The organism is Stutzerimonas tianxiuensis (assembly GCF_053470365.1).
In genome coordinates this window covers 1-57,038 of the sequence record NZ_JBPVWS010000007.1, presented here as the reverse complement: position 1 = coordinate 57,038, position 57,038 = coordinate 1, and the positions used below count along the sequence as shown (strand labels likewise).

The 57,038-nt window shown below is 61.7% G+C and carries 50 protein-coding genes and 1 pseudogene (1 of these 51 running past the window's edge); 36 read left to right on the top strand and 15 right to left on the bottom strand.

Going from position 1 to position 57,038, the window contains the following annotated elements:
- From pbpG to ACSSNI_RS10740, 4 genes are all read left to right on the top strand, one after another.
- On the top strand, positions 1-857 hold the 3' portion of the coding sequence (gene pbpG, locus ACSSNI_RS10755; protein ID WP_200640248.1) for a D-alanyl-D-alanine endopeptidase. It extends 85 nt beyond the left edge of the window; only the last 857 of its 942 coding nucleotides appear in the window; its start codon lies off the left edge, out of view; its stop codon occupies positions 855-857.
- Between the two features lie 254 nt (positions 858-1,111).
- Complete coding sequence (treS, locus tag ACSSNI_RS10750; protein ID WP_159969451.1) at positions 1,112-3,181, top strand: maltose alpha-D-glucosyltransferase; 2,070 nt, start codon at positions 1,112-1,114, stop codon at positions 3,179-3,181.
- A 124-nt stretch (positions 3,182-3,305) separates the two neighbouring features.
- Positions 3,306-3,920 carry an eCIS core domain-containing protein gene (locus ACSSNI_RS10745; protein ID WP_234484742.1) on the top strand — a complete coding sequence of 205 codons (615 nt, stop codon included), beginning with the start codon at positions 3,306-3,308 and terminating at the stop codon, positions 3,918-3,920.
- 64 nt (positions 3,921-3,984) lie between these two features.
- The gene (locus ACSSNI_RS10740) at positions 3,985-4,167 is read left to right on the top strand and encodes a hypothetical protein (protein WP_200640252.1); all 183 of its coding nucleotides are present in this window, start codon (positions 3,985-3,987) and stop codon (positions 4,165-4,167) included.
- Positions 4,168-4,250: 83 nt separating this feature from the next.
- Here the strand turns inward: ACSSNI_RS10740 and ACSSNI_RS10735 are convergent, their stop codons facing one another.
- Positions 4,251-6,041: a sensor domain-containing phosphodiesterase gene (locus tag ACSSNI_RS10735; RefSeq protein ID WP_200640254.1), complete on the bottom strand. Its 1,791-nt coding sequence runs from the start codon at positions 6,039-6,041 to the stop codon at positions 4,251-4,253.
- Between the two features lie 374 nt (positions 6,042-6,415).
- Between ACSSNI_RS10735 and ACSSNI_RS10730 the strand changes: the two genes are divergently transcribed.
- The 12 genes and pseudogenes from ACSSNI_RS10730 (at position 6,416) to ACSSNI_RS10675 (ending at position 21,360) form a co-directional block, all read left to right on the top strand.
- Positions 6,416-8,506: a hybrid sensor histidine kinase/response regulator gene (locus ACSSNI_RS10730; RefSeq protein WP_234484688.1), complete on the top strand. Its 2,091-nt coding sequence runs from the start codon at positions 6,416-6,418 to the stop codon at positions 8,504-8,506.
- Between the two features lie 158 nt (positions 8,507-8,664).
- Positions 8,665-8,859, top strand: a pseudogene (locus ACSSNI_RS10725) (DUF2934 domain-containing protein).
- A 184-nt stretch (positions 8,860-9,043) separates the two neighbouring features.
- A complete protein-coding gene (locus ACSSNI_RS10720; RefSeq protein ID WP_200640256.1) occupies positions 9,044-11,089 on the top strand; it encodes a hybrid sensor histidine kinase/response regulator in 2,046 nt (681 codons plus the stop codon).
- A gap of 282 nt (positions 11,090-11,371) precedes the next feature.
- Positions 11,372-12,370: an NAD(P)H-quinone oxidoreductase gene (locus ACSSNI_RS10715; protein WP_200640258.1), complete on the top strand. Its 999-nt coding sequence runs from the start codon at positions 11,372-11,374 to the stop codon at positions 12,368-12,370.
- 271 nt (positions 12,371-12,641) lie between these two features.
- Positions 12,642-13,217, top strand: coding sequence for a hypothetical protein (locus ACSSNI_RS10710; RefSeq protein WP_200640260.1), 576 nt, complete (start codon positions 12,642-12,644; stop codon positions 13,215-13,217).
- 494 nt (positions 13,218-13,711) lie between these two features.
- Positions 13,712-14,344 carry a hypothetical protein gene (locus ACSSNI_RS10705; protein WP_200640262.1) on the top strand — a complete coding sequence of 211 codons (633 nt, stop codon included), beginning with the start codon at positions 13,712-13,714 and terminating at the stop codon, positions 14,342-14,344.
- A gap of 778 nt (positions 14,345-15,122) precedes the next feature.
- The gene (locus ACSSNI_RS10700) at positions 15,123-15,731 is read left to right on the top strand and encodes a hypothetical protein (protein WP_200640264.1); all 609 of its coding nucleotides are present in this window, start codon (positions 15,123-15,125) and stop codon (positions 15,729-15,731) included.
- A 230-nt stretch (positions 15,732-15,961) separates the two neighbouring features.
- The gene (locus ACSSNI_RS10695; protein WP_200640272.1) at positions 15,962-16,345 is read left to right on the top strand and encodes an ACT domain-containing protein; all 384 of its coding nucleotides are present in this window, start codon (positions 15,962-15,964) and stop codon (positions 16,343-16,345) included.
- A gap of 110 nt (positions 16,346-16,455) precedes the next feature.
- Positions 16,456-17,022, top strand: a complete 567-nt coding sequence (locus tag ACSSNI_RS10690; protein ID WP_200640274.1) for a DUF1993 domain-containing protein — start codon at positions 16,456-16,458, stop codon at positions 17,020-17,022.
- Between the two features lie 512 nt (positions 17,023-17,534).
- Positions 17,535-20,057, top strand: a complete 2,523-nt coding sequence (locus ACSSNI_RS10685; protein WP_200640276.1) for a S8 family peptidase — start codon at positions 17,535-17,537, stop codon at positions 20,055-20,057.
- A gap of 219 nt (positions 20,058-20,276) precedes the next feature.
- Entirely contained in the window at positions 20,277-20,873 is a 597-nt protein-coding gene (gene pnuC, locus ACSSNI_RS10680) for a nicotinamide riboside transporter PnuC (protein ID WP_200640278.1), read from the top strand.
- A 115-nt stretch (positions 20,874-20,988) separates the two neighbouring features.
- Complete coding sequence (locus ACSSNI_RS10675) at positions 20,989-21,360, top strand: hypothetical protein (RefSeq protein ID WP_200640280.1); 372 nt, start codon at positions 20,989-20,991, stop codon at positions 21,358-21,360.
- 72 nt (positions 21,361-21,432) lie between these two features.
- Here the strand turns inward: ACSSNI_RS10675 and ACSSNI_RS10670 are convergent, their stop codons facing one another.
- From ACSSNI_RS10670 to ACSSNI_RS10660, 3 genes are all read right to left on the bottom strand, one after another.
- The gene (locus ACSSNI_RS10670) at positions 21,433-22,629 is read right to left on the bottom strand and encodes an MFS transporter (protein ID WP_267908365.1); all 1,197 of its coding nucleotides are present in this window, start codon (positions 22,627-22,629) and stop codon (positions 21,433-21,435) included.
- The gene (locus ACSSNI_RS10665; protein WP_200640284.1) at positions 22,629-23,174 is read right to left on the bottom strand and encodes a TetR/AcrR family transcriptional regulator; all 546 of its coding nucleotides are present in this window, start codon (positions 23,172-23,174) and stop codon (positions 22,629-22,631) included. Before ACSSNI_RS10665 ends, ACSSNI_RS10670 begins: the two co-directional genes overlap by 1 nt.
- A 105-nt stretch (positions 23,175-23,279) precedes the next feature.
- On the bottom strand, positions 23,280-24,167 hold the full coding sequence (locus ACSSNI_RS10660) for an alpha/beta fold hydrolase (RefSeq protein WP_200640736.1): 888 nt from the start codon (positions 24,165-24,167) through the stop codon (positions 23,280-23,282).
- A 79-nt stretch (positions 24,168-24,246) separates the two neighbouring features.
- Between ACSSNI_RS10660 and ACSSNI_RS10655 the strand changes: the two genes are divergently transcribed.
- From ACSSNI_RS10655 to ACSSNI_RS10625, 7 genes are all read left to right on the top strand, one after another.
- On the top strand, positions 24,247-25,155 hold the full coding sequence (locus ACSSNI_RS10655) for a LysR substrate-binding domain-containing protein (RefSeq protein WP_234484689.1): 909 nt from the start codon (positions 24,247-24,249) through the stop codon (positions 25,153-25,155).
- Between the two features lie 657 nt (positions 25,156-25,812).
- The gene (locus tag ACSSNI_RS10650) at positions 25,813-27,648 is read left to right on the top strand and encodes an ABC transporter ATP-binding protein (protein ID WP_448259273.1); all 1,836 of its coding nucleotides are present in this window, start codon (positions 25,813-25,815) and stop codon (positions 27,646-27,648) included.
- A 56-nt stretch (positions 27,649-27,704) separates the two neighbouring features.
- Positions 27,705-28,229 carry an AAA family ATPase gene (locus ACSSNI_RS10645; RefSeq protein WP_319298705.1) on the top strand — a complete coding sequence of 175 codons (525 nt, stop codon included), beginning with the start codon at positions 27,705-27,707 and terminating at the stop codon, positions 28,227-28,229.
- A 317-nt stretch (positions 28,230-28,546) separates the two neighbouring features.
- Positions 28,547-30,025: a YdgA family protein gene (locus tag ACSSNI_RS10640; RefSeq protein WP_319298704.1), complete on the top strand. Its 1,479-nt coding sequence runs from the start codon at positions 28,547-28,549 to the stop codon at positions 30,023-30,025.
- 392 nt (positions 30,026-30,417) lie between these two features.
- The gene (locus tag ACSSNI_RS10635) at positions 30,418-31,749 is read left to right on the top strand and encodes a TrkH family potassium uptake protein (RefSeq protein WP_319298702.1); all 1,332 of its coding nucleotides are present in this window, start codon (positions 30,418-30,420) and stop codon (positions 31,747-31,749) included.
- Positions 31,739-32,422 (top strand): potassium channel family protein, encoded by a 684-nt coding sequence (locus tag ACSSNI_RS10630; protein WP_102837247.1) that lies wholly within the window; start codon positions 31,739-31,741, stop codon positions 32,420-32,422. Before ACSSNI_RS10635 ends, ACSSNI_RS10630 begins: the two co-directional genes overlap by 11 nt.
- 98 nt (positions 32,423-32,520) lie before the next feature.
- Entirely contained in the window at positions 32,521-33,012 is a 492-nt protein-coding gene (locus ACSSNI_RS10625; RefSeq protein ID WP_148925754.1) for a DUF4126 family protein, read from the top strand.
- 83 nt (positions 33,013-33,095) lie between these two features.
- Here the strand turns inward: ACSSNI_RS10625 and ACSSNI_RS10620 are convergent, their stop codons facing one another.
- The 3 genes from ACSSNI_RS10620 to ACSSNI_RS10610 form a co-directional block, all read right to left on the bottom strand.
- A complete protein-coding gene (locus tag ACSSNI_RS10620) occupies positions 33,096-33,884 on the bottom strand; it encodes a hypothetical protein (RefSeq protein ID WP_148925755.1) in 789 nt (262 codons plus the stop codon).
- Between the two features lie 462 nt (positions 33,885-34,346).
- A complete protein-coding gene (gene yghU / locus ACSSNI_RS10615) occupies positions 34,347-35,189 on the bottom strand; it encodes a glutathione-dependent disulfide-bond oxidoreductase (protein ID WP_148925756.1) in 843 nt (280 codons plus the stop codon).
- Positions 35,190-35,335: 146 nt separating this feature from the next.
- The gene (locus ACSSNI_RS10610) at positions 35,336-35,719 is read right to left on the bottom strand and encodes a winged helix-turn-helix transcriptional regulator (RefSeq protein WP_148925757.1); all 384 of its coding nucleotides are present in this window, start codon (positions 35,717-35,719) and stop codon (positions 35,336-35,338) included.
- A gap of 151 nt (positions 35,720-35,870) precedes the next feature.
- Between ACSSNI_RS10610 and ACSSNI_RS10605 the strand changes: the two genes are divergently transcribed.
- Together ACSSNI_RS10605 and ACSSNI_RS10600 are read left to right on the top strand one after the other, a co-directional pair.
- Entirely contained in the window at positions 35,871-36,482 is a 612-nt protein-coding gene (locus ACSSNI_RS10605; RefSeq protein WP_148925758.1) for an NAD(P)-dependent oxidoreductase, read from the top strand.
- 12 nt (positions 36,483-36,494) lie between these two features.
- Positions 36,495-36,959: a nuclear transport factor 2 family protein gene (locus tag ACSSNI_RS10600; RefSeq protein ID WP_319298697.1), complete on the top strand. Its 465-nt coding sequence runs from the start codon at positions 36,495-36,497 to the stop codon at positions 36,957-36,959.
- A gap of 42 nt (positions 36,960-37,001) precedes the next feature.
- Here the strand turns inward: ACSSNI_RS10600 and ACSSNI_RS10595 are convergent, their stop codons facing one another.
- From ACSSNI_RS10595 to trpB, 3 genes are all read right to left on the bottom strand, one after another.
- A complete protein-coding gene (locus tag ACSSNI_RS10595; RefSeq protein ID WP_448259269.1) occupies positions 37,002-37,526 on the bottom strand; it encodes an REP-associated tyrosine transposase in 525 nt (174 codons plus the stop codon).
- Positions 37,527-37,641: 115 nt separating this feature from the next.
- Entirely contained in the window at positions 37,642-38,463 is an 822-nt protein-coding gene (gene trpA, locus ACSSNI_RS10590) for a tryptophan synthase subunit alpha (protein ID WP_200640303.1), read from the bottom strand.
- The gene (gene trpB / locus ACSSNI_RS10585) at positions 38,460-39,671 is read right to left on the bottom strand and encodes a tryptophan synthase subunit beta (protein ID WP_319298692.1); all 1,212 of its coding nucleotides are present in this window, start codon (positions 39,669-39,671) and stop codon (positions 38,460-38,462) included. The genes trpA and trpB overlap by 4 nt, the downstream gene beginning before the upstream one ends.
- Positions 39,672-39,803: 132 nt before the next feature.
- Here trpB and ACSSNI_RS10580 point away from each other — a divergent pair, with 132 nt between their 5' ends.
- The gene (locus tag ACSSNI_RS10580; RefSeq protein ID WP_448259266.1) at positions 39,804-40,688 is read left to right on the top strand and encodes a LysR family transcriptional regulator; all 885 of its coding nucleotides are present in this window, start codon (positions 39,804-39,806) and stop codon (positions 40,686-40,688) included.
- Positions 40,689-40,912: 224 nt separating this feature from the next.
- Positions 40,913-42,304, top strand: a complete 1,392-nt coding sequence (locus ACSSNI_RS10575; RefSeq protein WP_448259264.1) for a S8 family peptidase — start codon at positions 40,913-40,915, stop codon at positions 42,302-42,304.
- A gap of 34 nt (positions 42,305-42,338) precedes the next feature.
- On the opposite strand, the gene galE is transcribed toward ACSSNI_RS10575, so the two are convergent.
- Positions 42,339-43,406 carry a UDP-glucose 4-epimerase GalE gene (gene galE, locus ACSSNI_RS10570; protein WP_448259262.1) on the bottom strand — a complete coding sequence of 356 codons (1,068 nt, stop codon included), beginning with the start codon at positions 43,404-43,406 and terminating at the stop codon, positions 42,339-42,341.
- 399 nt (positions 43,407-43,805) lie between these two features.
- Between galE and ACSSNI_RS10565 the strand changes: the two genes are divergently transcribed.
- From ACSSNI_RS10565 to ACSSNI_RS10540, 6 genes are all read left to right on the top strand, one after another.
- On the top strand, positions 43,806-44,990 hold the full coding sequence (locus tag ACSSNI_RS10565; protein WP_448259261.1) for a glycosyltransferase family 1 protein: 1,185 nt from the start codon (positions 43,806-43,808) through the stop codon (positions 44,988-44,990).
- Positions 44,978-46,219, top strand: a complete 1,242-nt coding sequence (gene glf, locus ACSSNI_RS10560; protein WP_448259259.1) for a UDP-galactopyranose mutase — start codon at positions 44,978-44,980, stop codon at positions 46,217-46,219. Before ACSSNI_RS10565 ends, glf begins: the two co-directional genes overlap by 13 nt.
- A 13-nt stretch (positions 46,220-46,232) precedes the next feature.
- Positions 46,233-47,387, top strand: a complete 1,155-nt coding sequence (locus ACSSNI_RS10555; RefSeq protein ID WP_448259257.1) for a glycoside hydrolase family 1 protein — start codon at positions 46,233-46,235, stop codon at positions 47,385-47,387.
- A complete protein-coding gene (locus ACSSNI_RS10550; protein WP_448259255.1) occupies positions 47,384-49,183 on the top strand; it encodes an ABC transporter ATP-binding protein in 1,800 nt (599 codons plus the stop codon). Before ACSSNI_RS10555 ends, ACSSNI_RS10550 begins: the two co-directional genes overlap by 4 nt.
- Complete coding sequence (locus tag ACSSNI_RS10545; RefSeq protein WP_448259254.1) at positions 49,180-49,395, top strand: KTSC domain-containing protein; 216 nt, start codon at positions 49,180-49,182, stop codon at positions 49,393-49,395. The genes ACSSNI_RS10550 and ACSSNI_RS10545 overlap by 4 nt, the downstream gene beginning before the upstream one ends.
- Positions 49,396-49,679: 284 nt before the next feature.
- The gene (locus tag ACSSNI_RS10540) at positions 49,680-49,895 is read left to right on the top strand and encodes a dodecin (RefSeq protein WP_019341430.1); all 216 of its coding nucleotides are present in this window, start codon (positions 49,680-49,682) and stop codon (positions 49,893-49,895) included.
- Positions 49,896-49,963: 68 nt separating this feature from the next.
- On the opposite strand, the gene ACSSNI_RS10535 is transcribed toward ACSSNI_RS10540, so the two are convergent.
- The 4 genes from ACSSNI_RS10535 to ACSSNI_RS10520 all read right to left on the bottom strand — a co-directional run bounded on the left by ACSSNI_RS10535 (position 49,964) and on the right by ACSSNI_RS10520 (position 53,565).
- Positions 49,964-51,328: a cation:proton antiporter gene (locus ACSSNI_RS10535; protein ID WP_448259251.1), complete on the bottom strand. Its 1,365-nt coding sequence runs from the start codon at positions 51,326-51,328 to the stop codon at positions 49,964-49,966.
- Positions 51,329-51,587: 259 nt separating this feature from the next.
- Positions 51,588-52,583, bottom strand: coding sequence for an LLM class flavin-dependent oxidoreductase (locus ACSSNI_RS10530; protein ID WP_448259249.1), 996 nt, complete (start codon positions 52,581-52,583; stop codon positions 51,588-51,590).
- Positions 52,584-52,608: 25 nt separating this feature from the next.
- Positions 52,609-53,019 (bottom strand): PA0061/PA0062 family lipoprotein, encoded by a 411-nt coding sequence (locus ACSSNI_RS10525; RefSeq protein ID WP_102837228.1) that lies wholly within the window; start codon positions 53,017-53,019, stop codon positions 52,609-52,611.
- 120 nt (positions 53,020-53,139) lie between these two features.
- Positions 53,140-53,565, bottom strand: coding sequence for a PA0061/PA0062 family lipoprotein (locus ACSSNI_RS10520; protein ID WP_102837227.1), 426 nt, complete (start codon positions 53,563-53,565; stop codon positions 53,140-53,142).
- A 131-nt stretch (positions 53,566-53,696) separates the two neighbouring features.
- On the opposite strand from ACSSNI_RS10520, the gene ACSSNI_RS10515 reads away from it, so the two are divergent.
- The 3 genes from ACSSNI_RS10515 to ACSSNI_RS10505 all read left to right on the top strand — a co-directional run bounded on the left by ACSSNI_RS10515 (position 53,697) and on the right by ACSSNI_RS10505 (position 56,918).
- Positions 53,697-54,755 carry an aminopeptidase gene (locus ACSSNI_RS10515; protein ID WP_200640333.1) on the top strand — a complete coding sequence of 353 codons (1,059 nt, stop codon included), beginning with the start codon at positions 53,697-53,699 and terminating at the stop codon, positions 54,753-54,755.
- Positions 54,756-55,007: 252 nt separating this feature from the next.
- Positions 55,008-56,183, top strand: coding sequence for a hypothetical protein (locus ACSSNI_RS10510; RefSeq protein WP_148925774.1), 1,176 nt, complete (start codon positions 55,008-55,010; stop codon positions 56,181-56,183).
- Between the two features lie 12 nt (positions 56,184-56,195).
- Entirely contained in the window at positions 56,196-56,918 is a 723-nt protein-coding gene (locus ACSSNI_RS10505) for a ferritin-like domain-containing protein (protein WP_148925775.1), read from the top strand.
- Positions 56,919-57,038: the final 120 nt, after the last annotated feature.

Below are 57,038 nucleotides of genomic sequence, written 5' to 3'. Positions count from 1 at the left end.
CCCCTGCTCAGCAGGAACTGGCTTCTGGCAGCGCGCTGCTGGTCGATCTGAAAACCAACGAAATCCTCTATTCCAGCAATCCAGACGTGGTTGTGCCGATTGCCTCGGTGACCAAGCTGATGACCGCAATGGTGGCGCTCGACGCCAAGTTGCCACTCGACCAGCGCCTGTCCGTCACCATCCGCGATGCGCGTGAGATGCAGGGCGTCTACTCGCGCGTGCGCATCGGCAGCGAAATCAGCCGCCGGGAAATGCTGCTGCTGACTCTGATGTCATCCGAGAACCGCGCCGCCGCGAGCCTGGCTCATCATTATCCCGGCGGCTACGGTGCCTTCATCCAGGCAATGAACGCCAAGGCCAAGGCGCTGGGCATGACCCACACGCGCTATGTCGAACCGACCGGTCTGTCCGAGCAGAACGTCTCCAGCGCCAATGACCTGGTCAAGCTGCTCAAGGCCAGTCAGGCCTACCCGCTGATCGAACAGTTCAGCACCACCAGCGAGAAAACCGTGGCTTTCCACAAGCCCAACTACACCTTGGGGTTCCGCAATACCAACGCCCTGGTGCGCAAGCCTGACTGGAGCATCCAGCTGACCAAGACCGGTTTCACCAATGCCGCCGGCCATTGCCTGGTGATGCGCACGGTGATGAACAAGCGCCCGGTGGCCTTTGTGGTGCTCGACGCCTTTGGCAAGTACACCCACATGGCTGATGCCAACCGCCTGAAGAAGTGGATGGAAACCGGCAAGGTCACGCCGGTCGCGCCTGCGGCCCTGGCCTACAAGCAGCAGAAGATGGCGCAGCGTCAGCTGGCCGGGCAGCCGGGTGACGCCGCTACGGTGATCGGCACCCGCTGACCGAGGCGGCAAGCAAGCGCTTCACTGCCGGGGTGCGTGCCTGGCGGCTGAGGTGACGCGGCGGGTTGCTGTGCTTCCCGACGTCACGTCGAGCCGGCTCATTGCCCACCCCGGCCTGGCACCTCCAGACCCGCCGCGCTCACAGCGCTGAACTGAGCAACCGGCGACGGCGTGACTTTTCGATGCAACGATGCGGGTGCAGTCGACTCAAACGACTACATTCGCCCTCAGCGCAACGGGAATCGAAGGTCGTTATGAGCACGCCAGACAATACCTACATCGAGTGGCTGGAAAGCCAGTCCATGCTTCACGCCGCCCGCGAGCGGGCCCGACTCTATGCCGGCCAGGCGCGGCTCTGGCAGCGGCCTTACGCCCAGGCACGCCCACGCGACGCCAGTGCGATCTCCTCGGTGTGGTTCACCGCCTACCCGGCGGCCATCATCACCCCTGAAGGCGGCTCGGTGTTGCAGGCGCTGGGGGACGACCGCCTCTGGAGCGCGCTGTCCGAGCTGGGCGTGCAAGGTATTCACAACGGCCCGATGAAGCGCTCCGGCGGTCTGCGCGGCCGCGAGTTCACGCCGACCATCGACGGCAACTTCGACCGCATCAGCTTCGACATCGACCCCAACCTCGGGACCGAGCAGGAGATGCAGCAGCTCAGCCGCATGGCCGCCGCGCACAACGCCATCGTCATCGACGACGTCGTCCCGGCGCACACCGGCAAGGGCGCGGATTTCCGCCTCGCCGAGATGGCCTACGGCGACTATCCCGGCCTCTACCACATGGTCGAGATCAACGAGGAAGACTGGCCATTGTTGCCTGCCGTGCCCAAGGGCCGGGATGCGGTAAACCTCCCGCCGCCGGTGGTTGATCAGCTCAAGGAAAAGCACTACATCGTCGGCCAGCTGCAGCGGGTAATCTTCTTCGAGCCCGGCATCAAGGACACCGACTGGAGCGTGACCAATGTGGTCACTGGGGTCGACGGAAAACGCCGCCGCTGGGTCTATCTGCACTACTTCAAGGAAGGCCAGCCGTCGCTGAACTGGCTGGACCCAACCTTCGCCGCGCAGCAACTGATCATTGGCGATGCGCTGCATGCCATCGACGTGTCCGGCGCTCGGGTGTTGCGCCTGGATGCCAACGGCTTCCTCGGTGTTGAGCGTCGCGCCGAGGGCACCGCCTGGTCCGAAGGCCATCCGCTGTCAGTGACCGGTAACCAGCTGATTGCCGGCGCCATCCGCAAAGCCGGTGGTTTCAGCTTCCAGGAACTGAACCTGACCATCGACGACATCGCCTCGATGTCCCATGGCGGCGCCGATCTGTCCTACGACTTCATCACTCGTCCGGCTTATCACCACGCCCTCGTGACTGGAGATACCGAATTCCTGCGGTTGATGCTGCGTGAAGTCCACGCGTTCGGCATCGATCCGGCTTCGCTGATCCACGCAATGCAGAACCACGACGAGCTGACCCTGGAACTGGTGCATTTCTGGACATTGCACGCCTACGACCATTACCACTACCACGGGCAGACCCTGCCCGGCGGCGTCCTGCGCGAGCACATCCGCGAGGAGATGTACGAACGCCTGACAGGCGAGCACGCGCCCTACAACCTCAAGTTCGTCACCAACGGCGTGTCCTGCACCACCGTCAGCGTCATCACGGCGGCGCTGGGCATCCGTGACCTCAACACCATCAGCGCCGCCGATATCGAACAGATCCAGCGCCTGCATATTCTGCTGGTGATGTTCAACGCCATGCAGCCCGGCGTGTTCGCCCTCTCCGGCTGGGATCTGGTCGGCGCGTTGCCGCTGGAAGCCGAGCAGGTGGAACACCTGATGACGGAAGGCGACACCCGCTGGCTGCATCGCGGCGGTTACGACCTGGCCGATATCGCACCCGAGGTGGAAACCTCCAGCGAAGGCCTGCCCAAGGCGCGCTCGCTGTACGGCAGCCTGGTCGAGCAGCTGCAGAATGGCGGTTCCTTCGCCTGCCAGCTCAAGCGCATCCTCAGCGTACGCCGCGCCTACGACATCGCCGCCAGCAAGCAGATCCTGATTCCGGATGTGCAGGCGCCAGGGTTACTGGTCATGGTCCATGAACTGCCGGCCGGCAAAGGTGTGCAGATCACGGCGCTCAACTTCAGCTCCGAGACCATCAGCGAGACGGTCACCCTCCCCGGCGTAGCGCCCGGGCCTGTGGTCGACATCATCCACGAAAGCATCGAAGGCGACCTGACCGAGAACGGTGAGATGACCTTCAATCTCGACCCCTACGAAGGCCTTGCCCTGCGCGTGGTGAGCGCTGCATCACCGGTGCTCTGACCGGGCATCAGCGCCCTCTTCGCCTGGCCGGCCGGCGCAGCTATAGTGCGCGCCGGCCGGCCCTGCGGGCCGCCTAGCTCATCCGAAGAGTACCTACGTGTCCGCCTCCTCCCGCTTCCGTTTCCTGCGCACGGTGTTCGCCTGCGTGCTCGGTTCGTCGATCTTTTCGAGCCAGGCGCAGACCGCCTGCCCGCCCGGCCAGCAGCCGCTCTGCCTGGGTGCCTGCGTGTGCATGCCGGCCTCTGCGCAGCATTCCGAAACCTTGTACGAGCAGATGCAATGGCTGGCGGCCGCGGGGCTTGAGACCTGGATCCGTCAGTCGCGCGATAGGCTGGCGTTGCAGGAGAGCCGGCCGATCCCGCTGCACATTCGCTCGCAACTGGAGCCCTATTTCGACTTGGCAGTGCTGGAGACCGCGCGCTACCGCGTAGGCGATGACAGCGTGCTCACCGCCGCCAACACCCTGCTGCGCAACCCGGACATCGTCGCGGTGACGCTGATCGACATTATCGTCTTCCGCAACGAGGCCGACGCGCTCGACAACGTCGCGCTCTGGGCGCATGAGCTCAAGCACGTCGAGCAGTACCTCGAATGGGGTGTGGGTGAATTCGCCCGGCGCTACACCCGCGACTACGGCAGCGTCGAGCAGCCGGGCTATGCCATGGAGCTGCAGCTCGAGCGCGAGGCGGCCCTGCGCCAAGCTGGCGAAAGCACAGCTCGGCGCCACTCAGCCGAATGATTTAGGCCGAGGGATCGCCTTGGGTCGGCTCCGGTCACAACCTTATCGCCATAAGGAGACCGCCATGTCTGTGACCGTGACCAAGCTCCGGGGCAACGATATACCCGAGGCGATGCGTGGGCCCGACGTTCAGGTGGTCTTTCGCATTACCGACCACGAGGGCAACACGCAATACCTGCTCGATGATGTGGAGGCCGCGCAAGCTGCTGTGCGCTTCAGTGATGACCATCATGCTAGGAAAGAGTGACCGCTGCGGCCCGTGGAACGCGGGCTGGCGCCTGAGTCTCGGTCAGCGTCCGAGGCTGACCAATACGGTCTTGTCGCAGTGATTCAGCCTGCGCTGCCCTGAGCTGTCAGCGCGTTTTGAGCAGTCCAACCCAGCAGCAACTCGGGCGCCATGGGTCGGGCGATGTAATAGCCCTGCCCCTCGTCACACCCCCATTGGGCCACCAGCTCGCAGATCGCCTGGGTTTCGATGCCCTCAGCAACGACGCGTAGCTCCAGGCGCTTGGCCAGGTCGATGATGGTCCGTACCAGCCGCCGATCCTTTTCGTCGTCACCCAGGTGGCGGATGAACGACTGGTCGAGCTTGACCGTCGAGGCCGGCAGGTCGCGCAGATAGGTCCAGTTGCTGTAGCCCGTGCCGAAATCGTCGATGGCCACTTCCACGCCCAATGAGCGCAAACGCTGCAATTGGTGGCTGACTTCGCCCGGATTACGCATCAGCGCGCTTTCGGTGAACTCCACCTCCAGGCTCGTCGGGTCGATGTGCTGGCTGTTCAGCAACTCGATGAAGCGATTGGCAAAGGCTGGGCTGTCCAGGTCCGACGCCGACACGTTGATCGCCACCTTGAACCTGGCCCCCTGGCGTTGCCACGCTGCCGCCTGCAGCACGGCCTGCTCGGCCACCCACAGGCTCAGCTCGCGGATCAGCGCGGTCTTCTCGGCCAGCGGAATGAATTCGGCCGGGCCGATGGCGCCGAGCGTCGGGTGATCCCAACGCAGCAGCGCCTCCACCGAAGTGCAACGCCCGTCGTCCAGGCTGATGCGCGGCTGGTAGACCAACCGCAGCTGACCGTCGCCGTGCAGCGCCTCGGCGAGGCCACTGAGCAAGGTGAAGGCACGCTGCTGCACTGCATCGAGTCGGGACTCGTAAGGCGACCAGCCGATACCACGGTCGCGTGCGTCGTCAGCCGAGGTGATCGCCAGGCGCAGCCAGTCCTGCTCCAGCACGCCGCTGTGCAGCGGCAGCACGCCAAGGCCGATCTGGGTCTTGATCGGAATCGAATTGCACTGCACTGGCGCGTCGAACGCCGCGATGATCCGGTCATAGAGTTGGGTCAGTTCACCGGAAGGCCCGTCCGGGATCAGAAAGGCAAAACGACTCGGGCTGATGCAATACAGCCCGCACGGTTCGGGAAGCTGCGCTTGCAACGTCTGCTTCATGCGCAGCATCAGCGCTTGGGCAAAGCTGTGACCCAGCACCTTGATGATGTCATTCAGCAGCATCGGCCCGATCACATCGGCCACGACCAGTACATTGCTCTGAGAGGTTGAGGCTGCCCGCGCCACGTCATCCTCGAGCCGCGAGCGGTTGAGCAATCCGGTGGATGCGTCGATGAAGTTGGTGCGACGCAGGGTCAGGATGCGCGCCATCGTCAGCTTGGCGAAATGCTCGAGCATCGACAGTTCCTGCGGGGTCATCGCCCGCCGCGGCTGGGTGTCGATGATGCACAGGCTGCCCAGGCCCAGCCCTTCCGGCGTGACCAGGGGCATGCCCGCATAGAAACGAATGCCCGGCTCACCGGTGACCAGCGGGTTGTCCTGGAAACGTGCGTCCCGGGTGGCATCGAGCACCTGGAACGGCTCGTTGGCGAGAATGGCATAGGCGCAGAAAGAGTCCTGTCGCGGCGTTTCCTGCGCCAGCAGCCCGACCCGCGCGGTGAACCACTGGCGCTGTTCGTCGACGATCGAGATCAATGCGATCGGCGCCTGAAAATACGCCGCCACCATGCTCACGATGTGCTCGAACACCTCGTCGGGCGTTGTATCCAGCCGGCACAACTGCGTCACCTGCAACTGACGCTGCGCTTCATTTATCGGGATTGGAGCACCAGCCATACGATCACTGCCTGGAAATTCAAATGGACCGAACTGTCAGCGCGACGTCCGGAATGGGTTGTGCGACATCAGGGACAGGCCCAAGGAATCAGCACAACAGAACCTCTTGCCAACATATCGACCGGTGCGTTTGTTCCTTGACGAGGTGCCGACAAGAGGTGCCGTGGTGTAGGCGTGGGCGTCCTCGTCTCGGATCCACGCTCGCGTATGTGTAGGATTCTCTCTTCGGTGTCGCTCTGGAACGCCTTGGCCACATCGTTTTCCAAACCTCACCCCTTAGGTTGAATTCGGACCCGGTGGGGTTCGACAGCCGACAACCAGCAGCAGGAGCCACCCACACACCCGGTGGCGGCTCCAGAGGACGATGCCCGGACATGCCTGACGCGATAGATGAGGTGCCTGCTTTTCTCTCCGGTGGCGGGGAGATGGGCGCGTTGATGCGCAGCCATGACTGGGCGGCCACGCCGTTCGGCCCGATCGAGGATTGGCCGCAGTCGTTGCGCTCAATGGTTGGTGCCTGCCTGAATTCACCGCTGCTGGGAACGGTGCTCTGGGGACCAGAGCTGCGAATGCTCTATAACGACACGTACATCCCTTCCATGGCCGATCGGCATCCCGCCGCGTTGGGCCAGCCAGTGACAGAGGTTTGGGGTGAAGTCTGGGACATGGTGGCGCCACCTTTTCATCATGCGATGCGCACTGGGGAAGGCTTCGCACAGAACAGGGTCGAGCTGCCAATGGTGCGCAACGGCCAGCCCGAGGTTACCTACTGGAACATCAGCGCTACGCCGATTTTTGGTGAAGACGGCCGCATCCTCGGCCTGCTGAACCAGGGCATCGAGATCACCGGTCAGGTAATCGCCGAGCAGCAGCGCCTAATTGCCAAACAGCAATTGCGTGACATGAACGAGCAGTTGGTCCACGAGGTTGCCATCCGAACGGAGGAGCGCAACCTGATGTGGGACACCTCGCCGGATCTGATGGTGGTGATCAACTTCGAAGGGATCTTCCAGCGTGTGAATCCGGCATGGACGACTGTGCTGGGCTACCAGCCCGAAGAGTTGATCGGGCACCACGTCAACGAGTTCATCACTGAAGAAGACCATCCGCTGACCGTTGATGCCTACCTGGCCACCGCCGGTGGCGACCCGGCCCGGATCGTCAATCGCTATCGGCACAAGAACGGGGCGGAACACTGGATTTCATGGGTCGCCGCCCCGGCGGCTAACAAGACCTACGCCACCGGCCGTGACATCACCGAGGAAAAGGCGCGACAGGCGCAGCTCGAATCGACCCATGAACAGCTGCGTCAGGCACAGAAGATGGAAGCCGTAGGCCAGCTCACCGGCGGTTTGGCACACGACTTCAACAACCTGCTCGCGGGCATCTCGGTCAGCCTGGAAATGATCGAGACCCGCGTCAGGCAGGAGCGCATCGGCGACGTCGCAAAGTACCTGCTGGTCGCGCAGAGCGCCACCAAGCGGGCCGCGGCGCTGACGCATCGTCTGCTGGCCTTTTCCCGTCGGCAGACCCTGGCGCCAAAGGCCATCGATGCCGGCAAGCTGGTCAGCGGCATGCTCGACATGGTCCAGCGCACCGTCGGGCCGAACGTGGTGGTGGAGAGCTTCTGCACTGCGGGTCTTTGGACAGCGCTGGTCGATCCGTCACAACTGGAAAACGCACTGCTCAACCTGTGCCTCAATGCCCGCGATGCCATGCCTGAGGGCGGTCGCATCACCGTTGAAACCGGCAACCGGGTCTTCGATACCGCGAGCGCCCGCCAGCACGACATTCCAAAAGGCGAGTACCTGGCGATCCGGGTCACCGATAGCGGCACCGGCATGTCGCCCGAGGTGCTGGCCAAGGCGTTCGATCCGTTCTTCACCACCAAGCCGATGGGCGAAGGCACCGGCCTCGGTCTGTCGATGATCTACGGGTTCGCCCAGCAATCGGGTGGTCAGGTACGTATCCACTCACAGCTGGGTGCCGGCACCACAGTCAGCCTTTATCTGCCGCGCTACCTCGGCATCGCCGAAGGCGAAAGCGACTCACCCGGCTTGCCGCCCATGCTGCCCGCGCAGCGAGGCGAAACGGTGCTGGTGGTCGATGATGAGCCGACGGTGCGCTTATTGGTCACCGACCTGCTGGGTGACCTCGGTTATCGCGCCATTGAGGTGGCAGACGGGATCGCCGGGCTCGAAGTGCTGCAGTCCGGTGTGCACATCGATTTGCTGGTCACCGATTTCGGCCTGCCGGGCGGCATGAACGGGCTGCAGCTTGCCAACGCCGGCCGCCTCAGTCGACCCGATCTGCGCGTGCTGTTCATCACCGGCTATGCCGAGAGCGCCCTGTTCCACAACGGTCGGCTTGAGCCGGGTATGGCGGTGCTGACCAAACCGTTCTCGGTCAACGATCTGGCCGAGCGGATGCACGAGCTCATCGGACAGTCGGCCACGCTGCGCTGAATTCCGACCCTTTCACTAGGGCTTTCGTCGGCTAACCTGTTTTGCACTGGAACCATCTGCCTGCTCCTTGCCTCTGCTGAATACCTGGTGTGAAAAGCACCTAATCGAGCCGAGACGCTTTGCAACGGCGCTTCGGACAGCACAGCGAGGGTAAGTAGATGGCTGACGAACAGCGTATCCGCGAACGCGCCCACGAAATATGGGAAGCCAAGGGCCGTCCCGAAGGTCAGGAGCAGGAGCACTAGGCGCAGGCCCGTGACGAGTTGGAGCCCTTCTACAAGGAAGGCGATGCCACCGCAGGCAGCGTCGAGAGCAGCGTCGCGATTCCAATGCCCAAGCGTGAAGACGGGTAATGATTTGCCTCTGGCTCAGGTCCGATGCCACCCCGACCAGCACCGAACACAGCGTGGCATACGCCCATGCGGTGGGGTCGGCCCTGGTCCGTCATGGCGACCGATGGAAACTCGGTCGCTTCTTCGCCTTGTCGGTTTACTCGCCGCTCAGCGCCAAAACCATCCATAAGGCCCGACCGTCCCGATGAAACAGCCACTCGACTTCCAGGCAATCTTCGAAGCCCTTCCCAATATCAACCTGATCCTCTCCGCAGACCCGGAGTTCATCATGTTGGCAGCCAGTGAAGTACGGTTGCAGGCGACCAATATCAGCCGCGAGGATTGCATCGGTCGCTCGATTTTCGAGGTCTTCGGCAACAACCCGGACGAAACGGCTGCCTCCGGGCCCGGAGTATTGCGCGCATCGCTTGAGCGGGTGCTGGAGACCCGCGCGCCGGATCGCATGGCGACCACCAAGTACGACATTCCTCGGCGCGCGTCCGAAGGCGGTGGTTTCGAAGTGCGTTACTGGAACCCGATCAACGTGCCGGTGCTGGACGAAAAGGGAGAGGTCACCTGCATCATCCACCAGACGCAGGATGTCACCGAGCAGGTGCTCAGGCAGGACGCTGCCACCCTGAGCCATTCTGAAGAGCGATTTCGCGCCGCCCTGCTGGCCTCAGGTACAGGCACCTTTACCTGGTATCTGGACGATGGCGGTTTCTACCTCGACAGTGCGCTGGAGCAGATCCTTCAGTTGCCGCTGGGGATGAAGCTCGACACTTTCGAACGCTTTATCGAGCAGGTGCACCCTGACGACCGCACGCAGGTGCGCTTCGTCTTCAACAACCAAAGCCAGGCTCAGGACGTCGCCGTGGAGTTCCGCCTGGCCCGGCCGGGCCCGCAACAATGGCTGGCCTGCAAGGCCAAAACCTTTCGCGATGCCAGCGGCAAGGTCGCCTACATGGCCGGTGCTTGCACCGACGTCAGCGCCCGCAGGCACGCTGAAGACGCCCTTCGCATCAGCGAGACCCGGCTGCGCCAGCTCAACGAAGACCTCGAAGCCCGCGTGGCCGCCGAAGTCGCCGAGCACAGTCAGACCGAGGAAGCGCTACGCCAGGCGCAGAAGATGGATGCCGTCGGCCAGCTCACCGGCGGCATCGCTCACGACTTCAACAACCTGCTGACCGGCATCATCGGCAGCCTTGACCTCATGCAGCGTCGCCACGCGCGCGGCGAGCAGGATCACGAGCGTTACATCAACGCCGCCGTTAATTCCGCCCAGCGCGCCGCGGCACTGACGCAACGCCTGCTGGCCTTCTCCCGTCAGCAGGCGCTCGACCTCAGGCCGGTGGACGTCAACCAGATGGTCGCCTCGCTGGAAGACCTGCTCCATCGCACCACCGGCGAAAACATCGCAGTGGTCACCCAGCTCAGTGCCGGGTTGCCGCCTGCCTGCATGGACATGAACCAGCTGGAAAGCGCCGTCATCAACCTGGTGATCAACGCACGCGATTCCATGCCCCATGGTGGTCGGGTCAGCTTGTCCACGCGAAGTGTCCAGGTGGGCAGCGAGCCAGATGCCGCCCGCCGCGGACTGACCGAGGGCGACTATGTGCTGCTATCGGTGACCGATACCGGTACCGGCATGGCGCCTGAAGTGGTCGAGCGCGCTTTCGAACCCTTCTTCACCACCAAGCCGATCGGCCAGGGCACCGGCCTCGGGCTTTCCATGGTGTACGGCTACATCAAGCAGGCCAAAGGTTACATACAGCTCGAGTCCAAGCCCTTCGATGGCACCAGCGTGTACCTCTACCTGCCGGTTCACCACGGTGCCATGAGCCCGGTAAAAGTGGAGCCTGAACGCACGCCACAGGGCACTGGCGAAACCATCCTCGTGGTCGAGGACGAGCCCGTGGTTCGCTCGTTGGTGGTCGAAGTGCTCAATGACCTTGGCTACGAAACACTTGAAGCCGGCGAAGCCTCCGAAGCGCTGGAGATCACCGAAAGCCAGCAGCGGATCGACCTGATGGTTTCTGACGTTGGCCTGCCCGGCATGAACGGCCGGCAGCTTGCCGAAATCGTCCGCCAGCAACGCCCTGGGCTGAAAGTGCTCTTCGCCACCGGCTATGCCGAAAGCTTCGCCGCCAACGACCTGCTTGGCCCGGACATGGCCGTGATGACCAAACCGTTCGCCATCGACGCCTTTGCCCTCAAGGTCGGGGAAATGCTGAGTCCGCATGGCCGTTGAGCCGCGCCCCGCTGCAGCGCGGTTCGGGCACCCGGGTTGCTGAATCGCGCCAGCCGCGCCTAGCCGTTGCGCTACGTTCAGTGAAGCGCAACGCTTGCGCTGAACAATCAAGGTTGGCGCCGCGCCACGCGGGCACTACCGTGTACCGACCAGACCATTCAATCAACGCGGCCACACAGCCCCAGTGAACCGCTAGCGAGCGAACGTCAGGCTGCTCGGAATGCAGCATGGCTTAGCGCAGCAGGTTCACAGGGTCCAGCCCCTCGAAAGGAGAAACAGCTGATGAGTGCAGAAACCATGCGACATATCGATCACCGTCCCGGCGGCGGCGCCGAGTGCCTGCGGATGGCCGAAGGGCCCGTGCCTGAGCCCGGCCCGCAGGATGTGCTGGTGCGTGTGGCCTACGCCGGCATCAACCGCCCGGATGTATTCCAGCGCACCGGCAGCTACCCGCCTCCGCCTGACGCCTCGCCGCTGCTCGGCCTGGAAATCTCCGGTGAAATCGTTGCCCTCGGCGCCGAAGTCAGCGGCTGGAAAGTCGGCGATCAGGTCTGCGCCCTCACCCCTGGCGGTGGCTACGCCGAATACTGCGTAGCCCCGGCTGAACACTGCCTGCCGGTGCCCGCCGGGCTGTCACTGCTGGAAGCGGCCGCCCTGCCGGAAACCTACTTCACTGTGTGGAGCAACGTGTTCGAGCGCGGTCGCCTGCAACCCGGCGAAGCCTTCCTGGTGCACGGCGGCTCCAGCGGCATCGGCCTGACCGCCATCCAGCTGGCCAAGCAGTTCGGCGCCACGGTCTACACAACGGTCGGCAGCAGCGAAAAGGCCGACGCCTGTCGGCGTGCCGGTGCGGACCGGGTGATCAACTACCACGAAGAAGACTTCGTCGACGTGCTCAAGCAAGCCACCGACGGCAACGGCGTCGACGTCATCCTCGACATGGTCGGCGGCGACTACATCCCCCGCAACGTTAAATCCCTCGCCGTTGAAGGCCGACTGGTACAGATCGCCTTCCTCAAAGGCAGCCGCGTTGAACTCGACACCATGCCGATCATGCGCAAGCGCCTCACCTTCACCGGCTCCACCCTACGCCCCCGCAGCCGCGAGGAAAAAGCCGACATCGCCAAGGCCCTGCATGACAAGGTATGGCCGCTGCTCGACCAGGGCCTGTGCCACCCCGTAATCCACGCCACCTTCCCCCTCGCAGAAGCCGCCGAAGCGCACCGGCTGATGGAAAGCAGCAAGCACATCGGGAAGATCATGTTGGAGGTTGGGCAGTAACGGCTGGAACGGCTGGAACGGCTGGAACTGGGCCGGTAACTACCGGCCCTTGCGGGACTGCTGACTAGTTGCTGACGCACATGAAGTGGCGGAAGTCCGGCCGGTTAGCGCAATGGGGTATAACTTTCCGGGCAGGTGCCAATAACGTTAAAGTGCCTATGCTAGAGCTGTTTGTTTGGCTAGCCGACATTGGGGATGTTATACACCTGACCCGTTGGGCGTCTTACACAACTTGGTGTCTAGTTAAGTTACCCAAGAAAAGGTGCAATTTATGTCTAACATAGATAAATTCGACAGCCTATTTGCAGAGTACATGGGGTGCTTGTTCGAGAGCTTCCCTATTAGTCGCTCTATATCTTCATTGAATCCAGAGCTATCAGGCAACTGGGATCAACGACAGCTTAGATTCATCGAGATTCCAGGCTCGGGAAAAAACACCCAAAACGAAGTAATATCACGAATCAAAGATAGCATTCCCGATTTAAAAGAGGATACAAAGCTGCGTTCAGCTACTTTAAGCTGGCTCTATGAAGCAGGGTATTTTACCGCGCAGAAAGTGGAGCAGCAGTGTAATGAGCAAGCCATATTTTTTCTAGACGATGATGGATTAGAGAAGAAAAAAGATCACATCACTAGCGTGGTATTTGATTTCTATGACGGAGTCAGACTGACCCCAAAGATATTTGAAAGCCTTCATACTTTACCGTCAGTTATTAAAGATGAATCAGCTACTAGTATTGGTTCCTGGTTGTTGAGGCAGTCTAAAGAATTGTCATCTGAGACGAGTAAACAAATGATAAAGCAAGCAGTATCTCTTGCCTTTTCAGCAATTGTATCAAATGCATAATAATCCAATTAAATAAGCGCCTGAGGCGCCGGACAGCTTACTTTACGCTTCGCTACGTTACAGTTGCCGGTTATTGAACCGTTATAAGCACACATGAAAATTAAATTATCACGCCAAGCTTGCTGCGCTCAAGATGACCAAGCTGGTCCGTTAGAGATTTATATTGAGTTACCAGAAGAATGTAAGGTATGGGAGTTGGCGCAAATCGTAGGCGAGTCGAAATTCCTTCAATGCGCTAGTTATTCATAATAATTTAAATGCTTTCTGTGCAGGGCAAACGCTTTGTAGCATTCCTGAAAGGGATTATCACAGAAACATCGTTGTGGATGCGGTTGGGAGGGATGATCCTTTATCGATTCAATTAGGAAAAACAAGAGTTTGAATTTCCTTGGCCGAACAGCTTATAAAAATTTGTTCAAATCACTCGCTTCGCTCACTGGGACGGGATAAAGCCCGCCCCTTAACCAAACGTTACATGAAATCAAGGAATCCAGTTGAGCGCTACATTTGAAGTCACAGGATTGTTTTACGAACTAAGCGGCTATAAGTGTCGAAAGTATCTCGGTATCAAGCGCATGGATTCTTTGAAAGGTGTGCCAGAGCTCATGATCGTTATGATGAATCCTGGTTCCTCTTACCCTCTAGATGGCGTTTATAGTAACTCGCTACCAACTGAAGCAAAGCCAGACAATACGCAGCAGCAGACCATGAAAGTTATGGATTCCGGAAGTATTGACTATGCAAGGATCCTCAATTTGTCTGACCTTCGAACCCCTAATTCAAATACCTTATATAAATTCATTAAATCCGGAGAATCTAACTCTGTAAATCATTCTATTTTTACATCAACCCGTAAAACTGAATTGGATCAGTTAGTCGTTAAGAATGTACCTGTCATCTTTGGCTTGGGGGTCAATTCAGCCCTAGCGCCACTGGCCAAGCAAGCCGTTGAGTCACTATCTATCGAAACCCCGTTGGGTCTTCTTAAGGCCAATAGTAAATATTCTTACTACCACCCACTACCAAGAATATATGAGAAGCAAATGGATTGGGTTAAGCATGTAACAAGTCAATTAACTTCGCGGCTATCGGCGCCCGGCGCGCAAAATAAGCGCGCCGGTTATTGAAGCGTTAGCAGAATCCATTATGAAAAACCGCGCAGACAGATATTTACGATTAAAAGCAAAACTCGAAGAAAACCCTGGACCTAAATATCTCCAGCGAAGAAAGTCTCATGAGCAGAGTATCTATGTTTTCGATGGTAATTTTAGGTAGCTCGCTGAGCTAGTAGACTTCTACATAAAGCAAACACTAGGCAAGAAAACCGAAGAGTTACAAGCAAATTTATCTGGCTATTCCATAACTACCTTGCCGCAAAAAAATTTCTCGTCGATCACACGAGGGCTTACGTAGAGCAGTGGCACGCGGGTGACGATCTTTATCGAAAGTATCAAGATAGAATAAAGTCATCATTTGTCGACAGCGCGTCTCAAAATGACTCTAGACCTACGTAACTACTTAATGCACCTTGGGCTTCCTCCTTCCACTATAAGAGAGCGCTTTGAAATAGGTGCAAACAAATCTCCTGAGATAAAAATACTCTTTAGAACATCTAGCGTGAGCGATTGGAAGGGATGGTCATCCAAAGTAAAGAATACATGAAAGAGCACGGCAGTTATTTTGAGTTAAAGCCTTTAGTAGCTGAATATCAGAACCTTGTTTCGTCCTTCTACAAATGGTTCAGCTCAGAATTGCATGAAATGCATAAGAGAGAACTAGAACAACTAAAAGCGCTAAAAACAGTTATCTAATTTGAGCAAGATTTCCGCTAACAACTGCTTTAAATCGTTCGCTTCGTTCACTGGGACCGGCTAAAACCCGCCCTTAACCAAACGTTAGGAGTTTATGGAAATCGACCTTACACGCCCGCCGAAGCTCTATCGATACTCAGAAAGAAAATGGCTAGAGCGGTCTCTTGAGCTAGGAGAATTTCGTCTTCGGCCCGCGTCTGACTATAAGCAACACGAAACTGACGCAGCACGACACGATGACGAGTTGGTTCGGACCAACCAATCTCAGGCCGGTTCGGTATCGATCACCGTTGAGCGCACAGGGCAGTTAATCAAGCCAATTGGCGAGGTCGTCTATCGGTCAGAGGTCGGAACAAACTATTTAACCACCTGCTTTTCCAAGCGCTGGGATGAACATCTATTTGACGATTTTCCCGAAACAGATGCCTGTCTCGTCATCCATGACGTGGAAGATTTCTGCGAAAGGTTTCACTCAGCAGCCGAGCTAATGCTGCCTCAGTGGGCGGGCATTGATGCCGCTGTCGTTTATGGAGGCAAAAGCAACCTAGGCGCAGTATTCTCCAAACCACTCCGATTCATTTTGCAACACGAGTGGCGTTTTGCGTGGCATCCACAAGCTCCAATTGCGCAACTGGCTCCTGTCCTGCTTACCATCGGAAGTATTGCTGATATTGCAGAAATCATTGATAGACCAGCGAGGTAGCCTGGACCAAACGCGTGGAAAAGGCTCCGCCGTTTTCCACCCTACGTGATGCCGAGGCACGGCGGAGCAGGCGAGGGTAGTGACGTAGGGTGGACAACGCTTTGCTTGTCCACGCGCTACTGTCTGATGGCAACACCTAAAAAAGGCCAGATTTATACTTCGCCGTTATTTGCCGGGTCGCCTATGTCCTACCTTTCCGCGCCCGCTCGCTTACTCACAGGTGACCTGACATGAACCACGCCTTTTCCGTCCTCCCCCAAAACTTCGTGATTGCACAGTTGGAGCGGGATGCTGACCTGCCGAACGAGGTTTTGGCGGCGCCTGGGTTTATGTCGATCACCCGGACGGATGATGAGCTTTCGATTGTCTGCGCTGAGGGTGCCGCAACCGGTTTAGCCCGAGTAGACAGCGATTGGCGCGTGATCAAGGTGCAGGGTCCGTTCGCCTTTGATCAGACGGGTGTCCTGGCCTCGTTGCTTGACCCACTCGCGGCTGCCGCTATCGGCATTTTCGCGGTGAGCACGTTCGATACCGACTACATACTGGTCAAGTCGATAAATCTTGAAAATGCCGTGGAGGTTCTGAAAGACGCGGGTCACCGCCTCCTGGACTGATAACTCTGAGTAGGGAAAAGCGAACGGTTATCTACCTTTCAGGTAGCTTGCTTCATAACACCCTGTCACCTTCTTCGACGTTACCTCCCAATTCCCCAAGGTGCGAAGCCATGCAGCTAACGACACTGCTCGTCCCAACCTATACGCAAATGCTCAAAACCCTCGCAGGCTGGCTAAAGAAGGCGCAGGCCCAGCTACCGGAAACAGAGGCACAAGCACTGTTATCCGCACGTTTGGCGCCCGACATGTATCCGCTGTCGACGCAGGTTCGCTTTGCCTGTGTGCAGGCGCGAGAAGCCATGTGCCGGCTGAGGGGAGAGGCGTTTCCGCCTGCTATCAACGAACTACTGAACGAGGGGCGTCAGGCTGTCAAAAGCCCCGGATCGCTCGCTGAAGCGTATGCCCGGATCAATGAGACGGTGGCGGTGCTCGACAGCCTTGCAGCCGATGCGCTCGATGTGGCTGGGGATAAGCCCATCGCCCATGAACTCCCGAACGGGATGGTCCTGGATCTCACCGCAGACCAATACGCCCGTGACTGGACGCTGGGTCAGTTCTATTTTCACGTCATGACCGCGTATTCGATCTTGCGTAAAGAAGGCATCAATCTCGGCAAGGCGGACTATGTGGCGCACATGCTGCCCTATGTGCGTCCGGAAACCATTCCGAAGGGCTAGTGAGTCCTGCTGTGAGTTCCGCATCACGCACGTGAACTGACAACCAGGAGGAATGAAGCAGATTGATATATGTCGTTCCTCCTGCCGCTTTAGAAATCTGTCAGCCCGCTCCACCAACCATTGTCCGCGACCCTTAGCGACTGTCGCGCCCGTATCAGTCTTTTTGCGCCAGAATCGCTCGCTCTTCCTCCTCATTTCTACTGACGAATGGTCGCTTTTTTTTGTGAACCAGTTCCGCTTTGCTCATAAAGCGATCAAGGGTTTTTACCGATAGATGTCAGGTCTCAACCACGTCTAATTTCTCCAGCAATTACGGCATTCTCGAGACGACCAGCGCTCGAGGCGCTCGGGTTTGAGAAGGCTTTTCATGGTACGTGCGGGCTTAACGGTAAAAATTGATGAAAAAGAATCTCCTGGCATCAGCTGTCTGCTTGGCTTTGGCGGCCTCTCCGATTTCACATGCGGTGGCCATCGGTCAGGCTGCGGGTGCCGCTGCCTCTACGAGCCCCTCCGTGACTCCAGAAGTAGCGTCTTTGGCGCGGAACCTGGCTGTTGCTGCTGAGCGATCCCCCCAGGCCCTGAGCGAGGTATTGGCCAAGGTCGTTACACCTGAGCAGGCTGTGACCCTTCAGTCTGCATCTGAGTACTTGGCCGAACAGAACCTCATCACTGCTGCCAGCGCAGAGCAGATTCAGGCTCGGCTCGCCGACCTCGGCATGCAAACCGCGTCCGCTGGCGCTACGACCACCGGTAGCATTTTCAGCAATACGCTGGTCCAGGTTGGGCTGGTTGCCGTTGGGGTGGGCGGCATTGCAGCCGCTGCAGGTGGCGGTGGTGGTGGTGGTGGCGGTGGTGGAAGCAGCTCTCCTCCCGCTACAGAGCCACCTCCGCCCGTCGTTGCGCCTCCTATAGCCGATCCGGTCACTCCGATCGTCAAGCAACCTGTAACAAGCCCGGCCCCATCGCCCGTTTCGACTCCTACTGCAGGAGAATACGCATTCACGGGGGGCATGCAGATCACCGGTATCCAGACAGCCCATTCGCGGAGCTATACCGGTGCTAGTGCCCAGGTTGCCGTCTTGGACACCGGGTTCTATAGCGATCATCCCGAACTGAGCGGCCAGTTCTCCGGCTTTTATAACGCCTTCACCGGCAGCGAGCTGGCCGCTGATGCGGGTGACTTTGACGGGCATGGTACCCACGTAGCGGGCATTATTGCGGCTAAAGCCAACGCTTACATGGGCGTCGGCTATGCCCCGGATACCAAACTGCTGGGAGCACGCATTGGCGACGCCAACGGCGATCTGAGTGTCAGTCCCCAACAGCTCGCAGATGCTTTTCGCTGGGCGCGTGGGAAAGGCGCAGACTTCGTCAATAACAGTTATGGGCCTAGTGCTTACGCATCAACTTTCACGGCCGCTGAGGTTGAAGCGGGTATAAGGCCCATGATCGATGAGTTTCGTCTTGGTGCTCAGAACGATGTGATCTACGTCTGGGCGAATGGCAACGCAGGCTCTGACAAACAGCCGAGCCTGTATGCGGCACTTCCCCAACTTTTTCCTGAGCTAAAAGCTAACTGGGTTGCGGTAGCAAACGTCGACTCCAGCACCGGCCAATTGCACGCGACATCACAGCGATGTGGTGACGCGAAAGAGTGGTGTATCTCTGCGCCAGGCACCAATATCGCAGCACCATCAAACGTAGGCGATAACTACTACGCCGTATTGACCGGTACCTCCATGGCTGCTCCGGCCGTGACCGGAACACTCGCTGTGCTGAAAGACGCATTCCCGATGCTCACCAATGAGCAGATCGTGACTCGCCTGTTTGTCACTGCAAACAAAATGGGCGTGTATGCAGACGCAGATCTGTATGGTCAAGGCTTGATGGACGCGGACAAGGCTTCCATGCCGTTGGGAACGACATCCCTGGTGAGTGCTTCGGGTGAAGCCGCACCGCTGTCGACCACAACGTTGCAGATGGGCGGTGCATTCGGCGACAGCAACCCGCTCGCAGGCGTGCAGGTCATGGCGCTTGATGTTCAGGGAGCAGGGTTCATTACCGACCTGGGCAGCGTGGTTCAGACCCAGAACTACCGATATGATCTCGTCGGCGCAACTGACCGGATGGCCAGGCAGGTGCCTCGTCAGGTCAGCGCTGGACGCGGCATGACGCTGACATTCAGCAATAGCGGAGTCGACGGCGGCGCCATGGACAACATGGTGATGGGCTTTGCTGACGAAGACGGTCTGACAACGCGCTTCGGTATGGTTTCCGATGTGGACGTGCTGTCAGGCGGCCTGAACTTCTCCGGGCTGTCGCAGCAAAAAGTTAGCTTCGCTGCGCCTTACTGGATGAGTGAACGGGACGAGAGCGCGGTCGGCTTGCAACAGGGCTTCGGCCTGGCAGGTGGCAACCTGTCCTTCACCGCGATGAGCTCAGCTGAGCGCGCCGGTGCGGCGATGTCCTATAGCTACAATCTGGCTGACGCCTACGCCCCGGTGCTGGAGGTTGGCCTGATCAATGGCAAGGACAGCCTGTTCGGTACCGAGACCAACGGCGCGCTTGGCTTTAGCGACAAAGCCGAAACCCGCTTCGTCGGTGTGCGTGGCGAGTACAAGCGCAACGCCATGACGCTTTTCCACAGCGCCTACATGGGCCAGAGCGACGTATCTGCTCGTGGCCTGATCAGCGGCGTCGACACCGTTGTTACCAGTAGCTGGATGGTGGGTGGGAAGTTCGATCACGGCATTCGCCAATTCGGTCTGATCGTTGCGCAGCCGCTCAAGGTTGAGTCCGCCTACACGAGCCTCAGCTTCATCGATGGCTACCAGAACGGCGCCTACACCACGAGCTCCGTCAATGTGGATCTTGCACCGACTGGCCGTCAGATCAACACCGAGCTTTACTTCGCCACATCAAGCCGCGCCTTCAGCGATATCAAGCTGTCTCTCATGCGCATGGACCAGCCTGGGCACAATGCGTCCGCCAAGGCCGACCATGTTGCCATGTTCTCCGTAGGATCAAGCTTCTGATCGAAAGGCAAAGAAAACCCCGCTTCGGCGGGGTTTTTTCTTTGCGCGGTAAAGATCCGTTTGTATGCCGTCTTTGCTTTCAGCGTCTTTCTACTTCCAGGGTCTGCGTTCGCAACTCGATCATGACACCTAGACCCAGCATCGATCCGTTCAGCATGCGCGTTCCAGCATGGCACCTGCCGTATCATGCCGGCCCGTTTCCCCGTCTGATCAATCCCCATGACCACCCTCGAAATCATCGCCTCCGCCCTCGGCGTCCTTTCCGTCTGGCTCACGGTGCGGCAGAACCCGCTGTGCTGGCCCATTGGGTTGGTGATGGTGTCGCTGTATGCCTGGTTCTTTTTCGAGGTGCGGTTGTATTCGCAGGTGCTGCTCAACGGGGTGTTCGCCGCCATGCAGCTGTATGGCTGGTGGCAGTGGACGCGCGGTAGTAACGGTGAGGGCGGGCGGCCGGTGGTAGGCGCGACGGCGAGGGAGGTCGGCGTTGGGCTCGTTGTAGCGGCGCTGGGGAGTGTCGGGCTGGGTCTGCTGATGGCGACGGTTACCGAAGCGGCGTACCCCTGGCCGGATGCAACGCTGACGGCCTTCAGCCTGCTGGCGCAACTGTGGATGGCGCTCAAGCGCTGGCAGTGCTGGGTGCTGTGGATTGTGGTGGATACGCTCTACGTGATGTTCTTCGTGTTTCAGGAGTACTGGCTCACCGCCGGGCTGTACGGCTTGTTCACGCTGCTGGCGGTAATGGGCCTGCGCGAGTGGCAGCGGGCGAGGGCGGTTGCGCAGACCGCTGAACCCCCTATACCGTCACGTGCGCTTTGACCTTCTCGTCGCGATTCAGCGGCCGACCCCGTATGAGCGACGTGGCGTAGGGGCGCGTTGGACTGACCGAAACCGTCCCTGCGAGGCGGGGGCTTTTTCCCGAAAGGACCACAGCATGCTTTTGAGTAAACGCGACCAGGCCCGCATCGAGCGCCAGCTGTCCCGCTGCCTTACTGAAGCGTGCGAAACAGGCAAGGCGCAGATCGTCGGCTTTAGCTGGCTTACCCATGAGGTCGACTACGCACGCTTCCCCGAAAGTCTGCAGGTCACCTGGATCTTTACCACCGAGGCGCAAAAGACCGATGCGCTCGCTCAGGGGCAGGATGTCCTCATGCAAACCCTCACCCGAGCGGCGCTCGATGAAGCGGGTATCGACATGGCGAAACTGATCGCACCGGTGCGCTTCGACAGCAAAGAAGCCTGCACGCTTAACGATGGTGGCGACTGGCGGCGTCGCTTGGCCCGATGCGCCACGACCCGGCACTGACCATCCCAAGACATCGGAAACGCATCGGTTTGATCTGCCAGTTGAGCGGCGGGGCTCTTGCCGAGCGGCAGATCAGTGGCCCGCTTTGGTTGCGCTGCGATCACGATTCGGTTTCCAGCTCAGCGATCTACAACGACCCGAGCCTTGGCCGTTCAGTGGAACGATCATCGCGAAGCACGCCGTCGCCGCAGAGATTGCCAGCGCAATCAGTGGCCCAGCTTCGGCCAATGTAGCGCCGAACAGCGGGGTTCCCACGCTTTGGCCGAGCGCAAGGACGAGGAAGGGAAGGCCAAGACCAAGGTCAGGGCGATCTGACAGCAGCTCGATACCCTGAATGAGATAGGTGCCGGTAGAGACGATATAGGCCGCGCCGAACAGTCCCATGGCTGCAAAGCCGTAAGCGGTTGAGAACGAGGTTGCCGCCAGGCCAAGCGTGCCGATGGCCATTCCTGCCAGCGCTAATCCGTGAACTCGCCGCGTGCCGAAGCGGTTGGTCAGCAGCCCGGTCAGGGAGCCGCTGACGCCCGCCGCGCCCAAGGCGATCCACCCCAATGCGATCTGGGCATCGGTGAAGCGGAACGCTCCGCGCAAGATGTCCGCGCCGAATGTCCAGACAGCAGTGCTCGACAGGCCCATCAGGAACGCGCTCACGCAAAGTGCAAACAGGCCCGGCCGCTTCAGGATCCGAAAGGAAAGGCCACTGCTTTCTTTTACAGAGTTGCCCGCCGGCACGGCGAGCCAAAGCCATGCCGACACGCCCGCGCCGATCATCGCGAACAGGCTGTAAAGCTCTCGCCAGGCGCCGGCGGCCAGCAGCGCTGCTACACCGGAAAACACGATCCCGACGGCCGTGCCTGCGTTGATCGTCCCGTTCGCCTTGGGGCGGTCATGAACGCTGAAATGCCTGGCCACTGCGCTGGCGAGTGGTGGCGATGTCAGTCCGGTGCTCAATCCGGCCAGCGCGATGCCAACGCCCAGCGTCCATCCCGAGCCGGAGAAGGCGACCAATGCCATGCCGCCGGTTGCGGCAAGGCCTGCCAGCACGGCGATGGTTCTCGGGCTGAGCGTGCCGTTTGCCAGGAATGTAAAAACGATGCCCAGGCAGTACGCCATGAAGGCACTGCCGCCGATCCAGCCTGCGGCGGTTACATCAAGGGAGAGGTCCGCGCGAATTTGCGGCAGCAGCAAGCCATAGGCGAAGCGTGCCAGACCGTAGGAAACGGCCGTCAGCGCTAACGCAGCGGCAACAAGGTTGATACCGCGTCTCATCACTGGCGCTCTCGGGCATGCGCAAGAAGCGCCAACGCGGCGTCTCGGGCATCGTCGATGACCGAAGCCTTCACCACGCTGGCCGCCGCAGTGGCGCCTTCGAAGAGTAACCAGACCTGAGTGGCGAGCTGCGCATCATCCTGACCGAGGGCAACATGGACGCGTCGGGCGATCTCGGCGCGAAACTCCTCCTTTTGCTGGTGCACGAGCGAGACGATCGCCTCGCATGCCGACGCGTATTCACTGCGTGCCCTGAGCAACAGGCATCCATGTGCAGGGTGCGTCTGGATCCAGGCCCCAAGCGCATCGAACAGGGCGCCGACGGGCTCAGCGCTACCGTCGTCTGCTTCCAGCAAATTCATGAATGCCCGGTGCCGCGCCTCAAGCACGGCAATGACCAGCCCATCGCGAGAGCCGAAGTGCTTGTAGAGCGTGCGGGTCGAAACGCCGGAGGGCGCGATCAGGCGATCAATACCGATGCCCCGGAAACCCTCTGCGTCGAATATGCGGACGGCGCCCGCAATCATCTCAGTTCGTTTATCCATGTGCTGGAGTGTAAAGGGATCGTTTTACACGTCAACCCCGCGTGTGATCACCAGCCCCATCTTCTGTTCCGAGCACCGTCATGGCGGGCCATTGGCTCGCTCCGGCTATTTCAGGCAGAAGTTCAGGATGGCATCCGCGACGTTCTGGGGCGCTTCGCGTTGCGGGAAGTGGCCGACTCCGTCGAGGACCTGACGCTCATAAACACCGTTGAAGAAGCCTTCGCGGCCCGTGGAGCTGTCGGGGTGATTGCAAGTGTCGGCGCCGCCGTGCAATACCAGCGTGGGTACGCATAAGGCGGGCGCCGGCTGCAGGCGCGCCTCGTCTTCGGCATAGGCGGGGTCGCCCTCGGCGAAGCCCCACCGATGGCGGTAGGAGTGCAGAACGACCTCGGCCCAATCCTCGCTCTGAAAGGCCCGCGCGGCTTCTTCGAAATCAGCCGGCGCGTACCAACCCTCCGGTGCCCAGGTATCCCACATCATCCGGGCAAACGCTTCGGGGTCATCTCGCAGTGCGCGGGCGCCGCGCGGTGTGGTCATATACCAGTGGTACCAGTAATTGCGTGCTTGAGGCAGCGCGAGCGGCTGGCTGGGGTCGTTGGTGCCGTAGCCGACTGACAGCATCACCAAGTGTGACGCCACGCGGTCCTGCAGGCCGCATGCATTGGCGGCGGCACGTGCGCCCCAGTCATGACCGATCAGTGCTGGACGGCTCAGGCCGAGCACTTCGATGAACTGCAGCAGATCGCGGCCCAGTGCGGACAATTGCCCGCTGCGCGGTGTGGAGGGGTCGCGCACGCGCGTCGGCGCGAAGCCGCGCAGTGCCGGTGCCAGCACGCGATAGCCCGCTTCGACCAGCCTCGGTGCAATGGCCTTCCAGCACTCGGGGCTGTCTGGCCAGCCGTGGAGCAGTATGGCGGTCCGGGTGCCCAGCGGGTTCCATTCGAGGTAGGCGATGTCGAGCCGGTCGGTTGAGGCAAAGCGGTAGGGGGCCATGGGCATGTCTCTTATCAAAAAGGCCAAGCCACGGTAGCTGGACGCCTCTGTTAGATAGACGAATAATCCGGACACATTCATGACGTTTCGTGTTGAATCTCCTATGGATAACTCCGCCACGGCCGGTGGCCCCCCGCTGGATACGCTGTTGCTACGCACCTTTCTCGAGATCGTCGACAGCGGCAGCTTTGCCACTGCGGCCGAGCGGTTGGCGCTTACGCCTTCGGCTGTCAGCGGCCACTTGCGGCGGTTGGAACAGGTCACCGGTGCAACGCTGCTGACGCGCACCACGCGTCGCTTCGAGCTGACGCCCGCCGGTGACACCCTGTATGCCTACGGCCGCAACATCCTCGATCTGGAGCGCGAAGCCCGCGCCAAGCTGCGCGGCGCCTCGTTGCGTGGGCGACTGCGTATCGGCGCCTCGGAAGACTTTGCCTCCGCCTGGCTGCCCCAGGTGTTGCAGCGCTTTCGTCAGTGGCACCCGGAAGCCACGGTCGAGCTGAAGGTGGGCATTACTGCCACGCTTTTGCGTGAACAAGCCCGGGGTCGCCTGGATCTGGTGTTTGGCAAACAGTGCAGCCGCGTCGAGGACGATGGGCTATTGCTGTGGGAGGAGCCGCTGGTATGGGTATTCGCGGCGGAGCAACCCTTGCCGAGCGACGGGCCGTTGCCGCTGGCGGTTTTTCCTGAACCCTGCGTTTATCGCGAGTCGGCGGTCACGGCGCTGGGCAGGGAGGATCGAACCTGGCGCATCGTTTTTGAAAGCAGCAGCATGGCCGGCTGCTTGTCGGCAGCCCGCGCGGGCTTCGCCATCACGGTCATTTCGGACAGCCAACGCGGCGAGGGCCTCCGCGTTCTGAGCGGTGAGGAGGGGCTGCCCGAATTGCCTGCGGCGCGCTTCTATGCGTTCGTGAGTAAAGACAACCCAGTCAGTGCGGCGCTGATCGAAGCCGCCCGCCGCGCCGGACAAAAGCGTTTCAATCACTAATAGCCCTCGCGGATGAAGACGTGCAGCGGTGTAAATGACGCCCAGCGTGGTTTTGACGCTATCCAAAACGACGATGACTCTAAACAACGTTACGTTGGGATCTTGGTGAAACAGTGTGTCGCATACGTGAGCGTATGGGCTCACCTGGGGCTTGACGTTCGTCTTCGGGCGCGATGTCGCCGACCAGCCCTGCCCGCCGGTACGCAACTGTACAAAGCCACCACTCGTGGTGGCCTAGGGTGGACAACGCTTTGCTTGTCCACGCGGCCATAGCTTATGGCTACGCCTCGCTAGACGTTGCACATCCCGCTAGCCAGTTAGCGGTAAATCAGCTCCAGACACACCTGCCGTATCATGCCCGCCCGTTTCTGCCCGGTGTCGTAGACCTGATGAATAGGCCCAACTAGTCCCAGGCTGGCCGGCGCACTTTAAGCTCTTCTTGCACGTCTAAATTGGCAGGCCTGTCCACGTTCGGCAGGAGGCTCGTGCCGACCAAGGTGCCACTAGGCACTTCGGATACTGCTACGCTGCATCAGCAAAACCCGCGTTTCAGAGCGCCTCGACCCACGCTCAGCTAGACCCCAGTTGCCGCTCTAAAAGATCGACATGCCCCTGTCAGCAACAACCCCGCCCACTCGCCACAGCAGACCGTGCCCCATGTTGTTCAGCCGCTTCGAAAACCTGATCGATGTCTTCAAGCCCAGCCCGGACGTCGAGCCGCCTGCGGGCATGCTGCGGTTCTATGCGCATTATCTGAAGCAGGTCTGGCCATTGATGACTGCTGTACTGGTGGTCGGCTTCTTTGCGGCGTTGATCGAAGTGGCGCTGTTCAGCTTTCTTGGCCAGTTGATCGACATGGCGCAGACCACGGGCGATGCGCGGAGTTTTTTCGCCGAACACCGCAATGAGCTGCTGTGGATGGCGGTGGTGGCGATGATCATCCGGCCCTTGGTGTTCGGCCTGCACAACCTGCTCACCCACCAGGCTATCAACCCGGGGCTGACCAATCTGATCCGCTGGCAGAACCACCGCTATGTGCTCAAGCAGAGCCTGAACTTCTTCCAGAACGATTTCGCCGGGCGCATTGCCCAGCGCATCATGCAGACCGGGCCGTCGCTGCGTGATTCGGCCATGCAGGTGATTGACGCGCTCTGGCACGTGGTGGTCTACGCCGGTAGCGCGCTGTACCTGTTTGCCGCCGCCGACCTGCGGCTGATCGTGCCGTTGGCGCTGTGGATCATCGGGTACAGCGCGGCGCTCTGGTACTTCGTGCCGCGCATCCGGGCGCGCTCGGCGGCTGCTTCGGCGGCGCGCTCGAAGGTGATGGGGCGGGTGGTGGACGGTTACAGCAACGTCGCCACGCTCAAACTGTTCGCCCACTCCAAGAAAGAGGAAAGCTACGCCCGCGAGGCCATGCAGGAGTTGCTCGGCAAGTTCCGCCTGCAGTCGCGCACCATCACCAGCCTGGATTTCCTCATCACCTGCATGAACGGTCTGCTGATCGTCGGCACCGGCGCCCTGGCGCTGTGGTTATGGAGCGAGGCGCTGATCAGCACTGGCGCCATCGCCCTGGCGCTGGGCCTGGTGATCCGCATCAACAACATGGCCGAATGGATCATGTGGGTGGTCAACGGCATTTTCGAGAACGTCGGCACCGTGCAGGACGGCATGCAGACCATCGTCCAGCCGCGCCACGTGCTCGACCGCGAGGACGCCAAGCCGCTGCAGGTAGAGCAGGGCGGTGTGCGCTTCGAGGACGTGCATTTCCACTACGGCAAGCAGGGCGGCGTGATCGGCGGGCTCAGCATCGACATTCGCCCAGGCGAGAAGATTGGCCTGGTCGGGCCGTCGGGTGCCGGCAAGTCCACGCTGGTCAATCTGCTGCTGCGCCTCTACGACCTGGAGAGCGGCCGCATCCTCATCGACGGACAGAACGTCGCCGAGGTCAATCAGGAAAGCCTGCGCGCCAACATCGGCGTGGTCACTCAGGACACCTCGCTGCTGCACCGCTCCATCCGCGACAACCTGCGTTACGGCAAGCCCGACGCCACCGAAGAAGACCTCTGGGGCGCCGCGCACAAGGCCCGCGCGGACGAGTTCATCAAAACGCTGGACGACAGCCAGGGCGGCCTGGGTTTCGAGGCGATGGTCGGCGAGCGCGGCGTGAAGCTCTCCGGCGGCCAGCGTCAACGCATCGCCATCGCCCGCGTGCTGCTCAAGGATGCGCCGATTCTGGTGCTGGACGAAGCCACCTCGGCGCTGGATTCGGAAGTCGAAGCGGCGATTCAGGAGAGCCTGGATACGCTGATGGAGGGCAAGACGGTGATCGCCATCGCGCACCGGCTCTCGACCATCGCGCGCATGGACCGGCTGGTAGTGATTGATGGGGGCAAGGTGATCGAGACCGGCACCCACGCCGAGCTGATCGCGCGCGGCGGCCTCTACGCGCGGCTGTGGCAGCATCAGACCGGCGGCTTTGTGGGTGTGGATTGAACGGGACGGTAAGGGCAGATGAACGGGAACACCAGACAGGCGAGGGGTGCGGGCCAATGAAGGTGCTGGTGCTCACCGGCGCGGAATCGACCGGCAAGAGCTGGCTCGCCGCGCGTCTGCAGCAGCGCTTCGGCGGCCTGGTGGTGGGCGAGTACGTTCGGCATTTCATCGACCGCGAACAGCGCGACACCTGCCTCACAGATATCCCGGCCATCGCCCGCGGGCAATTGGCCTGGGAAGACGCCGCGCGAGGCCAGCGCCCGGAACTGCTGATCCTCGATACTCACCTGCTGAGCAACATGCTCTGGAGCCGGACGCTGTTCGATGAATGCCCGGCGTGGCTTGAAGGTGAGCTGCTCGCCCGCCGTTACGACCAGCACCTGCTGCTTTCGCCCGAAGGGGCCGTATGGCACGCAGACGGCCAGCGCTGCCAACCGGAGACCGTTGAGCGCCTGCGCTTCCACGACGCCTGCCGCCAATGGCTCCAGCGGAACGAGCAACCCTTCGTGGAGATCGGCGGGGATTGGGCCAGCCGCGAGCAGCAGGTGATCGCGCAGGCTCAGGCGCTGTTGGCGCAATAGATCAATACACGAGGAAGCGCGGGTAAATGACCGCTGACGTGGGGCGTAGGGTGGACCGGTGAGGCGTGATCCACTCCTACGGTTGTAGGGTGGATGTCGCTTTTTACATCCACCGCTGGCGCGGACGGTGAGTTGGAATGCTTAGCTTGGGTTTGGTTTATCCGCGGTGAGAGCGTCGTGATTTGTCGCCGCGTTCTCAGCCTTCCGATCCCGCTGCAAGGCGCGCTGGAGACTGCACAGGCTCGCTGATAGAGTGCGGCCGCTTGCCAACCACCGGCTGACAGGACGTCTGCCCAGCCGCCGCACAGGATGTTTCCATGAGAAAAATCGCACTTGCCGTTGCCATTCCACTGACCCTCGTCGGCGGCGCCACTGTTTACACCAGCACCCAGGTTGAATCGACTGCCCGTGATGCCGTCGAGCAGGCCAATATCCAGTTGCGCGAGATGAGCGTTGGAGCTGGTGCCGACGTCGCCGTCAAAATGCTCAGTTTCGAAGGCGGTCTGCTTTCCAGCAGCGCCCGCTATCAGGTCGACATCGAGGTTCAGGACAGCGACGGCGAGCCCCGGCAATACGCCGTGCTGTTGGAAGACCGCATCGAGCATGGCCCGTTTCCGGTTTCACGCCTGACCAATGGGCAGCTGATGCCGGTTGCGGCCCAGAGCCATTTCCGTCTTGAGCGATCAGCGCAGACCGAAGCGCTGTTCGAGGCCGCTTCAGGTGAAAACCCCCTGGTTGGTGACGTCGCCTTCGGCTATGACGGCAGCCAGCAAGGCGCGCTGCGCTCGGCGCCTCTCAATCTTGAGAACGAAGACGGCACGGTTCGCGTTGCGGCTGGCAGCGTGAACTTCGAAGTGGCCGACGAAAGCACTACCGTGCGCCTGGAAGGTCAGCTGCCGGAAATCGACATGAACCTGCAACGCCGTGATGATGGCAAGCCGGTGCGGGTGAAGCTAAGCGGTATCGGCATGACCGTGGACAAGCACGACTATGTCGACGGGTTCGGCCAAGGCCCGTCCGCCATCACGCTCGAACGCATGGAAATCCAGACCGACAACAATCCTGCCGTAATCATCAACAAAGCCTCCATTGATGAAGTGTCGAGTCGAAGCAGCGGCGGCTTCAACCAGTCGATCGCCTACCGCGTCGGCGAGGTGGGGGCCAATGGTCAGTCCGTCCGCAACCTGGCGCTGGCCCTCAGCCTGCGCAATCTGGACGAAAGCAGCCTCAAGGCACTGCTGGAGAGCTACAAGCAAATTCTCGACAGCGGTGCGACCCCGCAGGAGGCACTCGACAGCATCACCGACGCTCAGCAGCAGGAGCTGCAAGCGCTTGCCCTGCAACTGCTGGAGCACAAGCCCACCTTGGCGCTCGACGAGTTCGGCTTCGAGACCGCTAACGGTGCGGCCCGCCTGTCTGTTGTGGCCGACCTGCAGGCCCCGAGTGCAGAAGCCTTTACTCCTGATGCGATGATCACCAGCATGCTGGCGTCGCTCAAAGCCGAAGCAGGCATCGATAAAGGCCTGGTGCGCGATGTTGCCAGCCTGATTGCTCAGCGCGAACCGCATTACAGCGCCGACCCGGCTGCGTTGCAGCAGCAGGCGGACCTGACGACCGAGTTGTTCAGCGGCATGGCGCTCGGTGCCGGTTGGTTCCAGCTGCAAGGTGGTCGTCTGGTCAGCTCACTGCATTACGCCGACAACAAGGTGACCTTGAACGGCCGTGATATGAGCGTTCAGGAATTCATCGGCTTTGCCTTCGATTCGGTACTGGGCGCCGGCCTGCTCGGCCAGTAACGGCCCGTACCGTGTGAAAAAGGCGACCTTCGGGTCGCCTTTTTTGATCGGACGAGAACCGGAGCCGCAACGTCGATTGCATGTGCCGGTTGAATCGGCGGCGATGATGGATCGCCCTTGGGTTGAAGAAACCGATGAGGTTCGCAAGAAACAAGGTGCGGTTGGCTCGGGTAGTGCCACGCGCTGCAGGTGAACAGCTGCGGACAAGGCCTGTCGATAGAGCATCAAGGCGCTAGATCCGTCGTGCCAGCCTAACCGCGCTGTGCAGCGCAGCCACGATGCTTTTTGCTATTGTCGCGGCCCACTGATCGGGGGTGGCCGCACAAGGTAGAGGCGCGTGCCAAGGCTTGGCGCGAACGTCAGCAGCCAAGGGAACACCTAAGGAATCAACTTTGCTCAGCAACGCAGTTCGCCGACCGGCTCGCCTCATTCCGCTCGCTTTTCTTGCTGCGACCCTGTTGGGCACGGTGCTGTTGCTGTTGCCTATATCGACCGCCGGGCCTGACAGCGCGTCATTGCTGACGGCGCTGTTCACGGCAGTTTCGGCAGTCTGTGTGACAGGTTTGATCGTGCAGGACACGGCGACCTATTGGTCGTTCTTCGGCCAGTGCGTGATCCTGCTGCTGTTTCAGGTGGGTGGCTTCGGCATCATGAGCGGTGCGACCCTGCTCGGGCTGTTGGTCAAGCGCCGCTTACAGCTCAGCAGCCGCCTGGTCGCGCAGCAGGAGACGCGCTCGTTAGGTCTCGGCGATGTGACCGGCGTGCTGCGGCTGATTCTGCTGGTCACGGTCGGTGTTGAGCTGGTCGTGACCGCCATTCTCACCGTCCATTTGCACTTCACCTATGACGTGCCTTGGCCGAAGGCGCTCTGGGACGGTCTTTTCCACGCGGTATCGGCCTTCAACAACGCCGGTTTCTCGACCTATTCCGACAGCTTGATGCGCTTCGCAACGGACCCGGTGGTGCTGGTGCCGATCATGCTTGCGCTGATCATCGGCGGCCTGGGCTTTCCGGTGCTCTACGAGTTTCGCCGCGACCAGCGCGGCAAGCCTTGGACAATCCACACCCGTATCACGCTCTGGGGCTCGGCCGTGCTCCTGTTCGGCGGCACGCTGGCGATTCTGTTCTACGAGTGGGGCAACCCCGGCACGCTGGGCGGCATGTCGCTGGGTGACAAGCTGTTGTCAGCCCTGTTCAGCTCGGCGGTGGCGCGCACGGCGGGGTTCAACAGCCTGGACGTCGCCCAGTTCGAAGCGCAGACGCTGGCCGTTCACTACTTTCTGATGTTTGTCGGCGGCGGCAGCGCCAGTACGGCGGGCGGGATCAAGGTGACGACCTTCTTCCTGCTGTTCTTCTTCATCTGGGCCGAGATCCGTGGCAATGAGGACACAGTCGCCTTCCGTCGGCGCATCTCTTACGCCACGCAACGCCAGGCGCTGACGGTGCTGTTTCTCAGCTCGCTCATTGTGGGTATCGGCACCATGTTGCTGCTCAGCATGACGGACTACGAGCTCGGCGTGGTGCTGTTCGAGGCGGTGTCCGCGTTTGCCACGGTCGGTTTGTCGACCGGGATCACCGCCGATCTGCCAGCGTCCGGCCAGCTGGTGATCATCGCCCTGATGTTCATCGGGCGGGTCGGCACCATCACGTTGGCGACGGCCCTTGCGCTGCGCAGCGTGACCAAACATTACCGCTATCCGGAGGAACGCCCCATTGTTGGATAACCTGTTCGGCAAGACATTCGAGAACGACAGTGTCGCCGTCATCGGCCTGGGGCGATTCGGCTCGGCGGTTGCCGATTCGCTCACGTCCATGGGCCACGAAGTGCTGGGCATCGACAGCAACAGCGCCAACGTGCAGCAGTGGGTCGACCAGCTGACCCATGTGGCGCAGGCCGACGCGACCGACATCCGCGCCCTGCGCCAGCTCGGGGTGGATCAGTTCCGCCATGTGGTGGTGAGTATCGGCACCGACCTGGAAGCCAGCGTGCTGACCGTCCTCGCCCTGCAGGAACTCGGCGTACCGGACATCTGGGCCAAGGCCTTGAGCAAGCGCCACGGGCTGATCCTCGAGCGCACCGGAGCCCACCACGTCGTCTATCCGGAAACCTCCATGGGCGAGCGCGTGGCGCATCTGGTGACCGGCAAGATGCTCGAGTTCATCGAGTTCGACGACGGGTTTGCCATCGCCTCGACGCACGCGCCACGCAACATTCATGACAAGACCCTGGCGGACGCCGGCGTGCACAAGCGCTACGGCGTCACCATCGTCGGGGTGAAACGGGCGCACGAAGACTTCATCTACGCCAAGCCTGAAACCCTGATCCACCCGGGCGACATCCTTATCGTGGCGGGTGAAACCAAACGGGTAGAGAAGTTTGCAGCGGCCAAGGGCTAGCAACCTCACAGAGCGGGACTAGCTGACCGCTCGGAGATGAACATGAACGGCTGATGCGCTAACCCGGTCGCATCTAAAAGCCACCGGGAGACACACGCATGACCACTCTGAGCAATGTTTTGTGGGGCGCGCTGGCGCTAGGCCTGGTAACAGGGATGCGCAGCACCCTGGCCCCCACCATGACCAGCCGGGCACTGGCCGCACGGGACGACATCGATGAGGCGGACGAGCCGGCGCGGACCCTGGCCTCGCATCGCATGCAGCAATTTCTTGTACCCATGGCGGTGGGCGAACTGCTGGGTGACAAGATGCCCTTTGCGCCGGATCGGACCATCCTGCCATCGATGATGTTTCGGGCCTTGTCGGGCGGGGTGACCGCGGCAGCGTTGGCCAGTGTGCGTCGACAGCCGATAGGACTCCCGATATTGATCGGGGCATCCGCCGCATTGGTCGCTTCCAAGGTGGGGTTGAGCCTGCGTAAGCCCTATCAGGCCAATCCTTATGCAAATGCCGCGTTGGGGCTGACGGAAGACTGCGTGGCCCTGACGATCGGCAACGCTGGGTTGCGGCGCGCACTGGACGGGCGCTGAGGATCTAGACGCGCCTCGCTGAAGCCGGTCAAAAAAAGGGCCGCGTCTTGCGGCCCTTGATCGCTCACCGGTCGGTAACCGTTTTACCGCTTGATCACGCAGATCCGGTCTGTGCAGGTGCCCGCGTGGGTGGCGTCCAGGCTTTCCGTCGCGTCGCGAGTGCCGACCGTCTCGCCGGCCAGGCCGCCGCCAGTCGGGGATGCGGTGCCGGCGTTCTCCGGGTAGTCTGTGCCGGCCCGCTTGGCCGCCGTGCCCACATCGTAGCGGCCGGTATCGCCGGAGCCTGCATGGGTATCAGCCGTACGGCCTGTTGCCGCTGTATCGGTTGTTCCCGCACCCGGGGCGCCTGTACCGCGATGGGTATCGGCTGAATGGCCTGCATGGCTGGCGGACCCAGCGAAGTGCTTGTCCAGGTGGCTGTCGCCGCCGGTGGCGCCCGCATAGGGGCTGGTTGCGCCGGAATAGCCTGGGGTTGCGCCCGCACCGTTGCCGTTGTCGTCGATATTGAGCGCGCCGTTGTACTCCAGGGCGTCGCGTGCACGGACCAGTTGATCGTCGTCATGCACGTCGACCGCGATCACCATCGAGCCTCGGCGTACGGCTTCCGGGTAGGCGGTGGCATGGCGACGGTGTTCTTCGTGCGGCTCATGGCCGAACAACGATTTGAAGAAGTGCGCGACCTTGCCCTCGTGATGCTCGCGGTCGACGGTGCCGCCTTCGGTGGAGTAGGGCGCGTCGTAGGCATGAATGTTCGCGCTGTCAGCACCTACTGAGTGAATCTGTTCCCTGGCGATGCCCCGCGACATCAGGTCGCCCACGGTACGATTGGCATCGGTCGACGTCGCAAACGCCGCTACTAGTGTGTGTTTCATGGTTCACCTCGCGTTGTGTTGAACAACTGGGTTATCCGAGCACTGCGCTTATCCCGGGACTGATGAGGACACCTGCCATAGTGATGGCGGCTCATCCGCTCCTCGGAGCAGCGCTCATGAATATTGGGTCTGGCGGGGCGGCCATAGTTCAGAAAAATAAGTGGTACAGGTCGGACCGCTTCGGTTAAGCAGGCAGCAGGTCGTAGGGCGAGCCGCCGACGCGCTTTTTGTGAGTGGTGCTCAGTGCAGGGGCTTCAGTGGGAGCGGTCTCGACCGCGATAGGAGTTGAGATACGGCTTACGAGTCAGTGTTTGCTCAAGCGGTACCGGCTTGCGAAGAGCCCTTCTCAGTGGGCGTGGACGTTCGTGCGGCGCGGCGACCCAATTCGCGGTCGAGACCCGCAATGTCCGCGCCATGGGGGTGAGGCCGCTAGCGCGCGGCCTGCCTCATCGGGGGCCGTGTTTAATCCAGATCCGCTGCGCTGTGACGTTCGGGTGCCTGTTCGGACTCGTCGCCCCAGGTGCGGTTGACCTTGCGTCCACGAATCACGCCGGGTCGCTCGGCCAGTTCGGCGGCCCAGCGCTGCACATGTTTGTAGTCCTGCACCGAGAGAAACTCACCGGCCTGGTACAGCTCACCGCGGGCCAGCACGCCGTACCAGGACCAGATGGCCATGTCGGCAATGGTGTAGTCGTCGCCGGCAATGTAGCGGTTCTCGGCCAGCTGGCGATCGAGCACGTCGAGCTGGCGCTTGACCTCCATCGCGTAGCGGTTGATCGGGTACTCGTACTTCTCCGGCGCGTAGGCATAGAAGTGGCCAAAGCCGCCGCCGAGGAAGGGCGTCGAGCCCATCTGCCAGAACAGCCAGTTCATCGTTTCGGTGCGCGCACGGATTTCGGTCGGCAGGAAGGCGCCAAACTTCTCGGCCAGGTACACCAGGATCGAGCCCGACTCGAACACCCGCAATGGCTCGCCGTCGACGCTGTGATCGGCCAGTGCTGGAATCTTGGAGTTCGGATTGATCTCGACGAAGCCGCTGCCGAACTGGTCGCCGTCACCGATCTTGATCAGCCAGGCGTCGTATTCCGCGCCGCCGTGGCCGAGAGCGAGCAGCTCTTCGAGCATGATGCTGACTTTCACGCCGTTGGGCGTGGCCAGGGAATAGAGCTGCAGCGGATGCTTGCCCACCGGCAACGCCTTGTCATCGCGCGCACCGGCGGTCGGGGCGTTGATGCTGGCGAACTTGCCGCCCGAGGGCGCGTCGTGGGTCCAGACTTTCGGCGGTACGTAAGTGCTATCGGGCATGAACAATCTCCTCGCGTGGGTACTGGGGATGTGCAGGGCATCCTACGCGCTCAGACGGCGCGGTCGAAATTGAGCCGGTTGATATTGGTCATCGATGGGGAATGGTTTGTTCGGGATACCTGTCTTGGCTTGGCACTGATGCGGCATCAATCGACAGCCCCTTCGGCTGAGCGATACGCGCGACGTGACTGGCAGACCTGAGCGTGGTGGGTATCGGCCCATTGCACCAACGCCTGCATGGGCACCAGAAACCCTCGGCCCAGGTCCGTCAGTTGGTACTCCACCCGCGGAGGAACCTCGGCGTACAGGGTGCGGTGCACGAATCCATCCATCTCCAGCCGCTTGAGGGTTCGCGAAAGCATCTGCTTGGAGATATCACCGATCTCACGGCTGAGCTCATTGAAGCGCAGCGTGCGTTCGGCCAGCGCTTCGAGCACCAGAAAACTCCATTGGTCACCTATGCGATCGAGCACATCGCGGATCGGGCAGGGGTGGTCGAAGGCAGCGTTAATGACTTCATCGCGCAGCATAGGGTTCTCCGTCGGCGAGGGCAGGTCAGCCCAGTGTGACCAGGTACCACGAACCTGACTTCTTGTGGGACGAGGTGGCGAAACGTAGCATTGCTCGCACCCAAGGTCTACAAAACATACCTGGTCCACAAACGAGACAAAGGATTGCGTCATGTCCCATATCGCATTGATTGGCGCCTCTGGCTCTGCCGGCTCGCGCATTCTCAGAGAGCTCACCGACCGCGGGCATCGCGTGACCGCGATTGCTCGCCATCCCGAGCGAATCGCCGAGCTGCCCGGCGTCACCGCCGTCAAGGGCGACGCCCAAGATCTGCAGGGCCTGACGTCGGCGCTGCGCGGTCACGATGCCGTGGTCAGCGCGGTCAACTTCACCTCGTCCGAGCCGCACACCCTGATCGAGGCGGTACGCGCCTCTGGCGTAAAGCGTTATCTGGTCGTCGGTGGAGCCGGCAGCCTGGAGGTCGCGCCTGGTCGGCGCGTTATCGACCTGCCTGATTTTCCCGAAGCCTACAAAGCTGAAGCCTCTGGCGGCGCGGCTTTTCTCGAGCAGCTCAGGCAGGAGACCGAGCTTGAATGGACCTTTCTGTCGCCTTCGGCCGAGTTCGTCCCAGGCGAGCGGACGGGCCAGTTTCGCCTTGGCAAAGATGCGCTGCTCAGCAACGCGCAAGGCAGCCGTATTTCATTCGAAGACTACGCCGTAGCGCTGGTCGACGAGATCGAGCACCCGGCGCATGTGCGTCAGCGTTTTACCGTCGGTTACTAAGGAAATTTGCTCATGCTTCGCACCTTTGTGATGACAGCCGCGCTGCTGTCCGCTTTGTCGACCACCACCTTCGCCGCCAGCCCATCCACACGGGATATCGCGGCCGAGGAAGCCAATCGCATCCTGGTCGTCGAGTTCTACGACCAGTTCTTCAACAAGCATCAGGTGGAAGAGGCCGCACGTGTCGTGGCCGATGACTACACGCAGCACAACCCTGACGTGCCGGACGGCAAGGCACCCTTCGTGGGTTACTTCAGCGGCTTCTTCAAAGAAAACCCGCAATCACGCGCTCGTATCGTGCGTAGCGCGACGGACGGCGATCTGGTCTACCTGCACGTGCATTCAACCAATGGCCCCGAGGACCGCGGTCAGGCGGTGGTCGACATCTTCCGGGTCGACGATGGCGTTATCGTCGAACATTGGGACGTGATTCAGGACGTGCCCGCCGAGTCGGCGAACGACAACACCATGTTCTAGGGGCGTGTGATCGGCATGCGGGGGCTGGACTCGTATCGCCAATCATTCGCCGAACGAGCCAATCGCCGTATTACTGCCAGCCCAATCCTGGGACAGCAGCCCTTTTTCGACATACCTGTGGTAGCTCGAGTGCGGCCAGTTCGCAACGCTGTTGACTAGCCCGTGCTTGACCGGATTGAAGTGGACGTAAGCCACATGCCGCTGCAGGTCGGTAGCGTCGCGGATCTGGTGTTCCCAAAAGCGGCGCTGCCACAGACCTTTTTCTCGCTTGCGAGTTTTGCTTGCGGTCCGGACGCTCGCCGGGAACTGTCGCGAAAACGTGCTCTTGAGCAGGCTCCAGCGGCCGGAGTAGTCGGCGTCGCCTTCCGGCAATGTCCAGATGGCATGGAGGTGATCGGGCAGGATGCAAATGGCGAGGGTGCGGAAGGGACGGGCCTGCAGCGTCTGGCCATAGGCTTGGCGAAGGAGCGCGATTTCCTCGACCAACAGCCGGGAGCGACGGTCGGCCAGGGTCAGGGTGAAGAACCAAGTGCCGCCGGGCACGGTGCTGCGCCGGTAGTTCGACATGGAGGCCTCCTTGCCTTCATGGGGTGGTGCGGATGGTATTAACGCAGTGGTGGGCTGAAGCCCACCCTACGGAATTGAAGGTCCATGTAGGGTGGGCTTCAGCCCACCAGCGCAATCAGCCGCGTGCGCCGCGCACCCCTGCACTAATCTCGCGGCACAGTCCCAGCACACCCTCGACGGCTTGCTCTGGCGTTTCGGCGCTGGCGATCTGATCGATCAGCGCTGAACCCACCACCACACCGTCGGTCAGGCGGGCGATGGCGGCGGCTTGTTCCGGCGTGCGGATGCCGAAGCCGACGCATACGGGCAGGTCGGTGTGGCGCTTCAGGCGCGCCACGGCTTCTTCGACGTGTTCCAAGGTGGCCGAACCGGCACCGGTCACGCCGGCCACCGAGACGTAGTAGACGAAGCCCGAGCTGCCGTTGAGCACGGTGGGCAGGCGCTGGTCGTCGGTGGTCGGGGTGGTCAGGCGGATAAAGTCGATGCCGGCGCTCTGGGCCGGGTCGCACAGTTCGTCGTTATGCTCCGGTGGCAGGTCGACGACGATCAGGCCGTCGACACCGGCTTCCTTCGCATCGCTGACGAAACGCTCGACGCCGTAGGCGAAGATTGGGTTGTAGTAACCCATCAGCACCAGCGGGGTGCTGCTGTTGGTCTCGCGGAACTCGCGGACCATCTGCAGCGTTTTCGGCAGGTTCTGCTTGGCCGCAAGGGCGCGGATGTTGGCCAGCTGGATCGCCGGGCCGTCAGCCATCGGGTCGGTGAACGGCATGCCCAGCTCGATGACGTCGGCGCCGGCCTCAGGCAGGCCCTTGAGAATGGCGAGCGAGGTGGCGTAGTCCGGGTCACCGGCGGTCACGAAGGTGACCAGCGCGGCGCGGTTTTCCTGCTTCAGCTGGTCGAAGCGCGTCTGCAAACGGGCATTTACCGAGCTCATATGTGTTCTTCCTGTTCGTCGTAGTGGTGCATGACGGTTTGCATGTCTTTGTCGCCGCGCCCGGAGAGGTTGACCACCATCAGGTGATCCTTGGGCAGCGTCGCCGCGCGCTTGAAGGCTTCGGCCAGGGCATGGGCGGATTCCAGCGCCGGGATGATGCCTTCCAGGCGGCAGCACTGGTGGAAGGCCTTCAAGGCTTCGTCATCGGTGCAAGGCACGTATTCGACGCGCTTGATCTCGTGCAACCAGGCGTGCTCCGGGCCGACGCCTGGGTAATCGAGGCCGGCGGAGATGGAATGCGCATCGGTGATCTGGCCGTCCTCGTCCTGCAACAGGAAGGTACGGTTGCCGTGCAGCACGCCCGGCGCGCCGCCGGCCATGCTCGCGGCGTGCTTGCCGGTTTCGATGCCGTGACCGGCCGCTTCGACGCCGACGATCTGTACCGCTTCGTCATCGAGGAAGGGGTGGAACAGGCCGATGGCGTTCGAGCCGCCGCCGATGCAGGCGACCAGGGAATCGGGCAGGCGGCCTTCCTTCTCCAAGATCTGCTCGCGCACTTCATTGCCGATCACCGACTGGAAGTCGCGCACCATAGCCGGGTAGGGGTGCGGGCCGGCGGCCGTGCCGATCAGGTAGAAGGTGTTGTGGACGTTGGTCACCCAGTCGCGCAGGGCTTCGTTCATCGCGTCCTTCAGCGTGCCGGTGCCCGCGGTGACCGGGATCACCTCGGCGCCGAGGAGCTTCATGCGGAAAACGTTGGCCTGCTGGCGCTCGATGTCGGTGGTGCCCATGTAGACCACGCACTGCATGCCGAAACGCGCAGCCACGGTGGCGGTGGCCACGCCGTGCATGCCGGCGCCTGTCTCGGCGATGATGCGCTGCTTGCCCATCCGCTTGGCCAGCAGGATCTGGCCGATGCAGTTGTTGATCTTGTGGGCGCCGGTGTGATTGAGGTCTTCGCGCTTGAGGTAGATCTTCGCGCCGCCAAACTGCTCGGTCAGGCGCTCGGCGTAATACAGCGGGCTGGCGCGGCCGATGTAGTCGCGCTGGAAGTAGGCCAGCTCCTCGAGGAACGCCGGATCACTCTTGGCCTTCTCGTATTCGGCGGCCAGCTGGTTGATCAGCGGCATCAGGGTTTCGGCGACGAACTGGCCGCCGAAGCGGCCGAACAGGCCCCTGGCGTCAGGGCCGCTGCAAAATGAAGTCATGGTCATCTCCTGCGGGAATGAGTGGCAGCCGCCCTGGCTCAGCCAAGGCATGCGCGATGGGCAGGAAATTACCCGAGTCGAGCCCGGATAAAAAGCGATAAGATCGCCTAGACCTGTCAGGAAATCTCACCAATGAGCCAAGCCCTTCCTCCCCTCAACGCGTTGCGCGCCTTTGAAGCGGCTGCGCGCCTGCAGAGCATAAGCCAAGCGGCGGCGGAACTCAGCGTGACCCACGGTGCAGTCAGTCGACAGATTCGTCTGCTTGAGGATGACCTGGGCGTGGCGCTGTTCAGCAAGGAAGGTCGCGGCGTAAAACTCACCGATGCAGGCGTGCGCCTGCGTGACGCGGCGGGTGAGGCGTTCGAGCGTTTGCGCAGTACCTGGGCCGAGCTTCGCCAGCAGACTGTCGATGCGCCGTTCGTGCTCGGATGTCCCGGCAGCCTGCTGGCGCGCTGGTTTATTCCGCGGCTCGACCGGCTCAACCGCGAGCTGCCCGATCTGCGCTTGCAGCTGTCCGCCAGCGAAGGCGAGCCGGACCCGCGCCGGCCTGGGCTCGATGCCACGCTGTGTTTTGCCGAGCCCCCGTGGCCAGCCGATATGCAGGTCTATGAGCTGGCCACCGAATGCATCGGCCCGGTGCTCAGCCCGCACCATCCCAACTGTGCCGCGCTGCGCCAGGCCCCACCCTCGGTGCTGTTCAACGAAGCGCTGCTGTTTACCGCCTCTCGGCCACAGGCATGGCCGGCCTGGGCAATGGCTACTGGTCTTGATCCCGCCGCGTTGCGCATGGGGCAGGGCTTTGAACATCTCTACTTCCTATTGGAAGCCGCGCTGGCCGGGCTTGGCGTGGCCATCGCGCCGCAACAGCTGGTGGCCGATGACCTGCGCCAGGGCCGTTTGCTGGCACCCTGGGGGTTTGTCGAAACACGAGCACGGCTGTCGCTGTGGGTGCCCTCACGGCGCACGGATCGAAGAGCAGAGCGATTGGCAGACTGGTTGCGCCAGCAGCTGGCCTGATGGGTCATTCTAAAGCCGCCCCTTGCCAGGATTACGGCGGCGGCTTGAAACGCTGAGCGGAAATGGGGCTGCCTATGGATGGCGTCTCGCTTGCCGACGAAAGGCTTCGCCATTCGTCCGGCGCCACTAAATCGACATCACCTTTGCCGATACAGTTCAGACACCCACCGAGGAGCCGTCTTGCCTGTTCGTGGGGCTGTCTGTAGTCGTTCGGGAGAACAGTGATGGTCAATAAAAAGCGTGTCGGTATTTTGATGTGTGCGCTGCTCGCGGCCGGGGCAGAACAGGTAGCAGCCAAGCCCAACCCTGCCGTCGATGCGTCGCTCAAGGCCGGTCGGCCTTTCGTTGAAGGTGAGCTGCTGGTGCAGTTCAAGGCGGGTGCCTCCGAGGCTGCCAAAACCGCCGCGTTGAGCAAGCGGGGCGCAAAGGCGGCGCAGAAGTTGCTCGACAAGGCGGCGCGCAAGGATGCCAAAGGTGATCTGATTCAGGCGCAACTGGGCAAGGGCAAGAAGATCGACGCCGCATTGATCGCATCGCTGGCGGCGGACCCTGCGGTCGAGTACGTCGAGCCCAACTGGATCTACAAGACCCAATTGGCCAACCCCAACGACCCGGGGCTCGGCATCCTCTGGGGCATGCAAGGCGCAACCACCTCGCCTGCTTCTCCTTACGGCAGCGGTGCGCTGGCGAACTGGAACGCCGGGGCGCTGTGCTCGAACAAGGTTCACGTGGGCATCATCGACGAAGGCGTGATGACCACCCATGGCGATCTGCGCGCCAATATCTGGATCAACCCGGGCGAGGGCAGCCGCGCCGACCGCAAGGACAACGACCGCAACGGTTTCGCCGACGACATATACGGCTGGGACTTTGCCGCCAATAACGCCAGCGTTTACGACGGCCCGGCAGACGATCACGGTACGCATGTCGCCGGTACGGTTGGCGCGGTGGCGAACAATGGCGCTGGCGTCTTCGGCGTCTGCCCAAGCGCGAAGTTGATCTCGGCCAAATTCCTCGGCGCCAATGGCGGTACTACCGCGGGTGCGGTTAAGGCCATCAACTACCTGACACAGCTGAAGCTGGCGAAGAAGATCAATCTGGTGGCGACCAACAACTCCTGGGGCGGCGGCGGTTACTCGCAGGCGCTGTATGACGCCATCCAGGCGGCCGGTAATGCCAACATCCTGTTCATCGCCGCGGCGGGTAACAGCGGACTCAACATCGACAGCACGCCGAGCTACCCGGCGAGCTACCCGCTTCCTAACGTGATTTCTGTAGGTGCCATCGACCAGAACGGCCGCCGGGCGGGCTTCTCGAACTACGGCGTGAACAACGTGCACATCGCGGCGCCGGGCGTCGATATCGTCTCGACGGTACCGACCTCTACGGGTGCTGCCGGCTATGCCTACATGAGCGGCACCTCCATGGCGACGCCACATGTGACGGGCGCGGCGGCGCTGTATGCCTCGCTGAATCCTTGTGCCACCGCCGCACAGATTCGAGAGGCATTGCTGCGCACGGCGGTGATCGACCCTCAGCTCACGGGCGCAGTGCAGCAGAACCGTCGGCTCGATGTGTCGAAAATCCGCGCCGAGCTGAACTGCAGCGCACCCTAAGCGAGACCCGGACGGGCATCCGCGCTGCGGGTGCTCAGCTGGCCAGGGCCGTTTCGGTGTTAGCCGCAGGTTTCGCTGAGGCCGCTGCGTCTTCGGCGTAGCCTTTCGGGTGGCGGCTCTGCCAGCGCCAGGCATCAGTCAGCATCGCCAGCAGGTCTCGCTCCGCTTCCCAGCCCAGGTCATCGCGGGCTTTGCTCGGGTCGGACCAGCACTGCGCGATGTCGCCGGGGCGCCGCGCCTTGAACACGTGGGGCAGGGGGCGGCCGATCACTTCTTCAAACGCGGTGATCATCTGACGTACCGAATAGCCTCGCCCGGTGCCGAGGTTCCACGTGGAAACACCGTGCACCTGTTCCACGCGCTCCAGGGCCTTGAGATGCCCTTTAGCCAGATCCACGACGTGGATGTAGTCGCGCACACCCGTGCCGTCGGGCGTTGGGTAATCCGCTCCGTAGATGTTCAATTGCTTTCGACGACCCACGGCGACCTGCAGCATGTAGGGCAGCAGGTTATTGGGGATGCCGTTGGGGTCCTCGCCAATCAGGCCGGATTCGTGTGCGCCGATCGGGTTGAAATAGCGCAACAGGGCAATCGACCAACGCGGGTCCGACTCGGCCAGACCCTTGAGCACGTTTTCCGCCATCAGTTTGGACTGGCCGTAAGGGCTGGCGGGCAGGCCGGTCGGGCAGTTTTCGGTGATCGGCATCCTCGGTGAATCACCGTAGACGGTCGCCGATGAGCTGAACACCAGCTTGAAGACGCCGGCTTCGGCCATGGCCTGACACAGCGCGATGCTGCCGCTGACGTTGGTTTCGTAATAGCGCAGCGGCTCGCGCACGCTTTCGCCGACGGCCTTTAGACCGGCCAGGTGCAGTACTGACGTGATGGGATACGAGGCGAACAGTGCCTTGAGCAGCGAGCGGTTACGCACGTCGCCCTTGACGAATTGCAGGCTACGCCCGGTCAACTGTTCGACGCGGTCGAGGGCCACCTTCGAGCCGTTGCAGAGGTCGTCCAGGACCAGCACTTCATGGCCAGCCTGCAAGAGCTCCAGCACTGCATGGGATCCGATATAACCCGCACCACCCGTGACTAGAATCATCTCTCTACCTCGAATCAAATTATCTGACGCGCACGGGAACGTACGGCTGACCGTATGAGCGCGGCCGCTGCAAGCATCTCCAGGGTTGGGTCGGCGGATCGGGCGGTACTGACTGCAGGAAGCACGCAGCATCGATGCCGGGGTGAATCAGGCGTCCTGGGATAGGGACGGGTGAAGCTGCGAGCAAGTTCCAACGAAGCGGCAGTCACCCGATGACCGACCTCTCCGGTAGGGCATAGGGAACCTTGGCACATTGGCCGCCGTCCATAGCCGGCGGGCAGCGCTTGCAGGATGATCGACGATTGAGCGCTTCAGGTTTTGCTTTGCGCGGGCTGCGCAGGCTTATGCGATGCGGCAGAAGGGACTCTGGAGGGCATTGCCACCCTTGACGAGGTTTCCATGAGCTGGGCCGGCCCCTACCAATACGAAATTGGCAAATCCCCCGAGAAACAAGCGACGCCACCGGAAGTCGTGTTCGACGAGCAGGTGCCAACCTTGCTCTGTCTCTCGCACCTGCGCTGGCGATTCGTCTATCAGCGACCCCAGCATCTGATGTCGCGGTTCGCGCGGGACTTCAACGTGCTGTATGCCGAAGAGCCGATGCCCACCGAGGACGCTCAGCCCTGGCTGGAGGTGCGGCCTGAGGAGAATGATGTTCAGGTGCTGATTCCACGTTTGCCCAAGGGCTGCGAGGGCGACACGGCGCTGCGCGTGCAGCGCGACCTGCTCGACGGTTATCTGGAAAAGCTCGGCGTCAATGAGTTGATGCTCTGGTACTACACGCCGATGGCGCTGGGTTATGCCGGCCACCTGAAGCCCAAGCTCATCGTCTATGACTGCATGGACGAACTCTCCGCCTTCCGCGGCGCGCCGCCCGAGCTGGTGCAGCGCGAGCGCGAGCTGCTCGAGCGCGCCGATTTGGTATTTACCGGTGGCTACAGTCTTTGGGAAGCCAAGCGCACGTTGCACGACAACGCCTTCGCCTTTCCCAGCAGCGTCGACGTGGCACATTTTGCCGAGGCGCGGCGGACCCAGGCCGACCCCGAGGACCAGGCCGAGATTCCGCATCCACGGCTGGGCTTCTACGGCGTGATCGATGAGCGCTTCGATATCGAGCTGGTCGCCCGTGTCGCCGAGCAGCGGCCGGACTGGCATTTCGTGCTGGTCGGTCCGGTGGTGAAGATCGACTCGGCCGACCTGCCGCAGCGCGACAACATCCATTATCTGGGCGGCAAGACGTACGACGAGTTGCCCAAATATCTGTCCGGCTGGGACGTGGCGATCATGCCGTTTGCGATGAACGAGTCGACTCGCTTCATCAGCCCGACCAAGACCCCCGAATACCTGGCCGGCGGCTGTCCGGTGGTTTCCACGCCGATCAAGGACGTGGTACGCACCTACGGCGATACCGAGATTGTCCATATCGCCGACACGCCTGATTCGTTCATCGATGCGGTGGTCAAGGCCCTGGCCGATGGTGAGGACCGCGACGGTCTGCTGAAAACCGCTGACGAGATTCTCGGCGACATGTCCTGGGACCATACCTGGGCGTTGATGAAGGAAAAGATGCAATGCGCGATGTAAGCCTGCGAGACAGCAACCCAGAGCTGGCAGGCGGCGGCGCCAGCGAAGGCTTATCCAATGGTCGGCGCGGCTTCGACTACCTGATCGTCGGTGCCGGTTTCGCCGGCAGCGTGCTGGCCGAACGGCTGGCGGCCGGGCTTAACAAGCGTGTGCTGGTGGTCGACCGGCGCCCGCACATCGGCGGCAATGCCTACGATCATTACGACGAAGCCGGCGTGCTGATCCACCGCTATGGCCCCCACATCTTCCACACCAATGCTCAGCGCATCGTCGATTACCTCTCGCAGTTCACCGAGTGGCGCCCGTACGAGCATCGCGTGCTGGCGCAGGTGGACGGGCAGCAGGTGCCGATCCCGATAAACCTGACCACGCTGAACAGGCTCTACGGCCTGAACATGATCACCGAGCAGGAAGCGGCGGATTTCCTCGCCAGCCGCGCCGAGCCGGTAGCGGACATCCAGACCAGCGAAGACGTGGTGATCAACGGCATCGGCCGAGAGCTGTACCAGAAGTTTTTCCGCGGCTACACCCGCAAGCAATGGGGGCTGGACCCGTCACAGCTGGACAAGTCGGTGACCGCGCGCATCCCCACGCGCACCAACACCGACGATCGCTACTTCACCGACAGCTTCCAGCAGATGCCCAAGCATGGCTACACCAGGATGTTCGAGAAGATGCTCGCGCACCCGAACATCAAGGTGATGATCAATACGGACTACCGCGAAATCCGTGACGATATCCAGCATGACCATTTGATCTTCTGCGGCCCGATCGACGAATACTTCGACTACCGCTTCGGCAAGCTGCCGTACCGCTCGCTGAAGTTCGAGCACAAGCAACTCGAGCAGGAACGGTTCCAGGCGGTCGGCACGGTCAACTACCCCAGCGAAGACGTGCCTTACACGCGCATCAGCGAGTACAAGCACCTCACCGGTCAGGTCCATCCGAAGACCAGCATCACCTACGAATACCCCTCGGCCGAGGGCGATCCCTACTACCCGATCCCGCGGCCGGAAAATGCCGAGCTGTACAGGCGTTACCAGCAGCTGGCGGACCAGACGCCCGGCGTGACCTTCGTCGGCCGGCTTGGCACCTACAAGTACTACAACATGGATCAGGTGGTGGGGCAGGCGCTGGCGCTGTACAAGCGCATCGAGGAAGCCGAGCCTTACCCTGCCGCTAACGACAAGTCGGCGCACAGTCAGTCCCTGGCCGAACAGGCTCCTTGAGAGAAAGACACGGATGCATCAGCCAAGCCTTTTTCAGAGCTTTTTTCTCGGCGGTTTCGAATGTTCAAGCCACCGCCGCAGTGATGGGCGACGCCTCGACCTGCTCGCGGCCACGGGGCATGACCGCTGGGCCGCTCATGATTACGCCGTATTGCAGCGGCACGGTCTGAAAACGGTGCGGGACGGCCTGCGCTGGCACCTGATCGAGCGCTCGCCGGGGCAGTACGACTGGTCGAGCTTTCTGCCGATGCTGCAGGCGGCCCAGCGTCAGCGCCTCCAGGTGATCTGGGACCTGTGTCATTACGGCTGGCCGGATGACATCGACATCTGGCGGCCGCAGTTCGTCGAACGCTTTGCCCGCTATGCGGGCGCGGCGGCGCAGCTGATCAAGGACGAGACCGATACGGTGCCGATCTATGCGCCACTGAACGAGATCTCGTTCTGGTCCTGGGCTGGCGGCGACGAGGCCTACTTCAACCCGATGGCGCGCGGCCGTGGTTTCGAACTGAAGCACCAGCTGGTCCGCGCCACCATCGCCGCGATGCAGGCGATCCGCGAGGTCGAGCCGCGGGCGCGCTTTATTCAGGTCGAGCCCGCCATTCACGTCGTCGCGCCGAATGATCGGCCCGGTCCGCAGCGTGAGGCCGAGCGCTACCGCCAATCGCAGTTCGAAGCCTGGGACATGCTTTGCGGCGAACTCTGGCCGGGCCTCGGCGGAGCGCCGGAGTACCTCGACGTGCTTGGCGTGAATTATTACCCCGACAACCAGTGGTATCACGGCGAAGGCAACACCATCGGCCGGGACAGCACCGACTATCGGCCTTTCAAAGGCATTCTCAGTGAGATCTCGCAGCGCTATAAACGGCCGATTCTGATCGCCGAAACCGGCGCCGAAGGCGATGTGCGCGGCGACTGGCTGCGCTATGTCAGCGAGCAGGCCGGCCTGGCTATGCAGCGTGGCGTGCCGGTAGAAGGCATCTGCCTTTATCCGGTGCTGGATTACCCAGGCTGGACCGACGACCGCCACTGCCCGGTGGGGCTGCTGGGCTTCCCGGACGAAGCCGGAAACCGCCGTGTGCATGAGGGGTTGGCCGATGAGCTGCGGCTGCAGCAGGCGCGCTTCAGTCACTCGAATCCGGTTTCAAACCTCGCCAACGCCTTGCCATGAACGCGCCGGCACTGCGCACACCGCCGCGGGTGCCGCTCCTGCCGGATCGCCCGGTCGCCTTCCTGTGGCACTACGTCTGCTTACGGCCCTGGCATTTCGGCGGGCTGTTGCTGCTGATCGTCGGTGCGGCAAGCTGCGCGGTGGCGGTGCAGTACGGGATGAAGCTGCTGGTCGATGCCATGGCGCAAGGCAGCGCCAACCGGGGCGCGGCGGACGTATGGTTTCCATTGGGGCTGTTCATCGGCCTGATCGTGGTTGAAAACATCTTCTGGCGCCTCGGCGGTTGGCTCGGCTGCCGAACGGTAGTGGCGAGCGTGGTGGACATCCGGGTCGACCTGTTCAAGCACCTGACCGGCCACCCGATGCGCTACTTCACCGAGCACTTCGCCGGTTCGCTGGGCAACCGTATCTCGGCCCTGGGTGCCGCGGCAGGGGCGATCTATGGCGGTCTGGCCTGGAAGATCGTGCCGCCCATCGTCGACTTCATCGGCGCGGTGGTGGTGCTGCTGACCGTCGATTGGCGCATGGCCGTTGCGTTGGTCCTGTTCGTTGCCATCGTCGCGGCACTGATCACCGGCTTCGGCATTCGTGGCCGCACCAAGCATCAGCGTTTCGCCGCGCAATCGGCACGGGTCGGCGGCGAGCTGGTGGATGCGGTCTCCAATGTCTGGACCATCAAGGCGTTTTCCGCACGTGACCGTGAAGCGGAACGCCTCGCCAACGAGATCGGCTACGAGGCCAAGGCCCAGCGGCGCAGCTGGATGTACCTGGAAAAGGCCCGCGTTATCCACGACATCTGCCTGTCGCTGATGGCCGGGGGCATGCTGGTCTGGGCGATCAGCCTGTGGGTGAACGGTTCGGTGACCGCCGGTGACGTGGTGCTGGTCAGCGCGTTGACCTTCCGCATCCTCCACGGCTCACGGGATCTGGCGCTGGCGCTGGTGGACACCACTCAGCAGATCGGCGCCATCGACGACACCCTGCGCATCATCGTCCAACCGCACGGCCTGGACGATCCGGAAACCCAGCTGATGCTGGCCGAGGGTGACATCACCTTCGACGACATCAGTTTCGGCTACCCCAAGCGCGGCATGATCTTCGAGCACCTCAACCTGCATATTCCGGCGGGGCAGAAGGTCGGAGTGGTCGGTCCGTCCGGTGCGGGCAAATCGACGCTGATCCAGCTGCTGCAACGCCTGGACGATGTGCATGCAGGGCGCATCCTCATCGATGGTCAGGATCTCCGCTCCGTTAGCCAGAACAGCCTGCGCGAACGGATCGCCGTGGTGCCGCAGGAAACGGCGCTGTTCAACCGGTCGATCCGCGAGAACATTCGCTATGGGCGCCCTGAGGCCAGCGATGAGGACGTGGTGGAAGCGGCCCGTCACGCCTTTTGCGATGCCTTCATCCGCGAGCTGCCGCAGGGTTACGAGACGCTGGTCGGCGAGCGCGGCGTAATGCTCTCCGGTGGGCAGCGCCAGCGGCTGGGTATCGCCCGCGCCTTTCTCAAGGACGCGCCCATTCTCATCCTCGATGAGGCGACTTCGGCGCTGGATACCCAGTCGGAAGGGGAGATCCAGGCGGCGCTGAACAGCCTGGTGCACAACCGCACCGTGGTGGCCGTCGCGCACCGGCTGTCGACGCTGGCAGGCTTCGACCGGATCATCGTGCTGCGCAACGGACTGATCATCGAAGACGGCGCACCGATGGAGCTGCGCAGCCGCGGCGGTGCTTTCGACGCCTTGTGGAAGATGCAGGCGGAGGGCTTCAAGCATGAGCCCGATCCGGCGCTATGAAACGGGTCGCGGTGAATTCGACCAGTCTGCGCGCGCTGGGTTATGACCTGGATGCGAAAGCGCTGGAGGTGGAGTTTCACAATGGCTCGCAGTACCGCTACGAGCAGGTGCCTGCCGAGGTGGTGCAGGCGTTGCTGGAGGCCGATTCCCTTGGCCGCTATTTCAACCAGGTGTTCAAAGCGCAGCAGTATCCGTATCGGCGCATTGGTTGAGCGCGTGGGTGCGGGCGCAGTTTTGACCTTGGCTTCAGGCTGCCGGGTCGTTGAGCTTGTCGGTGGGCTGAAGCCCACCCTATGGCCAGCCGCCGCTCTGACCGGCGCTGGTTTCAGACCGCAAGTGCTCATCGAATGGGTATGCCGATGAAACGCTATCCAATTGACTTATCGATGGCTCCATTGAGCCGTTGCGCTGAACTTCCGGCCTGCTGCACGGGCCTCAATTGGACAGGACGCTTCATTACCGAGCGGAGGCTCCACAGACCACAAGGGGACAACGCATGTCAGACCATCACACGTACAAGAAGATTGAAATCGTCGGTTCTTCGCGCAACAGCGTCGATGAAGCGATTCAGAACGGTATCGCTGAAGCCAGCAGCAAGCTGCAGAACGTCGAGTGGTTCGAAGTGGGCGAGATTCGCGGCCACGTCGAAAACGGCAAGGTTGGCCATTTCCAGGTCACCATGAAGGTCGGCTTCCGCCTCGCGAATAGCTGATCTGCCGTCCTGGCGGCCCGGCAGCGGCTGTTCAGCCAGCTGCCTGGGAGCCTGCCTGCCGCGCCGTGTCAGGCGTGATCCGTCGGCGACTGGCCGCGGCTGCGTTCGTAACGTCGGAGCAATGGTTGAGTACTCAGCCCGTGCGCGACGATGCTCAACACCACCACTGAAATCACCAGCGGAATGATCGCTTCGGCTTCTTCCGGCAACAGGCCGTGGGTGACCGCGTAGCTCAGGTAGTACAGGCTGCCGATCCCCCGAATGCCGAACCAGCCGACGGTCAGGCGCTGGGTCCGGTCCAGGTAGCGGTGCGGTATCAACAGCCACACACTGAGCGGCCGGATCACCACGAACAGCGCCAGCGCCAGGGGCACAGCGCGCCAGTCCCAGTGCACCGAGACCAACACGCCGAGAATGGTCACCAGCAGCACTTCCAGGCTGCGCTCCAGCTGCCCGCCGAAGGTCAGGATGTCACCCACCATGACCCCGGCCGCGACCTTGGGCTCGGCGATCTTGTCGCTTTCGAGCGGCAGTTCGCGTGGCATCATGCCGCCCTCTGCCATATGCGGCACGGCGTGGGCGATCAGCTCCTCGGACGGCGTTTCCGATTCGTCCGCGGCGTCTTTTTCCGCGTGGCGCAGCCCCAGCCCGGCCGCGAATACCGCAAGAAAGCCCCAAGCGCCGATCAGCTCGGCGCCAACGTAGGCCAGGGCGATCAGCGCCAGCGCAAGCGAATCATTCGGCGACATGGACGTATCGGCGTGCCGAGCGCGCAGGAAGATCGCCAGCCTGCCGATCAACCGCCCGAGCAGATAGCCAAAGCCCAACCCGGCCGGCACCGCCCAGACCAGTCGATGCAACGCCCATTCGCTGACCCAGCCAGTGGCCATGGTTTCCTGTTCGATCAGCAGCAAACCGAACACCACGAATGGAAAGGCCGTGCCATCGTTGAACCCGGCTTCGCCGGACAGGCCATAGCGCACGTGATCACTGTCGCGTGAGTTGCTCACCTGGACCAGGCTGGCGAGCACGGGGTCGGTTGGGGCAAGGATGGCACCGATCAACACTGAGATGCCCCAGCTGAGCCCGAGCAGGTAATGGCAGAGGGCGGCAACACCCGCGATGCAGGCGAGCATCACCGGGCCGGCGAGAATATAGGCACCTTTCCAGGCCGCATGACCCAGCGGCATGCGCAGTTTGAGACCGCTGACGAACAGGGACACCAGCACCGCGATTTCGGTGAGGTGCTCCATCCAGCTGGCGATGTGAATGAACTCCATCTCCCACAAGCCGACGCCGAGCTGGCCGATGAGCAGACCGAAGCCCAGATAGATCAATGAGGTAGTGACCGGCAGCCAGCGCAGGTAGGCCGATGCCAGGGCGAGGATCAACAGCAGGATGCCGAGCACGGCCATCCATTCAAGAAAATTCATTCAGTCTTCCGCAAACAAGCGTGACGCGCCGAAGTACGCATGTTGGTTTGATCGACGCGGCTGGACGGGGTTCAGCTGCGTTCGTCGAGCGGGGCGGCCGCTGGCCAGGCGCGCAAGGGGCGCCGGCTGTGGGCCTCGTTGAGAGGCCGGCGCAGAGCTGTGCGCTTGCGTCGGGCTTACAAGACTTTGCTGTGGAATGTTGTCGCAGAATGTTCGGGCGCAACGGAGCGATGGGTATCGCCTCGATGCGCTCTTCAGGTCAACGCAACCCGGCGAGGATGTCGAAGGCGCGGTGACGGTCGGCGGTTTCGTAGAGGTCGCAGGTAAAGATCAGTTCATCGGCCGCTGTCTGCTCCAGAAGGTTCTCCAGCCGCGCGCGGATCTTTTCCGGCCCGCCGATCAGGGCCATGCCGAGGAAGCTGCCGACAGCGTCCTGCTCATGGGGCAGCCACTTGCCCTGCATGCTGGTGACCGGTGGCACCAGCACCAGGCTCTGGCCACGGATCAGGGCAAGGATGCGCTGGTAGGCGGTGGTGGCCAGGTATTCGGCTTGCTCGTCTGTATCGGCGGCCATCAGCGGCACGCCGAGCATCACGTAGGGCTTGTCCAGCACCTCGGACGGGCGGAAGTTCTCGCGGTACAGACGAATCGCCTCGTGCATGTAGCGCGGCGCGAAGTGCGAGGCGAAGGCGTAGGGCAAGCCTTTGGCCGCTGCCAGCTGAGCGCTGAACAGGCTCGAGCCGAGCAGCCAGATCGGCACATTGCTGCCCATGCCCGGCATGGCGATGACCCGCTGGTTGGGCTGGCGCGGACCGAGCAGCATCTGCAGTTCTTCCACATCGGCCGGAAAGTCATCGGCATTGCCCATGCGGTCGCGGCGCAAGGCGTGCGCGGTGAACTGATCGGCGCCCGGCGCGCGACCCAGACCCAGCTCGATTCGTCCGGGATAGAGTGCTTCCAGCGTGCCGAACTGTTCGGCGACCACCAGCGGCGCATGGTTGGGCAGCATGACGCCGCCAGCGCCCAGGCGAATCCGCGACGTGCCGGACGCCAGATAGCCGATCAGCACGGACGTGGCGGCGCTGGCGATGCCGTCCATGTTGTGGTGCTCGGCGACCCAGAAGCGCTCGAAGCCGAGCTTCTCCACGTGCTGGGCCAGCGCCAGCGAGTTGCGCAGGGCCAGACCGGCATCGCCGTCATCGCGGATCGGCGCCAGGTCGAGGGTGGAGAAACGGGTGTGTTCGATACGGGACATCGTCTACCTCTTTGCTGACGGCTGCTCAGTAGCAGTGCTCGGCCTCGGCGCGCGCCAGGACATTACGGTCTTCGTCGCGCAGCCAGCCTTGTGGGGTGAAGCCCAGCGAACGGGCCTGAAACAGATAGCGCCGCCCGGGCTGGAAATCGTCGTAGTTGATCACCAGGGTGCAGCGCAGGTACTGGGTATCGCCGAAATCGCCGAAGCCACCGCTACTGATTTCGAATTCGTAGCGTGCCTCGAGTTCATGCGCACCGGGGCTGACCTGGAAATAGCGACCGTCTGGCGTGCGCTCGCCGTCCAGCTGGTCGGACATGAAGATGTCGCTGGGTTGGGCGCTCAGCTCGACCCAGGCCATGTCCGGATCAGGTGCAGGCAGGGGGCCGGCACAGCCGATCAGGCCGAGCGCCAGCATTGGAGCGATGAACAGACGCATGATGAATCCTCCGGATAACCGCAGGATCAGCCTCTGCTGTCGCGGTCAGCCAATGAGCCTGAGCCACCTGCGGCTCTTTTTCAACGACTGCACCGCGACAGAACGGTTCACACCGAAACGCTAGCGGGTCGCGACCCCGCCGCAGCCGCGCTCGGTGGCCTTGGCCAGCATGCGGTCATGCTGGTCATACAGTTTGGCCCAGGGGCGGAAACCGTAGCCGCCAGCAACCAGCCGATACCGGGCCCCGGCGTTGAAGCTGTCATAGCTAAGGGTCAGGCGGCAGTCGCGTGCCAGCGCTTCGCTGTCACGACCTACATCGGCCGGGCCGACTTCGAAGCGATAGCGCATACCCAGCTGATGGCTGCCGGGGGCGACCTGAAAGTAGCGATCATCTTTCAGGGGACGCTCATCGACCGCCACGGCCATCAATTCGGTTTCTCCGTGGGGATCAAGATCGATCCAGGCCTGGTTCGGATCGGGCTGGGGCATCCACAAGGCGCAGCCGCCAAGGCTGGATAGCGCAACAACAAGCATCAGGATTCGCATGTAACTGGATCTCCGATCGGTAGCGGCCTGGCGATTTGGCACCGGCATGTTCGGTGTTTGGGTGGGCTTCGAACTCGTTGTAGGCTCAGCGCATCGCCCCGTGGGGCCAGCAGACAGGTCAGCGTGTGTTCATGTCGAAGCCGAAAATCGCCGCAGTCGACACCCGAATAATGCGCTGGGTTCCCTTGCTGCTGGCCGTGGGTTTGACTGGTTGCAGCAGCTATTACGGGCAACTGGCGGTCGGTCAGCTCGAGCTGCTGCGCCAGCGCGAGCCCATTGTGGCAATCGTCGACGATCCGCAACGCGCGCCGCAGTTGCGCCAGCGACTGGCCCTTGCCCTGCAGGCCAGAGGCTTCGCCAGCGATGCGCTGGCACTCCCGGACAACCAGAGTTATCGGGTCTACGCCGAGATCCAGCGGCCGTATGTGATGTGGAATCTGTTCGTCGCCGAGGAGTTTTCGGTGGAGCAGCGGACCCAGTGCTTTCCGATAGCCGGTTGTGTGGCCTATCGCGGCTACTACCAGCAGGGCCGCGCGCGCGGCGCCGCGGCGCTGATGCAAGCCGAGGGCTACGACACGCTGGTGTCCGGCGTACCGGCCTATTCGACCCTTGGCTGGTTCGACGATCCGCTGCTCAGCTCGATGTTGCGCTGGGACGATGATCGCCTGGCCGGGCTGATCTTCCACGAGCTGGCGCATCAGCAGCTGTATGTCGCTGACGACACGGCGTTCAACGAATCCTTCGCTTCCTTTGTCGAGCGCGAAGGGCTGCGGCAGTGGCGTGCCAGCCGTGGCCTGCCAGCGCCGAACGAGACCGCGCGCAAGCATTACGCCGACCTCAGCAAGCTGGCCCTGGCGACCCGCGACCGGTTGGCCGTGATTTACGCGTCCGACCTGAGCGAGTCCGCGATGCGCGCCGCCAAACGTGACGAGTTCATGCGCATGCGGCAGACCTATCTGCAGCTGCGAGACGGTCCGTGGAAAGGCGACGACCGCTTCGATCGCTGGATGAACCGGCCGCTGAACAATGCCAGCCTGGTTCCGTTTGGCCTCTACGACCAATGGGTGCCTGCCTTCGCCGCGTTATACGAGCAGGTCGGCGGCGATTGGTCGCGCTTCTATGCCGCGGTGGCCTCCTTGGGTCGCCTGCCTGCCGACGAGCGGGAACGGCAACTGGATGCGCTCCGCTGAAACCCCTCGTCGCTTCGTTTGAAGCGCGATGCGGCAAGGCGTGGCGGCTGATCACGCTGCGCTGAATCGAAGCCTGTTCGAAGGGGTTGGGCGCTGCCGCTTGTCGAGTCTTTGCATGTTCGCACCAGATTTCACGGAATTGTTTTCCGCTTGCCTCCGTCCATTTTCTAGATTGTCAGCCCAGCCTGACCCGTGATTTGGCCGTACGAATGTGTACGTCCAGCCAATACAAGCCGTTCAAACGGAGGCTCCATGGATAACCTAACCGGCATCCTCGATAACAAGGGCACGCCCCTTGAAAAGCAAAAGTTCACCTGGAAAGAGATGGCGGGCAAGCCGATCAGCAAGCTGGATGACGACGCGTTCACCCGCGTGCGGATCATCCTGATGAACGGAATCGAAACCGATGCGCTGCGCCTCAAGCACGGCATTGCGCGGATCACCGGACAGCTACGTGGCCCGCTCGCCGAGATCCGTCGCGTCGAGCAGCATCAGGCGACCATGGTCAACTGGCTGATCTCCGCCGACCATTCGCCGCTGGAAACCACTGTTGCCTACGAGCAGGTCGCCATCGAGGTAACTGCCGCCGTCGCCCAGACCGAGCCCGACCCTTATCAGGCACAGACCTATCGCTTCGGTCTGCTGGAAGATTTCGATCACCTGTACCGCTATTCGGCGATGCTTGATCGCCTCGAAGGCAAGGATGCGAACAACATCCTTCAGGGCTACACCGACATCGTGCCGGGTCGGCAGACCTCCGAGCATCATCGGCATCCGGACAATGATCTGCGCGAAAGCTACGAGAAAGAACAGGCCGCGCTGATCACCAAGATCCATGCAGCGATGATTACTGCAGCTGAGTACCAGACCCACGATTACTACATGAACATCGGCCCGCTGTTCGCCGATCCGCTGGCGCGTCAGCTCTATGCCGAGATCGCTTCGGTTGAAGAGCAGCACGTCACCCAGTACGGCTCGCTGGCCGACCCGCAGGAATCCTTCATGGAGAAGTGGCTGGTGCACGAGGCGATGGAAGTCTATGCCTACGCCAGCTGCGCCGAGCAGGAAACCAACCCGCGCATCAAGGCGTTGTGGGAACGCTTCCTCGATTACGAGTTGGGCCATTTGAATATCGCTTGCGAGTATTTCAAGAAGCTGGAGCGCCGTGATCCAGCGGAAATCCTCGGAGGTCCGCTGCCGAAGATGATCGAGTTCAAGAGTCAGCGTGAGTTTGTCCGTCAAGTCCTCGCAGCCGAGGTCAATCTGCGCACCAGCGGCACCGAGTACGTCGACAAGAGCCAGGAGCCGCAGAACTCCCTGGACTACCGCGCCCAGCTCAATTCCGAAGGTATCGCGTCGAACATCGTATCGGCCGGTTACCAGTGGGCGCCGGGCGGCGAACTTATGCAGATGCGCAAGGTTTCTTGAGGAGAGAAGGACATGGCTAATTCAGCAAAACTGGGCACCAACTTCACCGGCGTGCAGATGTCTCCGAAGGACACCAAGCGCCTGCTCGACGCCGTCAACGAAATCCATCCGGACGTGCCGGGCGATTCCAAAGGCTTGATGATGGAGCGCGCAACCCGCGCCGAAGAAGCCGATCGCATTGGTTCGGTACCGGTTCCCGGCTCTGCCAAGGGCATGCTCAAGTCGACATTCGACATGGCGCTGGGCAAGAGTCCTGAACTGCTGGTCGACAAGCTCGGCGAGCGGCTGGCCTTCGAGCGCAGCGGCGTACGCATGTACGACGCCATGATCGCCAAGGCCAAGGCCATCAGCATGGCCGATTCGGACCTGATCGGCGTGCTGCAGCACATCCGCGACGAAGAGTTCGAGCACATGAACATCGTCGCTGAAGCGATCGAGACGCTCGGCGCCGACCCGACCGCGCAGACCCCTTCTGCCGACGTCGTAGGGGTCAAGTCGATGGGGGTGATGCAGGTGCTCACCGATCCGCGAACCAACATCGCTCAAGGCATCAACGCACTGCTGACCCTCGAACTCGAGGACAACGCGGCGTGGGAGCTGTTGATCGAGCTGGCCGAAGCCGGTGGCCATCCCCGTATCGCCAAGGGCTTCCACAAGGCCAAAGCGCAGGAAGACGACCATGTGATCAAGATTAAGACGCTGCTGCGCCAGGACCTGATCAGGCAAGTCCAGTAATACGCGTGTGCTACACACTTTGGCGCGCCCTCGGGCGCGTCTTTTTTTGGTGCGCCAGGCATGGCGCGTTGCGCGCAAGCGCAACCAGCTTGGCTGTGGTGGCCACGCTGGTGACTGGGA

What these genes read in the sequence shown, in the direction of transcription:
- ACSSNI_RS10515 (WP_200640333.1), top strand. Translation starts at nt 53,697, where the DNA reads ATGTCGAAGCCGAAAATCGCCGCAGTCGACACCCGAATAATGCGCTGG.
- ACSSNI_RS10620 (WP_148925755.1), bottom strand. Translation starts at nt 33,884, where the DNA reads ATGAAACACACACTAGTAGCGGCGTTTGCGACGTCGACCGATGCCAAT.
- yghU (WP_148925756.1), bottom strand. Translation starts at nt 35,189, where the DNA reads ATGCCCGATAGCACTTACGTACCGCCGAAAGTCTGGACCCACGACGCG.
- ACSSNI_RS10595 (WP_448259269.1), bottom strand. Translation starts at nt 37,526, where the DNA reads ATGTCGAACTACCGGCGCAGCACCGTGCCCGGCGGCACTTGGTTCTTC.
- treS (WP_159969451.1), top strand. Translation starts at nt 1,112, where the DNA reads ATGAGCACGCCAGACAATACCTACATCGAGTGGCTGGAAAGCCAGTCC.
- ACSSNI_RS10715 (WP_200640258.1), top strand. Translation starts at nt 11,372, where the DNA reads ATGAGTGCAGAAACCATGCGACATATCGATCACCGTCCCGGCGGCGGC.
- glf (WP_448259259.1), top strand. Translation starts at nt 44,978, where the DNA reads ATGCGCGATGTAAGCCTGCGAGACAGCAACCCAGAGCTGGCAGGCGGC.
- ACSSNI_RS10540 (WP_019341430.1), top strand. Translation starts at nt 49,680, where the DNA reads ATGTCAGACCATCACACGTACAAGAAGATTGAAATCGTCGGTTCTTCG.
- pnuC (WP_200640278.1), top strand. Translation starts at nt 20,277, where the DNA reads ATGACCACCCTCGAAATCATCGCCTCCGCCCTCGGCGTCCTTTCCGTC.
- ACSSNI_RS10535 (WP_448259251.1), bottom strand. Translation starts at nt 51,328, where the DNA reads ATGAATTTTCTTGAATGGATGGCCGTGCTCGGCATCCTGCTGTTGATC.
- ACSSNI_RS10625 (WP_148925754.1), top strand. Translation starts at nt 32,521, where the DNA reads ATGACCACTCTGAGCAATGTTTTGTGGGGCGCGCTGGCGCTAGGCCTG.
- ACSSNI_RS10700 (WP_200640264.1), top strand. Translation starts at nt 15,123, where the DNA reads ATGGAAATCGACCTTACACGCCCGCCGAAGCTCTATCGATACTCAGAA.
- trpA (WP_200640303.1), bottom strand. Translation starts at nt 38,463, where the DNA reads ATGAGCTCGGTAAATGCCCGTTTGCAGACGCGCTTCGACCAGCTGAAG.
- ACSSNI_RS10575 (WP_448259264.1), top strand. Translation starts at nt 40,913, where the DNA reads ATGGTCAATAAAAAGCGTGTCGGTATTTTGATGTGTGCGCTGCTCGCG.
- ACSSNI_RS10655 (WP_234484689.1), top strand. Translation starts at nt 24,247, where the DNA reads ATGACGTTTCGTGTTGAATCTCCTATGGATAACTCCGCCACGGCCGGT.
- ACSSNI_RS10610 (WP_148925757.1), bottom strand. Translation starts at nt 35,719, where the DNA reads ATGCTGCGCGATGAAGTCATTAACGCTGCCTTCGACCACCCCTGCCCG.
- ACSSNI_RS10520 (WP_102837227.1), bottom strand. Translation starts at nt 53,565, where the DNA reads ATGCGAATCCTGATGCTTGTTGTTGCGCTATCCAGCCTTGGCGGCTGC.
- ACSSNI_RS10710 (WP_200640260.1), top strand. Translation starts at nt 12,642, where the DNA reads ATGTCTAACATAGATAAATTCGACAGCCTATTTGCAGAGTACATGGGG.
- ACSSNI_RS10545 (WP_448259254.1), top strand. Translation starts at nt 49,180, where the DNA reads ATGAAACGGGTCGCGGTGAATTCGACCAGTCTGCGCGCGCTGGGTTAT.
- ACSSNI_RS10580 (WP_448259266.1), top strand. Translation starts at nt 39,804, where the DNA reads ATGAGCCAAGCCCTTCCTCCCCTCAACGCGTTGCGCGCCTTTGAAGCG.
- ACSSNI_RS10740 (WP_200640252.1), top strand. Translation starts at nt 3,985, where the DNA reads ATGTCTGTGACCGTGACCAAGCTCCGGGGCAACGATATACCCGAGGCG.
- ACSSNI_RS10525 (WP_102837228.1), bottom strand. Translation starts at nt 53,019, where the DNA reads ATGCGTCTGTTCATCGCTCCAATGCTGGCGCTCGGCCTGATCGGCTGT.
- ACSSNI_RS10530 (WP_448259249.1), bottom strand. Translation starts at nt 52,583, where the DNA reads ATGTCCCGTATCGAACACACCCGTTTCTCCACCCTCGACCTGGCGCCG.
- ACSSNI_RS10670 (WP_267908365.1), bottom strand. Translation starts at nt 22,629, where the DNA reads ATGAGACGCGGTATCAACCTTGTTGCCGCTGCGTTAGCGCTGACGGCC.
- ACSSNI_RS10645 (WP_319298705.1), top strand. Translation starts at nt 27,705, where the DNA reads ATGAAGGTGCTGGTGCTCACCGGCGCGGAATCGACCGGCAAGAGCTGG.
- ACSSNI_RS10550 (WP_448259255.1), top strand. Translation starts at nt 47,384, where the DNA reads ATGAACGCGCCGGCACTGCGCACACCGCCGCGGGTGCCGCTCCTGCCG.
- ACSSNI_RS10605 (WP_148925758.1), top strand. Translation starts at nt 35,871, where the DNA reads ATGTCCCATATCGCATTGATTGGCGCCTCTGGCTCTGCCGGCTCGCGC.
- ACSSNI_RS10720 (WP_200640256.1), top strand. Translation starts at nt 9,044, where the DNA reads ATGAAACAGCCACTCGACTTCCAGGCAATCTTCGAAGCCCTTCCCAAT.
- ACSSNI_RS10695 (WP_200640272.1), top strand. Translation starts at nt 15,962, where the DNA reads ATGAACCACGCCTTTTCCGTCCTCCCCCAAAACTTCGTGATTGCACAG.
- trpB (WP_319298692.1), bottom strand. Translation starts at nt 39,671, where the DNA reads ATGACTTCATTTTGCAGCGGCCCTGACGCCAGGGGCCTGTTCGGCCGC.
- ACSSNI_RS10565 (WP_448259261.1), top strand. Translation starts at nt 43,806, where the DNA reads ATGAGCTGGGCCGGCCCCTACCAATACGAAATTGGCAAATCCCCCGAG.
- ACSSNI_RS10660 (WP_200640736.1), bottom strand. Translation starts at nt 24,167, where the DNA reads ATGGCCCCCTACCGCTTTGCCTCAACCGACCGGCTCGACATCGCCTAC.
- ACSSNI_RS10640 (WP_319298704.1), top strand. Translation starts at nt 28,547, where the DNA reads ATGAGAAAAATCGCACTTGCCGTTGCCATTCCACTGACCCTCGTCGGC.
- ACSSNI_RS10650 (WP_448259273.1), top strand. Translation starts at nt 25,813, where the DNA reads ATGTTGTTCAGCCGCTTCGAAAACCTGATCGATGTCTTCAAGCCCAGC.
- ACSSNI_RS10675 (WP_200640280.1), top strand. Translation starts at nt 20,989, where the DNA reads ATGCTTTTGAGTAAACGCGACCAGGCCCGCATCGAGCGCCAGCTGTCC.
- ACSSNI_RS10600 (WP_319298697.1), top strand. Translation starts at nt 36,495, where the DNA reads ATGCTTCGCACCTTTGTGATGACAGCCGCGCTGCTGTCCGCTTTGTCG.
- ACSSNI_RS10510 (WP_148925774.1), top strand. Translation starts at nt 55,008, where the DNA reads ATGGATAACCTAACCGGCATCCTCGATAACAAGGGCACGCCCCTTGAA.
- ACSSNI_RS10735 (WP_200640254.1), bottom strand. Translation starts at nt 6,041, where the DNA reads ATGGCTGGTGCTCCAATCCCGATAAATGAAGCGCAGCGTCAGTTGCAG.
- ACSSNI_RS10690 (WP_200640274.1), top strand. Translation starts at nt 16,456, where the DNA reads ATGCAGCTAACGACACTGCTCGTCCCAACCTATACGCAAATGCTCAAA.
- galE (WP_448259262.1), bottom strand. Translation starts at nt 43,406, where the DNA reads ATGATTCTAGTCACGGGTGGTGCGGGTTATATCGGATCCCATGCAGTG.
- ACSSNI_RS10665 (WP_200640284.1), bottom strand. Translation starts at nt 23,174, where the DNA reads ATGGATAAACGAACTGAGATGATTGCGGGCGCCGTCCGCATATTCGAC.
- ACSSNI_RS10555 (WP_448259257.1), top strand. Translation starts at nt 46,233, where the DNA reads ATGCATCAGCCAAGCCTTTTTCAGAGCTTTTTTCTCGGCGGTTTCGAA.
- ACSSNI_RS10730 (WP_234484688.1), top strand. Translation starts at nt 6,416, where the DNA reads ATGCCTGACGCGATAGATGAGGTGCCTGCTTTTCTCTCCGGTGGCGGG.
- ACSSNI_RS10505 (WP_148925775.1), top strand. Translation starts at nt 56,196, where the DNA reads ATGGCTAATTCAGCAAAACTGGGCACCAACTTCACCGGCGTGCAGATG.